Raw genomic sequence first — 57005 nt, 5'->3', positions numbered from 1 at the left:
AAGTCCATGATCAAGCAGGTGTCCGAAACCCAGCCCACCCCGGACGATTGGTGCTACGTGCACAACTTCCAGGACGCCGATCGCCCGCGTGCCTTGAGTCTTGCCGCCGGGAAGGGGCGCGAGTTTCAGCGGGACATGGCGCATCTCATTGCCTCCCTGAAAGAAGAGTTCCCCAGGGTGTTCCAGAGCAAAGACTATGAGGAGCAGCGTCGTGAGCTGGAAGAAGGTTTTTCCAATGCCCGCGAGGACCTCAGCAGTGAGCTTGATCGGAAGGCCGCAGAGCGTGAATTCCTGATCAAGAGCACCCGGGCGGGCATCATCCTTGTTCCTCTCGACAAGGGCGAGCCCATGAAGACCGAGCAGTTCGCGGCGCTCCCGCCCGAGACCCAGGCGGAGATTCAGCACAAGGAAAGGGCGTTGCGCGAGGATATCGCAACCTTTCTGGAGCGAGTGCGTGCCTTGCGGGAGGAGGTGGACCAAAAGATAGATGATCTCAATATTCGTGTGGCACTCTATACGTCGCAACACCTCTTCGAGAATTTGAAGGGAAAGTACCGGCCATTTGCCAAGGTCATGGAATATGTCGAGGCCGTGCAGCAGGACGTGCTCGCAAACTTTCAGGACTTCCTGTCGGAACCGGAAACCCCTCTCCAACTGCCAGACATGGCTGCGGAGTCCGTTCGTCGGCCCATGATCCGTTATGCGGTGAATGTGGTCGTGGATAACAGCGGCAGGCAGGGCGCCCCCCTTGTCGAGGAAAGCAACCCGACCTACAACAATCTGGTGGGGCGTATCGAAAAAAAGGCCCATCTGGGGTTTCTGTACACGGACTTTACCATGATAAAGGCCGGCTCCATCCTGCAAGCCAATGGGGGCTATCTGCTCGTCAATGTGCTGGATGTGTTGCGAAGTCCCTTTGCTTGGGACGCTCTCAAACGCATCATCAAAATGCGCGAGGTGAAAATCGAGGACATCGCGGAAACCTACGGATTCATTGCTTCCGCCGGCATCAAGCCCGAGGTCATCCCCATCAGCCTGCGGGTGATACTGGTGGGTAGCCCATACCTTTATTACCTGCTCCAGGCCTATGATGAGGAATTCCCCGGCATCTTCAAGGTAAAGGCGGACTTTGATGTTCAACAAAATCGCAGGGACGACACTCCCTTGCAGTACAGCCGTTTCATTGCCCGGCTGTGCAAGGATGAAGGACTGCCCCACTTTGAACGCGATGCCTGCGCCGCCGTGCTGGAGCAGGCATCGCGTTGGGTAGATCACCAAAAGAAGCTCTCGCTACGCTTCAGCGACCTCTCCGATCTCATTCGCGAATCCGGCTACTGGACTCAGCGGGACGGCAAGGCGTTGGTCTCAAGAGCGCATGTCCAAAAAGCCACAGAGGAGTGGATCTACCGTTCCAACCTCCTGGAGGAGCGCATCCACGAGCTCATCACCGAAGGGACGCTGATGGTGGACGTCACCGGGGCCGTGGTGGGGCAAATCAACGGCCTGTCGGTGTACGATTTGGGAGGTTTCGCGTTTGGCCGGCCCGCGCGTATCACCGCGCGTGTCTTTCTGGGTGAGGAGGGTGTCGTCAATATCGAGCGTGAGGCCAAGCTGAGCGGCAAAACCCACAGCAAGGGTGTACTTATCCTGTCCGGCTTCCTGGGTGGACGTTACGCCCGTGATATCCCTCTCTCGCTCTCCGCCAGTCTTGGCTTCGAGCAGAGTTATGGCGAAGTTGAAGGCGATAGCGCCTCTGCGGCGGAACTGATCGTCCTGCTGTCCGCCCTCGCCGACGTCCCGATCCGCCAGGACATCGCCATCACTGGCTCCATTAACCAGCGCGGCGAGATCCAGGCCATTGGCGGGGCCAATGAAAAAATCGAAGGCTTTTACGCCGTGTGCAAGGCCTTGGGTATGACCGGAACGCAAGGCGTCATCATCCCCCGGCGCAATGTCCAGCATCTCATGCTCAAGGAGGAGGTGGTCAAGGCCGTAGCCGATGGACGATTTTATATCTACGCCGTTTCCACCGTGGACGAGGCATTGCAGATCCTCACCGGGTGCCCCGCAGGAGAGCTTCAGGTGGATGGCAGCTATCCCGAAGGCACCGTCAACGCGGCAGTGCTGGAGCGGCTTCAGAAGATGGGCGAGCGTCTACGCGCCTTGGCGAAAAAAGGGTCAGATTCGGCCTAAATCCGCCATCCTTATGGGCCATACATTCGATTTGTAACAACTTCCATGTACCATAAACTTGCGCAACTTTAAGTGCTAGGGCCAGACCACCAGGGTGCGCAAAACGCACCCTGCCAATCAAACACAAAACAGCAAAGGATCACTACATGACACAAAAAGGCATATTAGTCACCGGCGGCGCGGGTTATATAGGCAGCCACGTGGTGCGCCAACTGGGCGAGGCCGGCGAGCGCGTCATCGTGCTGGACAATCTTTATAGTGGCTTTGCCGATTCAGTGCTGCACGGTGAACTCGTCGTCGGCGATACCGGCGACCACGCACTGGTTTCACACCTGCTGCATGAACATGACATCGACTCCGTGCTCCACTTCGCGGCGCACACCGTCGTGCCCGAATCAGTCAGCAATCCCCTGAAATATTATGGCAACAACACCTGTTGCACGCGCAATCTGCTGCAATGCTGCGCCGAGGCGGGCGTCAAACACTTCATCTTTTCTTCCACCGCCGCCGTATACGGCATCCCGGACGGTCCCCTGGCCGGCGAAGACAGCCCCAATGCGCCTATCAACGCCTACGGCACCTCGAAACTGATGAGCGAATGGATGCTCCGCGACCTCAGCGCCGCAAGCGATCTGCGCCATGTGGTGCTGCGTTACTTCAACGTCGCCGGTTCCGATCCGCAAGGCCGGATCGGCCAGTCCACCCGCGATGCCACCCTGCTGGTCAAAGTCGCCTGCGAAGCCGCCGTGGGCAAGCGCCCCTCAGTCTCAATCTTCGGCACCGATTACCCCACCCCGGATGGCACCGGCGTGCGCGACTATATTCACGTCGAAGACCTCGCCTCCGCCCACATCAGGGCGCTCGACTACCTGCGTAACGGCGGCGCATCCACTACCCTTAACTGCGGCTACGGCCACGGTTACAGCGTGCGCGAAGTGCTCGACGCTGTACAACGTATCCATGGTCAGCCATTGACCATCCACGAGATGTCCCGCCGTGCCGGTGACCCGCCGATGCTCGTGGCCAAAGCGGAGCGCATCCGCGAAGTGCTGGGTTGGCAGCCTCGATATGATGATTTGGATGTGATCGTCAAGACATCGCTGGAATGGGAAAAGAAGCTGCTGCAGCGCGGGGGTTGATCGGTTTTTCAACCCAGATTGTCCCACGGCGAAATAGAGCGTACACCGCCGTTCGTGGTGAGCTTGTCGAACCATGAACGGCCCTTCGACAGGCTCAGGGCGAACGGTTTTGGGGCGTGGGACAATCTGGGTTCAATCAAACGAATAATGCTTTTTCACCGCGCTACGGATTTCCCAGGTGCATGACATGCCGGCAGGGAAGGTGACCAGATCACCCTTGCCCATCGTGACCGGTGCGCCGCCCTCAGGGGTGACTACAACGTCACCTTCCAGAAAATAGCAGGTTTCATTGCAGTCGTAAGTCCAGGGGAAAGTGGAAACTTCTTTGGTCCAGATCGGCCAGAAAAACACTTCCATTTCGCTCAGATGTTCTTGCGAGGGTTTATGTATCACGTCGATGTTGGTCATTTGCCTTCCTCGAATAGGCGCTGCTTGAGGCGGAACAGGGCGGAGATATCCTCGTCGCCATAGCCCGCTTCCATAAGCTGTTGATAATGGATTAGTGTCATCTCGACCACGGGCAGTTTGGCGTGCAGGTCTGCAGCCATTTGTTTGCAGATCGCCAAGTCCTTGGCGTGCAATGCCACTCTAAAGCCCGGCGCGAAACTTCCCTGTGTCATGCTTGGTCCGCGCCGGGAGAGAAACCAGTTGGCCGCCGCGCCGCCACCCACCGCTTCGATGACCTTTTCCAGAGGGAGTTCCAGGGCCTGGGCGAAGGCGAGTGCTTCAGTCACCGCCTGGTTGATGCCCGCTGCCATGACCTGATTAACTGCTTTGGTGGATTGCCCGCTGCCGGTGGGACCCATATATACGATGCGTTGCGCGATAGCTTCAAGCACGGGACGCACCCGTTCCAATAGCGCGGCGTCGCCGCCTACCATCATCGACAATGTGCCGTTCCTTGCGCCTTCCACGCCACCCGTCACTGGCGCATCAAGAAAGTGCGCGCCGACTTGTGCAAGCTGTTGTGCTGCACGGCGCGCGGTAGCGGCGCTGACGGTGGAGGTGTCCACCACAACATTGCCGACCGAAAGCCCTAGCGCCAGAGCGGCGATGACCTCCAGCAGATCCGCGTCGGCGGAGACGCAGGTGAATATCAGGTCGCAGCGCGAGGCGAGATCGGACGGGCTGTCCGCGACTGGTATGCCGGTCTGGACTGCCAGCTCTAGCGCCTTGGCCTGTGTGCGGTTCCACACGGTGGTGAGATGTCCTGCTTTGTGCAGGTTGATGGCTATGGGCATGCCCATCGCGCCGAGCCCGATTACACCGGTTTTCACTTTTGTGGCTTCCTGCATTGACTTGGCATTATTGTAGCGGTGAGGCGCAGGTTTGTAATGATGATTCACAATTCTTGTCATTGATGGTATTTTGAAAGTATCGCTATTGGTCGCCAAGGGGATACCATATTGAACTCGAAGCGCGTACTCTCTTTATCACTCATTTTTATTGCATGGATTCAGACGGGGTGTACCGGCGGGGAGCAGTCCGGCTCGCAGGCCAAATCGCAGCAGGCGGGTAATTTTTTTCTGTCGGTGAACACCAATCCCATGCCGCCGGAAGTGGGCAGTAGTGCGGAGGTGATCGCTACCGTGAAGCAGGATGGCCAGCCCGCGAAAAATTGCCGGGTACGCTTCCGGCAGTACATGCCTGGCATGGAGATGAGTAGCGACAAGACCTATTTCGACATGGTGCAAGACGGCTCCACGGGCGTTTATCGGGCACGCGGCGGTGAGTTTTCAATGGGCGGGGAGTGGGTCGTCGAGCTTGCGTTCGACTGTAACGGCAAGTCTCAGGCGGTCAAATTCCCTTACCATTTGGAGTGGCCGCAATAAAAACCATGAACTTGTCGGGTTTATGATCCGCAGTCACACTGATTTTTTGGCAATCACGTACTGCCCCAAAGGGGTGTCGAGCAGATAAGATTCGCAATGCGGATTGACGGAAGAAATAGGGCTTGCTATAACAAGTAATCAATTCACCTGTCTTTTGGCGGTAACGGGGCAGGGATTGTTTACGGGGTGAGGGCGTCATAATTCTAAAATACTAAGGGTTAACTGTATGGCGATAATGAATAAAGTGGGTGGGTTGTTTGCGTTGTTTTCTCTGGCGTTTTTTGCGCAGGGCGCATGGGCTGCGGGTGTGCCTATCGGCGATCCTGTTGCCGGTCAGGAAAAGTCGGCGGTATGCCAGGGCTGTCACGGGGGCACGGGAAATAGCGAGAGCGCCGAGTTTCCTCGGCTCGCTGGCCAGTATGCCGGTTATATTGTAAAGCAAATCAAGGATTTCAAGTCTGGCGTGCGAGCCAATAACGAGACCATGGCGGGGATGGCGGCCACTGTCGAGACTGTCCAGGATATGAAGGACATCGCCAGCTATTTCTCGCAGCAGGCGATGGTGAAAGAGCCTCTTGCCAAGGTTAACAAGAAGCTAGCCGAGAAGGGCGAGGATATCTTCAAGAACGGCAGGCCTGAAAAAGACCTCTATGCCTGCATCAACTGCCACGGTGAGCGTGGCAAAGGCAAGGCGCCTACTGTTTCCGTTTTCCCGGTGATTGGTGGTCAGCATCGTGACTATATCATCAAGGAGCTGAAGGACTTGCAGAGTGGCCTGCGCGCCAATGATCCCGGCGCAATGATGTCCGAGATCGCCAAGAAGCTCAGTGCGGACGAGGTTGAGGCGGTGGCGGAATACCTGTCGCAGCAATTGCCTTAAACAAGACGATAGCGTGATAGCGTAAAAAGGCGGGCTTAGGCCCGCCTTTTTATTTTGCGGGTCTGATCGTGGAGGGGTGAATAGAGGGGCGGACTACATCCGGGAGTAATGCTTGGCGTTGCTTAACCCAAAGCCGGTAGCCTAATAGCACGGCCAGGATTGCCGCATAGATGAGCGGTTCCCGCAGATCGGCTTTGACCAGCCACAGGTAATGAATTACCCCGCCAATGGCGATGGCATACACGGATTTGTGTAGCTGCTGCCAGCGTCTGCCGCCCAGCCGTTTCATCATTGCATTGGTGGAAGTGGCCGCCAGCGGAATGAGCAGAAGAAAGCTGGCAAAGCCCACGGTGACATATTTGTGCTTAATCACATCCTTGATGATCTCATTCACGTCGAACGATTGGTCGATCCCGAGGTAAATGATGAAGTGCAGGCAGGCATAGAAAAAAGCGAACAGGCCCAGCATGCGACGTAGCCGCATCAGCCAGTTCCAGCCAAACAGCCGCCGCGCCGGAGTGATGGCGAGCGTGATCAGTAGAAAGCGTAGCGTCCAGTCGCCGGTGCGGCGGATGACCTTCTCGATGGGGTTGGCGCCCAGATGGTTGTTCAGGGCATCCCACGCCAGCAGTACCAGTGGTATCAGGCACATTAGAAAGATGGCGGGTTTGATAACCCGCTGGACCCATTCGGTTTTCGTCATGTGCGGGTGAGTTCTAAAAGTATTTATTCAAATCCATGTGCGCATACAAGTGCGCAACTTGCTCAGCATAGCCGTTGAACATCAGCGTTTTGCGTTTGAAGAGTTCGCCGATGCGGCGTTCGCGTGATTGGCTCCAGCGCGGATGATCGACTTCGGGATTGACGTTGGCATAGAAGCCGTATTCGGCGGGGCCGGCCGCCATCCAGGCGGTAATCGGTGGTTTTTCCAGGAAACGGATTTTGACGATGGACTTGATGTTCTTGAAGCCGTATTTCCAGGGGACTACCAGGCGCAACGGCGCGCCGTTCTGGTTGGGTAGGGTTTCCCCGTAAAGCCCCACTGCCAGCATCGTCAAGGGGTGCATGGCCTCGTCGATGCGTAGGCCCTCGACATAGGGCCACTTCAGGACGGCGCGACGCTGGCCGGGCATCTGCGCCGGGTCGTGCAAGGTTGTGAATTCCACGTATTTGGCCTTTGATGTGGGTTCAAAGCGCTTGATGATGTCCACCAGAGGTATGCCCACCCACGGGATTACCATCGACCAGGCCTCGACACAGCGCAGCCGGTAGATGCGTTCTTCCAGTGTATGGGGTTTGATGAAATCCTCCAGCTGGTAAACCGCAGGTTTGTTGACCTCTCCCTCCACTGTGACTGTCCATGGCTTGGCGCGAAAATTTTTCGCCATGAGGGCGGGTTGCTCTTTTTCTGTGCCGAACTCATAAAAGTTGTTGTAGCTCGTGACATCTTCATAAGGTGTCAGCTCCTCGCTGGTGCTAAAGGGACCTTTGCGCAGTCCCGCCAGCTTTGTCCCTGCGTGCGCTTTGTCGGGTGTCAGTAATGTTGGCAGCAATGCCGCTGCTGCTGTCGCGCCGACTGCGTTGCGTATAAATTCTCGCCGTGTCAGGTAACTCTTATGGTCCAAAATTTCGGAGGATCGAATCTCGCTGGGTTTTTTTATTAGCATGGCGGTGTCTCATGTGCGGTGGGTGGCGGCGTAATTGTAGACAACGATGTCATTTGCCGGTTCGGTCGCTATGCCTGAAGGATAGCACTGCTTTATCACGGTCCAATCAACCTTAAAACCTCTTTTTCTCCACGAAATTCACGAAATAAAACAAAAACATGGATTGCTTCAGCAATTCACCGGATGGGTGGCAAGTAACACGCGATATGTATTTGAATATTTTCGTGTTTTTTCGTGACTTTCGTGGATAACTGAGTTTTTTAGGATCAAGGATTTTTGGTGCATGGGCTTGTAAGGTAGGCCGGATTATGGTAATTAAAGACCAACGATATAAGTCGGGAATTCCTGTGATGGGCAGGGTATCGGTAATTTTCGTCGTGCTCTGAAGGCACGCTTGGTCTGGGAGGACTTTTAAGATGCGGTTTCAAACGAAAATTGCCGTGATGCTTTTCTTTCCATCGGTGATGCTGCTGGGCGCTGCGCCGGTCTTTTCCGGCGAGGGCGCGGCCAGGGAAAGTAGGTCTGAGTTCGTTTACACGGCAAATCAGATTTCCCACAATGTGTCAGCCTACAAGATCGATCCTGCCAGCGGGGCGTTAAAAGAAGTGGCGGGGTCGCCGTTTGCGTCGGGCAAGTTTCCCATTTCGGTGACCGTTGATCCCTCGGGTCATTTTGCCTACGTGGTGAATCAGGGTTCCAGCAGCGTTTCGACATACAAAATCGACACTGAAACAGGCGCGCTGAAAGAGATTGCCGGTTCGCCATGCAAGGTGGGTGTGCATCCGCTTGCGGTTACTATTGATCCCTCCGGGAAATTCGCCTATGTCACGGCGCGTGATTCCAGCAGCGTTTCCGCCTTTAAAGTTAATGCCAGCACCGGGGCGCTGGCGCCCATAGGGCATTCTGCCGCGACACAGGGGAATCCTCTGTCGGTAACTATTGATCCGAAAGGCAGATTTGCCTATGTGGCAAATTATGATTCGAACACAGTCTCCGCTTATAAAATTGATCCCAAGACCGGAGGTCTGACCGTTGCAGGGTCGCCGGCGGCGTCAGATGTTCATCCCATTTTCGCCACGGTCGACCCCGCCGGCAAGTTTGTTTACGTCACAAATTATGGTTCTACGACGATATCGGCGTATGTGATTGATGCGGCGACCGGGGAGTTGACGCCGGTGGCGGGGTCGCCCTTCAAAACGGGGCCGCGACCCTACTCGGTGAGCATTGACCCGGTGGATCATTTCGCCTACGTGGTGAGCTGGAGTGGCAACAACATTACCGCCCACGCTATCGACCCCAGGACGGGCGCGCTGTCCCTTGGCGTCGGCTCCCCCGTAGCTACGGAGTGGTTTCCCTATGCGGTTTCAGTTGAGCCTTCGGGACGTTTTGTCTACGTAGCCAATAATGGCGATAATGATGTGTCGGCTTATTCCATTAACCCCAAGACAGGCGCGCTGACGTTGGTGGCGGGTTCGCCGTTTGTATCAGGGAAGGGACCTTATTCCTTGACTACTGTGGCGGTGTCTCATTGAGCTTATTAAAAAGCGGTTAGCCACAGAAGAAATCACAGAGATGAAAATACTTCGGTAATGGTAACTATTCAGCACCTTCCTTCATCCCATCCAGCTTTTCTTGAATGAAATCTGGCCATTTGTCGCGGAATAGTCGCTCAAGCGCCTCACCCACGCCAACGCCATGTTTGCGACAGGTCGACAGATAGGAGCGTATGCGGCAGAAAACCTGAGCGCCAGCTCCTTCACCAGACGTTCCTGATGGGTGCGGAACATGCGTTCAGATCGCCCCCGCGCTTCCGGCGAATACGCCGCGATCTGCTCGATGCCTAACTGCTTGAGGGCACGACCAACCTGGGTCAGATTCACCTTATCAACCTTTCCTCCCGTCGCCGGGGTGGTCCAATAATGGCTGCCCCAATCACTATAAAACGAGCAAAACAGGCCGTTCTGCTCAATCACTTCACGCACCCCCCGAAAACTCGAGGCGGTGCCTTCCTGCTCGACAAAAAACATCGAGTAGTGCACGTTGGTGGCATCATCCATCGTCACGATCAAATCCCAGTACACCCCTGGTACCCACTGATGGGTGCTGCCGTCCTGATGAATCATCATGCCCGGCAGGGCGCGCCGGGCGCGCTGTTTGCGGTGTTTGCCTTTGCCCTGCCCGCGTTTTACAGCGCCTTCTTTTTGCAAGGCACTCTTCACCCAAGTGTAACTGCGCTTACCGCCACCTTGTTGATAGCGCTCATGAAAGTGCCGCGTATTCCAGCCGCTATACCGTGTGGTATACAGGGTGGTCAACGCAATGACTTCGTCTACCGGTGCCCGTCGGTGGGAGACTTGCCCTAAACGATAGTCAATCAAGCCCTCCACGCCGTCGCCCTCAAAGCGCTGCACATAACGCCGAAAGGTGCGGTCACACACGCCGAGTATCTCTGCCGCTTCGCGCTGGCTTAAGCGCTTCTCTGTCCAGCCTTTATACGCCTCTTCAAATCGCATCTTACGTAGTTCCTGCATGAATTCTGCCCGGTTCATAGTCTGCCCCCCCGTGGAAGGCCACTATAAAACCGGACAGATCATGTGCTACAACTCAGGACAGTTTACTTGCTCGCTACATACACTGTTATGTTATTGACAGGATCAATAAATTGTGATTCTATGTCCCCTTGAGTGCTGAGGAAACTTTTTGAATTGCGTGGGAGGTCGTTGCTGCGCTTCGAGAAAGGAAAATGCACCCGATGAATAAACCCACTATTTTACTCGTTTACTTATGTTGTGTGGTTTCTTAAACAAAAATGATAGGGAGGGGAGGGAAGACAACGTCGAAGATTAAAAAGTCACCAACAACGCAAGGAGCATGCAATGAAAAAATCATTTGTACTCGCCACGTGTCTGTTATGTTCTGCCGTCGCAAATGCCGCTTCAGTTGATTTTAATCCGACACCCAAAATAGTGAACGTCGGGGATTCGTTCTCGATTGACCTGGAAGGCCACAGTTTTGTTGACGTGCTTGACGGTGGTGGGATAAATCTGGATTTTAACCCGGCCATCATTCATGTGACGGGAGTGACAATCAATCCGCTGTGGGAATTCTCGCCAAGCCCAGGAACAATCGACAATGTGGGAGGCCATGTCTCGAATATCCAGTTCAATAGCTTTGCCAGTAATCCAAAAGGCGACTTTCCCATCGGCAGTATTCAGCTTTCTGCGGTTGGAATGGGCGCCAGTCCTTTAATTCTGCGCGAAGACGTTACTAATCCTTTTGCCTCAGGTGGATCACTCGTCTCTGTGACGCTAAACCCTGGCATGGTGCAAGCAGTGCCTGAGATTTCAGAGGCCTGGATGATGCTTGTCGGTCTCGGTATTTTCGGTTTCGCACGTAAAATGCGGTGGGTGTGACCATTGGGCTATTTCACTGCAGAACGAGAGGCCAACCTGGTGGCGGTCACGGTGATATAGCCTTTTCAATTTAATCCCGCGCCCTTGCGTGTGGGGGCGCGTTTCTCGAAGTATCCATGCTTGGGAGGAACACCATGACTGGCTTCGGAACAAAAATTAGAAAATTCTGCGTGTTGCTGTTGCTTGGTGGGGGACTAATAACCCCTCTCCTTTCTTTCGGGGCCGATGTGCTTGGCACCAAAAAAGCGATGGTGCTACGAGTTTACTTCCACGACTACGCGGCGACATCACGTTACTCACAAGCGCAAGTTCAATCATTCTTCGACACCGATCTCAATCTTCTCTGGCAGCACACTTCCTATACCAAAATCAACATATCCTCCGTTGTTTCGAACCTGATTCAGTTGCCGGACAATCGAAGCGCCTATATCGATGATTTCGTTGATGGGGATCTTTCAAACGGCACCAAATTCGGCAAGGTTCTTGACGATGCCATCGCCAACGCTCCCGCTGGACTGGACTGGACCAATGTGGATGAAGTGATGGTCGTGATGGCGGAGACCAATCCCGCACAGTTTCACCGTGGGCAGGCGACCAAGTGCAATCTGAATATGGGTCCTGGCGGGCCAGTAAAGTATGTGGGCTGTGCTATCTTCAGCGAAAACCCGAGTGATAGTGACAGGGCAGTCTGGGGGCGCTGGGCGCATGAGATGGGACATGCCTTCCAGCAAGCCGGGCCTGCGCATCCAAGCAACTACAACAATGCATTTGAGTTGATGGATGCTAATTATCCCGGTCAGACAGGACCATTTGAGAAGCAGACTACCCAGGGTTTTCCAGGTTGGCTACCACCCTCAAAATACCAGACGATTTCTTGTGCCAAAGGGGGAGAGATCGCCAACCTTTGGGCCATGGAGTATGACCCGACCGGCAAACCCAACATACAGGCATTTAAAGTACAGCTCACGGGTTCCTTCTACTATATGATGAGCGTACGCCGCCGTGTGCTGGGTGATGAACTCAATGCCTTTTTCACGCCCAATGGCATTCCCGACGAAGGCGTGATAATTGAGCGCGTCAATGAAGGCGCTAACCCGGTGGTGCAAGTAATCGGCCGCAACCAGACGCCAGGCTGCACAGGAAGTTGTAATCGTAATGCGCTGTGGCACGGTGGTGATACTTTTAGCGGCGATGGCATCACAGTTGCCATAAAGAAAATAGACGATGACAACTACACCGTCACGGCGCGCTGCAATGATCAAGCGCTACAGCCCGACATCATGCTCAATCCCTGGACCTCTCCACCGGGCAATACCTGGGAAACAACGGATATCTGGGTCGACAGCCCCGTCAACGGCTACGGCACCTACCGTTATGGCATGTGGTCGGATCTTGCTGGCGGCACTGTCCCGGTGGGGAATGGTGATGACCCTGCGGTCGGCCAGGTCAATCGGCTTTACGCCCGTGTTCGGAATGTCGGCACTCAGGCGGCGACTAACGTGGTGGTCAACTGGGAGATTACTGACCCACCCGGACTCGGCATCGCCGGAGCGAGTGGTTGGGCGCCCATTGGCAGCGTCAGCTCAGCGCAGTTTCCTGCGCTCGCCTCCATTCCAGCCGGGGGCACCGTCGACGTCTATGTGGAATGGACGCCAAACTTCGCGTTGACCCCTGCGCAAATCGCAGCGGGCACTTTTGCCTTCCATACCTGTGTGCGGGTGAAGATGCCCGCCGTGGCAGGAGAGCTGGTGCTAGGCAACCAGGATGGTGATCGCGAACAAGAGAACATATCTTACTTCCAGGCACCGTCAACTGGCCCGGGTGTGCCGAAGTTCAAGGATGTCATTCGTTTGCACAATGATGATTTTGTGCAGAAAAAAACCTTCTATCTTACCTATAAGACAGACGTCCCGGATGACTGGAAGGTGGACTTGAATGGCGGCAAGAAAACCATTGAGCTGGCACCTGCCCAGGTTGTCGACCTGCCTATCATTATTCGGTCCGGCGCTACGCCTCAGCCAGTCGGCAAGCGCTTCTTCACCGACGTGTCCGCATCGTACTTAAATATGCTGGTGAATAACATGAATCCGAAGGATGTTCATCCCGAGTACAAACCCCTCGGTGGTGTGCAGGTGGATTCGCGTGTGCTTAATCGCACGCGGTTACGGTGCACCGGTGACAAGAATAGCAACGGGTTGATTACCTTCGCAGGCACGCTGGAGGGTATTGGTGATTATTATCCCACTGGCCAGGGACTGTTTGTTCAGGTGGTTGGAATCGATGGCAAGCGGCAGATTCTTCCGGTTAGCATCACGGTATTTGTAGGACGTGATGGCAGATTCAGCGGCGAACTCCGCGACCCGAAGTTGCAGGCCCAACAATTCAGCTGTCTGTTTGCAGGGACGGACAAACTGATGACTGCATCGAGTGGGTTCACGCCGTTCGGGGCGCAGGCGGACAGCGACGTCGACGGGGTGCCTGACTATGCCGATAATTGCTTAAAGATTCCTAACCCGGACCAGCTCGACAGCGACGGTGACGGATATGGCAACATCTGCGATGGCGACCTGAACAATGACAACATGACCAACTCGCTCGATCTGGGGCTGTTTAAGCGGGCCTTCGGGCCGACCTCAACTGCCAATGATGACCTTAAGGATGCCGCTGATTTCAATGGCGACCGCAGGGTAAATTCCCTCGACCTGGGTACGTTCAAGAAGTTGTTCGGTCTACCGCCGGGTCCGTCGGGGTTGAATTGACCCGCAATGTTCTCTCACTGAGAACCACACCTTAACCGGAGAAACCGGCCGATCATATGATCGGCCCGGTTAATGCATGAAAATCCATAAGCCCAAGGGTCAGGCCATTTCTTTAATGCTTGACGAGCAATTTTGATAAGGAGCGCGGATCTTTGTTTTACGGCGGCGAGATGAATTGTTAGGGAATGGAAAAGATGGGTATCTTATTTTGATATGACCCTCTGATATCGGTGGGTTGATACTTTTGGGATACAGTTGTATTTCAGGGAGGCTTTATGAGGAAGGTAGTGATTCTCGCCGCGCTGTTCTTGTTCGCAGCACCCGCTTTTGCCTTAACGGACCTCGATGGTGACGGCATCCCTGATATCCGCGACAACTGTCGCGTCGTAGTAAACACCGATCAGCGTGATACTGATCAGGACGGTTTGGGCAACCTCTGTGATGCCGACCTCAACAACGACGGACTAACCAATTCGCTCGACCTCGGGCTCTTCAAAAAGGCCTTTGGCAGTGTGATAGGAGATCCAAACTATAACCCGAACGCCGATTTGAATGGCGATGGACGTATCAACTCCTTGGATCTCGGCATATTCAAGTCGTTATATGGACACCCACCGGGGCCGGGTCCGGCGCCGCTGTATACCACCGATTATGAGAACGCGGATCTCGATGTAGATTGGTCGACCGACAATGGGGTATGGGAGATCGGAGATCCGGACGACACCGCTCCTACGCAATGCCACAGCGGAGCACGCTGCGCCGGTACGGTTCTCAATGGCAATTATCCGGAAGACACGCAGAGTCGGCTGATCAGCCGCTCGCTCCAGTTACCCGCGCTGGAATCGGGCGAAGAATTGCAGTTACGTTTCTGGCACTGGTTCTCCTTCGATAATACCGACGCAGGGTATGTGCAGATTTCCGTGGAGACCTCACCCGGTGTATGGGGCGCTTGGACTTCGCTGACCAGTTACACGCTGAGTTCCGGGGTATGGACACGCGCCTCAGTGGATTTGTCGGCGTATGCGGGCAATAAGGTGCGCCTCGGCTTTTGGCTGAGGCAGAGCCGCGATGGATTCGGCAACGGTGGTGTGGGTCCGGGCTGGTATGTGGATGATGTAGCGGTTGAGATTGCAAAGCCATTGCCCAAGGCGTTGCCTTATGCGGACGGCTTCGAGAGCGGCCTGGGTGACTGGTCGGCGGACAACGGTATGTGGGAGGTCGGTGCCCCGACTGCGGGACCGGCAGCGTGTCACAGCGGCACACAATGTGCCGGCACCGTCCTGAATGGCAATTATCCGGAAGACACCCAAGGTCGGCTCGTGAGTCCTTCACTGCGGTTACCCGCTTTGGGTGCGGACGAGGAGTTGCGACTGCGCTTTTGGCATTGGTTCTCCTTCGATAATACCGATGCAGGGTATGTGCAGATTTCCGTGGAGACCTCTTCCGGCGTATGGGGAGCTTGGACGACGCTGGCCAGTTACACGCTGACTTCCGGGGTATGGACGAACGCCTCGGTGGACTTGTCGGCGTATGCGGCCAAGAAGGTGCGCCTCGGCTTTTTGCTGGGACAGAGCCGCGATGGATTAGGCAATGGTGGTGTGGGTCCGGGCTGGTACGTGGATGATGTGACGGTCAATGTGGTGTCGACGCTATCGCTATCGGGTGCGCGTAAATCGAAGCAATAGGGAGGGCGAGCAATGTTGAAATATTTCGGTAATGTAGTACCCCATCATCTCTAGTGTTTTCTGTAGCTTGCATCATCTGCCGGCGTTATTCTATCTTTCCCTCCTGCGCTGCCTTTAACACCAGTGCATCGAATTCTTCCGCTGTCATGAGATTTTGTTCGGATACGATGTCGCGCACTTGGCGGCCGGTCTTTTCCGAGGTTTTGGCGACCTCGGCGGCGGCGGCGTAGCCGATGCGGGTGTTGAGCAGGGTGGCGAGGCCGACGCTGTTGTGCAGGAATTCCTTGCAGCGCTCGCGGTCCACGCGCAGGCCTTTGAGGTTGAGTTCGGTGGCGGCGTTGATGGCGTTGGTCAGCCAGTCCATGGCATCGAACAGTGCCGAGCCCAGTGCTGGCATCATCACGTTCAACTCCAGTTGTCCGGCCTGGGTCATGGCGGCGATGGCGGCATCCTGGCCCAGCACCTGATAGCACACCTGATTAAGCATTTCGAACATCACCGGATTCACCTTGCCCGGCATGATGCTGGAGCCGGGCTGTACCGGAGGCAGCAGTATTTCGCCCAAGCCGGTGCGCGGGCCGGAGGCCAGCAGACGCATGTCGTTGGCGATGCGGATCAGTTCCAGGGTGAGGTCGCGGATCGCCGATGACAGGGTTTGCAGGTCGTGCATGGATTGCATCTGCGCCACCAGGTCGTTCGCCGCGCGGATCGGCTCGCCGGTCAAGCGCGCAAGTTCCGCCGCCACGTTGACTGCATAATCTGGCGCGGTATTAAGCCCCGTTCCCACTGCGCTGCCACCCAAGCCGGTTTCGCACAGAGGTTGACGGGCCTGCTCCAGACGCTGGCAGCAGCGGCGCAACGTCCAGGCATAGGCGTTGAATTCACGCCCCATTGTGGTGGGCACGGCGTCCTGCAGGTGGGTGCGCCCGCTCTTAACGGTGTCGGCCTCATTGGCGCCGATGCGCGCGTACTCGTCTGCCATCGTCCGTACGGCGGCAAGCAGGCGCGGCAGTTTGGTCAGCGCGGCGAGGCGGATCGCGGTGGGGATGGTGTCATTGGTGCTTTGGCCCATGTTGACATGATCGTTGGGGTTGACCGGCGTGTACGCGCCGCGCACGCCACCCAGCGCCACATTGGCAAGATTGGCGATGACCTCGTTGCTGTTCATGTTGTGGCTGGTGCCTGCGCCGGCCTGAAAACGATCCACCACGAACTGGTCAAGGTATTCGCCGCCAAGGATCTTGTCGCATGCCGTGGTGATGGCGGAGGCCAGGGTATCGTCCAGCCACCCCACTTGCTGGTTGGCGGCGGCGGCGGCGCGCTTGATGCGCACATGGGCGGCAACGAAGTCGCGGTCCGGCCCGCGACCGCTGATGGGGAAAATTGGCAACGGCACGGGCCGTCTGGATGCCATACCATGCATCGGCGGGCACGGCCAGTTCGCCCAGGCTGTCTTTTTCAGTGCGGCAGGTGGTATCGTTGGTCATGGATTCTCCTTGATATTTTGTTTGTCACAGAGGGCGTAGAGCTGTCTGTGAATTATAGCGTTACTTGGTGTGAGATGGGCTTTTCCATATGACGGTTTGTGTGAGTTGTCTGGTATCAGGACGGGTACAGGGTGTCGCCTTCCGCGCTGCTGCGCGCAGGCATGCCTTGGCGTTGGGCGTCACCGGCTGGGCGCGAAACTTGTCCGATGGGCGTGTTGAAGTGTTGGCCTGTGGGGAAGCGGAGCAGGTGGAAAAGTTGCGCGGCTGGCTATGGAACGGCCCACCGCTGGCGCATGTCATAGATGTAGTGTGTACACCCACCGAGGTGCCGGACATCATAGGATTTGAGATCGAATAAGGCCGACAGGCCATAAATATTAGACCATTGCGCATTCTTAACCGTGAGAAATTTATGTCAGAAATGCTGGAACGTACCCAGGCCATGCTCGCAAAACATCACCGCCACGGTGAAAATTTTGCCCAGTTGATGAAGGATACCTTCGCGGGCCGTTTCAATGAGGAATTCTGGGTGGCGTGGGGGAAGTGGATTGAGCCGGTGCTGTCTACGCCGCCCGTGGTGCTCGATCTTGGCAGTGGTCCGGGACTCTTCCTGCGAGCGCTTGCCCAGCGCTATCCGGGGGCGCGTGCCATCGGGGTGGAGTGTGCGCCCTATATGCTGGAGGCGATGGGGGAGTTGCCCCCGGGTTGCGAGGTGATCCCCGCCGATCTGCATGATCCACACTTGCCGTTGGCTGACAACTCCATAGACGCCGCCATCGCTTCGGTGGTGTTGCACGAACTCAGCCAGCCGGTGCGCGTGCTGCGCGAGGTGCGGCGCTGCCTCAAGCAGGGTGGCCGTTTTTATGTGCTTGATTGGGTGCGCTCGCCACTGGATTTTTACGTCCGCAACGAGACATCGGAGCAGAAGGTGTTCGATCCCGCCACGCCGCTGGACGAACTGGAGGATATCTTCACCCACTTTATCGAGCACAACCGCTTTTCCCGCGATGACCTGGCTTATCTGCTGGAGCGCAGCGGTTTTTCGGTGCTGGACAATACGCCGCTCAGGGAAGGGCAGTTTGCGCGGCTGGTGGCGGAGAAAAAATGACGGCCATTCTTCCTTGAATATTTGATACACTTCACCCACAATTGGACTTATTCTATTTCTATTATTAAAACGTAAGGAGGCACACAATGGCCGTTTTAGTTGGCAAACCCGCGCCGGATTTCACTGTAACCGCAGTGATGGGCAACAATGAGATCAACGAAAGCTTTAACCTGCTTTCGCATATCAAGGGCAAACACGCCGTACTTTTTTTCTATCCCCTTGATTTTACTTTCGTGTGCCCCTCGGAGATCCTGGCTTTTGATCACCGCTACCAGGATTTCAAGGATCGTAATACCGAAGTCATCTCAGTTAGCGTGGACTCCCAGTTCACCCATCTGGCATGGAAAAACACCCCGGTCAACAATGGTGGTCTGGGGCAGGTGAAGTTTCCCATGGTGGCGGATCTTACCAAGTCTATCGCCCGTGATTACGATGTCCTGATCAATGATGCGGTGGCGTTGCGCGGTACCTTTCTCATTGACCGTGACGGCATCGTGCGTCACCAGGTAGTTAACGACCTGCCCCTGGGGCGGAACGTGGATGAGGCCATCCGCATGGTGGATGCCCTGCAATTCTTCGAACAGCATGGGGAAGTCTGCCCGGCTGGCTGGCAGAAAGGTAAGCCCGGTATGAAGGCGAGCACGGCAGGGGTTGCCGAGTATCTGGCTGCTCACGCTGCAGAGCTTTAATGTCAAAGCTGTAAGTTTAATGTTGTTAAAGATAAGGCGTTGAGTTGCTACGCGTCGTGCATGGATGCACAAGTGCCGCGAGAGGCAGGATGCCGGAAGCGGCCAACGCTTGGTGGGTTACGCAAAAAAACGCTAACCCACCCTATATTTCTGGCGTCTAATCCGCCTTACCTTTCAGTCCACATGTCACCCGGTCTAGCCCTGCCACATCCTGATGGCCTTGTACTTGCCGATATCCCAGATTCAGCAGCAGTTGCATCACCTCCGCGCCCTGATCAAACCCATGCTCTAGCAGTAGCCAACCGTCGGGGGCGAGGTTTTGGCGCGCCTGATCGGCGATAAGCCGAATATCGTCCAACCCCTCCGGGCCAGAGGCCAAGGCAGTGAGGGGTTCGAAGCGGATTTCGCTGGTGTTCAGTCGAGTGTCGGTGCTGGCGACATAAGGCGGATTTGACACTATCAGATTAAAAATTTCTTCCTTGAGCGGTTCCAGCCAGTTGCCTTCACGGAATTCCACGTTGCGAATGCTATGTGTCACAGCATTACGGCGCGCCACTTCCAGGGCGGTTGTGGAACGGTCAGTGGCGATGACCCGGCAGGTGGGGAGCTCGCTGGCGATAGCCAGCGCGATGGCGCCCGAACCGGTGCCGAGATCGGCGATGCGCCATGTGGCATTGGGGGGGGTGTGTTGCAGGGCGAGTTCGACCAGCAGCTCCGTTTCCGGGCGGGGGATGAGTGTGGCGGGTGTTACCTGCAGCTCCAGCGACCAGAACTCGCGGCGACCGGTGAGATAGGCTACGGGCTCGCCTGCGGCGCGGCGTTCGATCAGTGCATTGAAACGCGCCTGTTGCTCGGGTTGGAGTTGCCGGTCGGGCCAGGCATGGAGATGGCTGCGGTTACGTTTCAGCGTGAAAGCGAGCAGGGTTTCGGCGTCGAGCCGGGCTGTGTCGTGCAAGGCAACAAGGTGCAGGGTGGCCTGATTCAGTGCCTCGGCGATGGTCATGGGTTTGCTTGTCATGGTCATGGAATATGTTTATATTGTACCGTGTTGTATCTGACTCTGGTTTAATCCATCCGAATGATCCTAGTGCTGCGTTCCATTTTGCTCGCCAAGCACGGCGCCATGTTCCTGGCGCTGGCGTTGCTGTTTGCGCAATTTGGTTTGATCGCGCACGAGATCGATCATCAGTTTCACAAGCCCAGCACAGCCTGCGAGATGTGTCTTACGGCGCATCATCTGGGCAGCACGCCGGTCGTCAAGAGTACGCCTCTGGTGGTGTCGCGCGTGGCAGACAATATTGTTTTGCCAGCGAATGCCGCTATACCGGCTCAACGCTTCGTTGCCAATTTCTCCGCTCGCGCCCCGCCCCAATCTCTCCACGCCTGAAAAACAACCGAATCGCCAATACCCTTTAGAGCGGGTTGGTATGTGTTTTTGCCGTGTGTGCGCTGCGCTGCGGTGTATTTATCGTGTGGAGAAAATAATGATCAAGAAACAATTTGCCGTCATCGGCATGGCGGCTGTCCTGTCTCAGCCAGTTATTGCCCAGGAAGAAACGCAGCAAAGAACCCCGCCCGAAGCCAAGTCGGGAACAGGTGACGAGATGCGCCGGCCGTGGCAAACGCAGCGGCCCATCGTCACCAGCAATGCCTTCAATCCCGCAGTCAGCCTGCTGCTATATGGCACGTACAGCCGTTTCACCAAAAGCTACCAGGAAGACATTCATGGCTTTGTCCCGGCCGGTGACGCCCATGGGGCGACTAGGGAGGGCTTGTCGCTTCAAGGGAGTGAGCTGGTCTTGTCGAGCAATGTGGATGACAAATTCTACGGTTCGTTGATCCTTAAGCTGGAAGATGGCAAGGCCCAGGTCGAGGAGGCCTTTTTTCAGACGCTCGGTTTGCCTCAGGGTTTGACAGTCAAGGGTGGACGTTTCCTGTCGGGTATCGGTTATCTCAACGAGCAACATCCGCACTTCTGGGATTTCGTTGATATTGCCCTGCCGTATCGCGCCATGCTCGGTGGGAATTACGGTGATGACGGCGTGCAGTTGCGCTGGGTTGCGCCTGCGCCGCTGTTCGTGGAGTTTGGAGCCGAGGCGTTGCGTGGCGAGAACTTTCCCGCTGCGGGTGCGGCGAAGCGTGGGATCGGTGCGCGCAGCGCCTTTGTCAATCTCGGTGATGATGTCGGCCTTAGCCATAGCTGGCGCGCGGGCGTGGCGCGACTGGAGGCCGACGCGCAGGGGCGCACGTTTGAGGACCATGCTCACAATGAGTACAGCTTTACCGGCAAAGCGCCTCTGAACGTCGCTAATTTTGTCTGGAAGTGGGCGCCGCTGCGTAATCCCGCCGTGACCAATTTCAAGTTTCAGGCGGAATATCTCCAGCGTGACGAGAGCGGCGCCTATACTTTCGGTTCGCCCGCGCAAGATGTGCGTTATGGGGCCAAACAGTCGGGGTGGTATGCCCAGGCGGTTTATCAGTTCATGCCGCGCTGGCGGGTAGGGGCGCGCTATGACGAGCTCAAGGGCGGCATGCCGCCTGTAGAGCTGGCAGGTACGCTTCTCGACCCCGAAGGCCACAAGCCGCAGCGCGCCAGCGTGATGCTCGATTTCTCCAACAGCGCGTTTAGCCGCTTGCGTGTGCAGTTCAGCCATAATCAGACTGCGCCCAAGGATGCCAACGAGATTTATCTGCAATACATCATGAGCCTGGGTGCGCACGGCGCACACAAGTTTTAAGGAGTAGAGTAGGGTGCGTGTGACGCGCCCTACGATTTTTTTGGGGATGGCTGTCATGAAAAAAGGTTTTTTGCACATATTGGGGGTCTCGTTGCTGCTTTTCAGCATCCCTGCATCGGCGGCATTGCGGGTGTTTGCCTGCGAGCCGGAGTGGGGAGCGCTGGCTACCGAGCTTGGCGGCCCGGCGGTGAGTGTTTATACGGCAACAACGGGCCTGCAAGACCCGCACCTTATCGAGGCCCGGCCCAGCCTCATCGCCCAAATGCGCAAGGCAGACCTGGTGGTGTGCACTGGTGGCGACCTGGAGCAAGGGTGGTTGCCGTTGCTGCTCCAGCAGGGAGGTAATAGCCGGGTGCAGCCCGGTGGACCGGGCTATTTCGAGGCGGCCGCCTTTGTTACCTTACTGGAAGTGCCAGGCAGGCTGGACAGGGCGGAGGGTGATGTTCATGCGATGGGTAATCCCCACCTCCATCTCGATCCACGCAATATCGCATTGGTTGCCGCAGGGCTGGCAAAGCGGCTGGCGCAGATTGATGGCGCGAATGCAGCTCAGTATCAGGCGCGTCACGACGACTTCGCCAAACGCTGGACGCAGGCTATGCGGCGCTGGGAACAGCAGGGCGCGCCGCTCAGGGGCATCCCTATCGTTACGCAGCACAAGAGCTGGAGTTACCTTAGCCTGTGGCTGGGGTTGCGGGAGATTGCCACGCTCGAAGCCAAGCCGGGCATACCGCCGAGCAGCGCCTATTTGTCGCAAGTGCTGGCGCAGTTGAGGCAGAAACCGGCGAAAATGGTGATCCGCGCCGCCTACCAGGACTCCCGTCCCTCGCTCTGGCTGGCGGAGCGGGCCAACATCCCGGCGGTGGAGTTGCCCTTCACAGTGGGTGGTTCGGAGCAGGCCAAGGATCTGTTCGGGTTGTTCGATGACACGCTGGTCCGTTTGCTCAAATGAACCTGATGAGCCTCGATTGGAGTATCCTCGGCCCGGCGCTGCTCGCCGGGCTGCTGGTGCTCGCCACCCACGTGCCACTGGGCAGCCAGGTGTTGGCGCGCGGCATCGTCTTTATCGATCTGGCGATTGCCCAGCTTGCCGGGTTGGGTGTGATCGCCGCGCACGCCCTGGGCTGGGGCGAAGAGCAAGGGTGGCAGACACAGGTCGTGGCAGTGGGCGCAGCGCTGCTTGGTGCGTTGCTCCTCACCTGGAGTGAAAAACGCTGGCCGCAGATGCAGGAGGCACTGATCGGTGTGCTATTCGTGCTGGCGGCGACGGGCGGGATTTTGCTGATGAGTAGTGATCCACATGGCGGCGAGCACCTCAAGGATTTGCTGGTGGGGCAGATTCTTTGGGTGACGTTGCCCGATCTCATCCCAATTGCGGTGCTGTATGCCGCGGTATTGGCTGCATGGTTTGGCCTGCGCAGTCGTCTTGGCGGCTTGGGTTTTTATGCCTTGTTCGCCGTTACCGTCACCGCGTCCGTGCAACTGGTTGGCGTGTACCTGGTATTCGCCAGCCTGATCATTCCGGCGTTGGCGACGCGCGGCTGCGGCCGTGAATCCTCACGTCTGGCGCTGGCGTATGCCTTGGGAATTGTTGGTTACGCCGTGGGACTGGCGTTGTCGGCACTGTTCGACTTGCCCTCGGGCGCGGTAGTGGTATGGTCGTTGGCGGTATTGGGTATGCTGGTGGCGTGGCGGGTTTCGGTGAGCGGCAGGCGTTTGTTCCGTTAAACTAAAAAACTTAAGTTATCCACGAAAGTCACGAAAAAACACGAAAATATTCAAATACGTATCGCTATCTTACTTGCCACCCATCCGGTGAATTGCTGAAGCAATCCATATTTTTGTTTTATTTCGTGACAACGTGTTTTTCGTGGACAAAAAGAGGTTTTAAGGTTAAACCCGGATTGTCCATTAGCCCCAAAATTGTGCACTTAAAGTAGGTTGGGTCAAGCGAAGCGGACCCAACATTGCCTGAAGCAATGATTTTGTTGGGTCCGGAGCGTGCGCTCCTTGACCCAACCTACACATTGAGCCTGTCGAGGAGCCGTTCATGGTTCGACAAGCTCACCACGAACGGCAGTGTGAGTCCTATTTCGCCTAATGAACAATCTGGGTTAAATATTCTGGTTAATCGAACACCACATCAAGCCGCCGCAGATAATCGGCCAATTCAGTGGTCAGCTTGCTGATGGTTGCAGCGTCCCCTTGTGGTGCGGCCTGCTCTAGCCCATCCCCGATTTCGCTGATGAAATCGAAACCATAGCCCGCACCCGTGCCTCTGATGTTATGGCCGATGGCGCGGATTGGCTCATAATCCCCACGCTTCAATGCTTCCATAATGGTGCCGATATCCCGCCGTCTGTTGGCAAGATAGTTCGCTGCCAGATCCTTGAGGGAGGCGTCTATATGCACCGTGATCTTGGGATTATCCATGTGGCATATCTTGCGTGTTTCAAATCACTTGCGCAACGGTAATAATGCCGCAACGAGTGCATTTTTCAGGGCTTCGCGCTTGATGGGTTTGGTCAGGCAGTCATCAAAGCCGGCCTGGAGCAGCTTGTCGCGCATGGCCTCGCCGGCATGCGCGGTAAGCGCCAGAACAGGTTTTGTGTAGCCCCGCTGGCGTAGCACTTGTATGGCTTCCAGGCCATTCATGATTGGCATTTCCATGTCCATCAGCACGATATCCGGTTGTTCCGCAAGCGCGATGTCCACTGCAATCTGGCCATTTTCCGCAAACATGGAAGAGAGACCCATGTTGTCGAAGTAGTTTTTGAAAAGGGCGCGGGCGTCCTCGGAATCGTCGGCCAGTAACACGCGACCGCTCAGCTTCTCTGAGGGTTTGGGTTGGTGCGTAATCTCGCCGGGCAGTTCCGCCTGTGGCGCGGGGATGCGCAAATAAAATGTCGAGCCTTTGCTCAGCGTGGATTCAACCGATATGGTGCCCGCCATCAGATGCGCCAGATTGCGGCTGATGGTGAGGCCTAGCCCGGTGCCGCCATGTGTGCTGGCCACGGAAGTGTCGGACTGTTGAAAGGCCTCGAAGATCTTGTCCAACGCGGCCTGAGGTATGCCCGGCCCGGTGTCCTCCACGGCAATCTCCAACCATCCATTTTCCCACCTGGCTTTGATCTGGATGTGTCCCTGAGCGGTGAATTTGAGGGCGTTACCAACCAGATTAATGAGGATCTGCCGCAGGCGGAAGCCGTCGATCGACAGCCCCTGCGGCAGGTTGGTGTCATACACCGCATTGAGCTTCAGTCCTTTGGCGGCGGCCAGCTTGTCCAGCGTGTCGACTACACCGTCAATCATGCCGCGTATGGCTATCGGACGCACGTCGAGCTCCATTTGTCCGGCCTCGATCTTGGCCTGGTCGAGCAGGTTATTGATCAGCCGCAGCAGGTGCTCGCTGTTTTGGTCGATGGTCTTGACGGTCTTGCCTGAGGCTGCAGAGAGTGACGGATCCTCGCCAAGCAGCCGGTTGAAGCCGAGAATAGCGGTGAGTGGCGTGCGCAATTCGTGCGTGATGTGCGACAGAAACCGGCTCTTGAGCTGGTTGGCCTCTTCCGCCGCCAGTTTTTCATAATACAAGCGCTGCCGTTCGTCGTAGAGTATTTTCAGGCGTGACAGCACCAGCGCGAGATAAAGTATGAAACTGTTGATCAGCGCGAACAGCAACATGCTCTGCTGCTTGTAGAGCGCCAGCAGGCCGAGACTGAACAGATAGATTGCCGCCATGCTCGCAGCGGCCAACAGTGTCATCGACAGGGCGGATTGAAAACGGCGATGCCAGGCGAGCAGCGGGAAAGCGATGCCGATAGCGATTAACAGCAGGTTCCAGCCGAGGCGCGGTGGACGCAGCGCCAGGTCTTGCGCCAGATTTTGATAGGTCAACGCCAGGATGTGCAGGCCGGGCGTCATGCCCTGCGGTGTTGAGAGATGATCGCCGAGAATTGCCGTGGTACTGCCGATGAAAATCGTCTTGCTGCGCACTTCGTTCGGGTCGATCTCCTCGCCCGGCATGCCCATGGCGGCAAACACCAGCTTGTGAAACGGCATCACCCTGAAATAGTTGCGATTTTTGGGCTGCTGCAAAATGATTTCACCCTTGCTGGTGACGGGCCAGGAATGCTGCCCGACACGCAGTTTTCCTTCATCAGGCAGGTAGCTCACGGGGGGGTAAGGCTGGTGGGCGAATAAGGCTGCTAGCGCCATGTTGGGCAAATATTTGCTGTAGGTTTCGTTAAACAGCGGAACGCGGCGCAGGATGCCGTCTTCAGGGTCGGGGATGAGGTTGATGACGCCGAATTTTACCGTTGGATCGGGCGGAGTGAATACCGGCCGTGGCAGTGTGATGTCGTCCCAATGGGTGGTGGGCACGGGGCTGGCGAGCGGCCAGGCCAGCGACGCCAGTTGTTTTTGATAGGCATCATCCCGTCGGGATGTGTAGGGCAGTGCCACGCCGGGCAGCAATACATTGCCGGCGCGCTGGATGGCGCGCGCGAATTGTTCGTCGCCCTCGCGCTGCTCGGAAAACAGGATGTCGTAAACGACGGTTTTGGCGCCGAGGTCTTTCAGGTAGAGCGTCACCAGGTCATAGATGTCGCGCTGGTAGGGCCACGCACCGAACTCGGGGGTGAGCCGCACCATCGACTCCTCGTTCACGTCGACGATCAGCGTGTCGGTGAAGTGAAACTCTTTGGCGACCAGTGGTTGCTGGGTGTTCTCCGCCAGCCACAGGTCGATCTGCCGGTACGATATCGTCTGCGCGAGGAGCGCCGTGATCAGCAGTGCGGCGCAGACCGCGAGCAGTAGGCGTACCCCAGTCATAGTACCTTTATGGCACTAGAGGAAACAGCAGTACCGGAATGATCAGCCACCACGGGATGTTGCGCGGTACCTGAATCTGCTGAGTTGCGCTGAAAGGTCCGGCAAAACCGTCAGGGTCGATCGCCTTGATACGCATGAAATAATCCCCTGCACCAGGCTTGGGCAGAGTGATGTGCGGCTTGGTCAGCGTCTGGTCGGTATGGATGTCTTTGAAATCCTTATCGCGCGCCATTTGAAATTGATATTTTTGGCCTTCCTCTCCCGCCGACCATTGGAATTCCATCTGCGTGTCGCTGATCTTGGGCGCCGACGCTACAGGCGCCGCCGGGATCGGTTTGAGGGTAAAAAGCTGTGTATCGCTGAATGGACCCTCGTCACCGGGAATGCGGCTGGAGATGCGCCAGTAATATTCGCCCGGTGCCAGAGTGGCGGTATATTGCACGTCTTTCACATCGGCAATGTCAGTGGCGAGCTTGGCAAATGCTACATCGCTGGCGATTTGCAAATGATAGCTTTCGGCCTGTGTCGAACGCGTCCATTCAAATCCGGCCTTGTCGCCATACAGCTTGCCCTTGTTCGTGGGGGCGCTGACAAAAGGCGGTTCGGGTCGTGCCTTGAGCTTGAAAGCCTTGTCCGTATTCATGCCTTCCAGCCCCTGCGCATCAATAGCGCGCACGCGCAGCATGTAATTGCCATCAGGCAGATCCGCCCACTTGGCTTCGTTGCCCTGGAACGTGCCATCCAGCAGCAGGTTCTGGAGCGCCGGATCGGCGAACACCTGGGCGCGATAAGATGTCGCACCCTCCATCGCTGCCCACTTGAAACGCAATGGCACCCGTTGCAGCAATGTCGATACGCCCGATAAATCCGGACCTTGCAACAGCACCTTGGGAGGTATCGGCGCTTTACCTGCTTCGGCCATCGTGCCGAAACCGGCAGGGACGGACAGTTGCGTGCCCACCGCTTCTGCGGTTACTTCGCCCTCCAGTACCTCGCTACGGGACACCTTGGCATCTTCATCCACGCTGATACGGAAATTCGTGCCGCGCACACCGACGGCTATAGTCGGTGTGATGACTTCATAGCGCGCCGCCGGGCCTTTCAGCGGGGTAGCCTGTGTTTCAACCTGGCCGCTGTTCAGGCGGCTACGGGTATTGATGATGCCGGATTTGCCATAGGCCGTCATGGCTTCCAGTGTCAGATGGCTTTTTTCCAGTAGCATCAGGCGCGAACCGTCGGTAAATCGCAAGGTGAGATTGCTGCCTTCGCCGGTGTGGATCTGGTCGCCCATGTTCAAGGTGCGGCCCGCTTCGAGGGCAAAGGGTGCCCCGCCCTGTGCCGGAATCGCTTCGGCATTACCCTGGACACGGATAACCTCGGCTTGCAAGGGTTCACGTTTTAGCAGCCCTATGGGAATGCGCATCTGCGAACCTGGCGGGATTTGCCGGTCATTTTTAATTTTATTGGCGGCTTTTATTTTTTGCCAATCTTTGGGATTGGCGAGATAGTTTTTTGAAACGCCGATCAGCGTATCGCCGGGTTGGACGGTGTAACCCCAGTCGGTGATGTCTGCCTGGGCGGTTGTTGCCAGTAGCACGCCTAGTAACAGCCAGAAGCGGGAGCCGCGCTTGTCATGAGAAAATAGGGCTATTTTCAACATTTGTCAGTGCTCATAAGTAGGTCGCCAATGTGTCTGGCGGTATTGGCGAAGATTCTACATGAAAACTGCCGTACTTGATGACATGCATCGCGCTGGAGAACGGTTTTTATAGGGTATTTACAGAAAATTAACAAACGACAGATTGGTGAAGGTTGCACAAAATTTAACCGTGTATGCGAGACGGGCGGCGTTCCAGTCTGTGATTATATAGGGAATTTCCAATATCAAAGGAAGTGGGCTTAATATTCTTCCTGGCTGGAAAATGAAATGAAAGTATTGCTGACTGATGATGATCCGGATCACATTGCCTTGGTGCAAGCGCTGCTCGATAAGGTGGACGGCTGCGAAACGCAATGTTTTACGGTGTCCGCCGATTCCCTGACATGGTGTGAAACCAACGTCCCCGATCTGGTGATTGTCGATTACATGATGCCGGAGGTGGACGGTATGGAGTTTATCCGCCGTTTCCGTGGCATGGCCGGTAAGGAGGTTATACCTGTGATCATGGTGACATCGCGCAATGAGGTGGATGTCCGCCACCAGGCTTTGAATATTGGCGCAACGGATTTTCTCACCAAACCGGTTGATGCAATCGAATTGTCCGCGCGTGTCAGAAATATGCTGACCATTCGCCGTAACCAGAAACAGCTCGCTAATCGCGCGGTATGGCTGGCCGGGGAGGTTGAAAAAGCCACGGCGGGTATTGTGGCGCGGGAGCGTGAAACCATTGTTCGCCTGTCCAAGGCGGCGGAATACCGCGACCCCGAGACGGGCGCGCACATTATTCGCATGTCCCATTATGCGCGCCTTATCGCACGGAGTATCGGCCTTTCCGAAGAAGAGCAGGATCTGATCCAGAAAGCCGCACCCATGCACGATATCGGCAAGGTGGGTATTCCCGATAATATACTGCTCAAGCCCGGGCGCCTGGAGCCTGACGAGCTGAAGATTATGCGGCAGCACGCCCAGATCGGCCATGAGATCCTCAAGGACAGTGATTCCCCCATATTGCGCGTTGCGGCGCAGATTGCGCTGACGCATCATGAAAGGTACGATGGCACTGGTTATCCGCACGCAACGAAAGGCGACGATATCCCGATAGTGGGGCGGATCACGGCACTGGCCGATGTCTTTGATGCCTTATTGTCCTGTCGCCCCTACAAAAAGGCCTGGGAGATGGATCGTGTGTTGGAACTGATCAATAATGAAACCGGAAAACACTTTGATCCGCTGTGTGTGGACGCGCTATTCGAGGACTGGGATGCAGTATTGGAGGTCGGGCAGCGGTTTCGTGATGATTTTCCCATTGTATAAAGCGGATTTTCAATAAAATAAAAAAAACTAAAAAAGTACAGGCATGTTGTTCATGAATAAAACCATGCGGGCCATCGGAGGGTAATTGTGAATATAGTGATAGTGGATGACGATCAGGATTCGGTGTCTCTGTTGTTAAAGATGCTGGACTCACTTGAGGAATGTAGCATAATTTGTTTTACGGATCCTCATGAGGGGCTGGAGTGGTGCGAGCGGAGTGATCCCGATCTGGTGATTCTCGATTATGCCATGCCGGATATAGATGGCATTGAGTTTCTGCGCCGTTTCCGTGCCTTGGAGGGAAAGGGTGCGACGCCTTTGCTGATGGTGACGGTTGTTCATGAAAAGTCAGTGCGCTATCAGGCGCTGGAGATGGGGGCAACGGATTTTCTCACTAAACCTGTCGATTCAATAGAGCTTATTGCCCGTGTTAAAAACATGCTTGCTTTAAGCCGTAGCCACAAGCAACTTTCTGATCTTGCGGGATGGCTGTCTCAGGAGGTAAGCAAGGTTACCGATGAGATTGTGTCGCGGGAGCGCGAGATTATTATCCGCCTCTCCAAGGCGGCGGAATACCGCGACCCGGAAACCGGCGCGCACGTGCTGCGCATGGCCCATTATTCGCAGTTGATTGCAAAAAATCTCGGGCTTTCCCGTCAGGATCAGGACGCCCTCCTGGAGGCGGCGCCGATGCATGACATCGGTAAAGTCGGCATCCCCGATTATATCCTCCTCAAGCCCGGCCCCTTGAGCCCGGCGGAAATCACCATCATGCGGCAGCATGCCCAGATCGGCTTTGAAATTCTCAAGGGCAGTGAATCCCGCATTCTCAATGTAGCTGCGCAGATCGCGTTGACTCATCACGAAAAGTACGATGGATCGGGTTACCCGTTTGGCTTGAAAGGTGATGATATCCCGATTTATGGCCGGATCGTTGCGTTGTCGGATGTGTTCGATGCGCTGCTATCCCATCGCCCCTATAAAGAAGCGTGGGAAGTGGAGCGTGTCGCGGAAACCATCCGTACAGGGGCGGGAAGCCACTTTGATCCGGCGTGTGTGGAGGCGTTGTTCAATGATTGGCAGTCTGTGCAGGCGATCATGAAAAATTTTCGCAACGAGTCTCCGATGCATTAACACCCGATTGTCCATTAGGCGAAATAGAGCGTATACCGCCGTTCGTGGTGAGCCTGTTGAACCATGAACGGCCCTTCGACAGGCTCAGGGCGAACGGTTTTGGGGGTAATGGACAATCTGGGTTAACCTGAACTCCATACGTGCCCCATAGCTGGTAAACTACCCGCCATGATCACGCTACGTAATATATCGCTGCGACGCGGCGGACGCCTTCTGCTGGAGGACGTTACACTCACTTTTCACGCCGGACAAAAAATCGGCATCACCGGCGCCAATGGCACCGGAAAATCCAGTCTGTTTGCCTTGCTGCGCGGCGAAATCCACCAGGATGGCGGCGATGTGGATATGCCGTCACGGCTGACCATCGCCCATGTTGCGCAAGAAACCCTGGCGCTGGATCAGGCTGCGATAGAGTATGTCATTGATGGCGACGCGGAGCTGCGCACGCTTGAGGCGCAGATTGCCGAAGCTGGTCATGCCGATGATGGCGTGCGTATCGCCGCACTCTATGCGCGCTATGAAAATATTGACGGCTACTCCGTTCGTATACGCGCGGCGCAGCTCCTAAGCGGCCTGGGGTTCGATGTGGCGGAGCATACGCGACCTGTCAGTGCCTTCTCCGGCGGTTGGCGCATGCGGCTCAATCTTGCCAAGGCGCTGATGTGCCGTTCCGATTTGCTGTTGCTCGATGAGCCGACCAACCATCTCGATCTCGATGCCGTATTGTGGCTTGAGCAGTGGTTGTTGGTTTACCCAGGTACGCTGTTGCTGATCTCCCACGACCGCGACTTTCTGGATAATGTGGTGGATACCATCGCCCATGTGGAGCAGCGCAATATCAACCTGTACAGCGGCAATTACGCGCAATTCGAGCGGCAGCGCGCCGAGCGGTTGGCGCTACAGCAGGGCACTTACGAGAAGCAGCAGCGTGAAATCGCCCACATGCAGGAATTCGTGGCGCGCTTCCGCGCCAAGGCCAGCAAGGCGCGCCAGGCGCAAAGTCGGCTCAAAGCCCTGGCGCGCATGGAGACGATTGCCGCAGCCCATGTGGATTCACCATTCCGCTTTGCTTTCCGCGAACCCGCCAAATACCCTCATCCCTTGTTGCGCCTGGACAAGGTTAATGTCGGCTATGGCGATACTGTTGTTTTGCGCGACATTAATCTCGGTCTGGAGGCGGGCGCGCGCCTGGGTGTGCTGGGCCGCAACGGTGCGGGCAAGTCTACCCTCATCAAGTTTCTGGCCGGTGAGATTAAGCCCCTGAGCGGGCAGCGGATTGACGGCGATGGCTTGCGCATCGGTTATTTTGCCCAGCATCAACTCGAACAACTGCGCCCTGAGGAAAATCCATTACAACATCTACGGCGTCTCGATCAGCAGGGCGGTGCGGGCGAGCAGGAAATGCGCAGTTTTCTCGGTGGTTTTGGTTTTGCCGGTGATGATGCGTTGCGTGCAGTGGCGCCATTTTCCGGGGGAGAAAAGGCGCGCCTGGTGCTGGCCCTGCTCGCGTGGCAGCGTCCGCATCTGCTATTGCTCGATGAGCCCACCAATCACCTGGATCTGGATATGCGCGATGCGCTTACCATGGCCCTGCAGGATTATCAGGGTGCGTTGGTGGTGGTGTCGCACGATCGCTACCTGCTGCGTACCATTGCCGACAGTCTGGTGCTGGTGGCGGATGGTAAAGTGGCGGCATTCGATGGTGACCTGGATGATTACCGGGATTGGCTGAATCAGTCGCAAAAGCAAAAACAGTCAGGTCTTCCGAAAAATTCGTCCGCTGCCGCTAATAATAACTCCAAGCTGCAAAACCGCCAGGCCGCACAGCAGCGCCGCCCGCTGGAAAAGCGCCTGGGCGAGATCGAAAAACAGCTATCTCGCCTCCATGACGAAAAGACCGCAGTGGACGTGCTACTCGCCGATCCCGTCAGTTATCAAGCGGAAAACGCGGTTCGCCTGAATGAGGGCATCGCACAGCGAATGTTGATTATGGAGCAATTACAAAAGATTGAAGAGGATTGGTTGGAGGTCAGCGAGACGCTGGCGGCGCTGACAGAAGTATGAAAAACCGCAGATGCAAGCCACAGAGAACGCAGAGATGATGGAGGACTCTGCGTGTTTTTCCTGATTACCGGGCGGGTGAGGGGGGAAGTCCACGGCAACTCATCATCTTTCCTCTGTGAACCCTGTGTTCTCTGTGGCTAATCGCTTTTTCTGGTATGAAGACTCATTGCTGGCGAGGTGAACATTCATGAACATCAGCCGTATACTTATTATCGTCGGCATCGTTCTGGTTGTTTTGGGGTTGCTATGGCCGGTATTGCAGAAAGCTGGTTTAGGCAGGTTGCCGGGCGATATCGCGATAGAGCGTGACAATTTCCGTTTCTACTTTCCCATTACGACGTCCATCATCGTCAGCCTTCTCCTTACCCTGTTGTTTTGGTTGTTCAGGAAATGATATGAGCACAGAATCAAACATAGTGACTATTGAGTTGCTCAAGCAGCTTGTGCCCCTTGCCGCGCTCGCGACGGAACAGCTTGAGTATCTGGTGACGCAAACCGCGATTGAGAAGCTAGCACCAGGCGTATGCCTCTTTTGTGAAGGTGAAGCTGACCGTAAGATTATCTATCTGCTGAGCGGAGATATTCTGCTTACCTCGGAATCTGCCAGGGATCAGATAGCTATCTCGAGTAAAACCTCGGGCGGTGTGGGCGGCCTGTATTATGCGCTTACAAAAGTTCAACCCCACCGTTACACGGCGAGCGCCACAACTGATCTTGAAGTGATATGTCTTGACAGCGACCTGATCGAAACCATGCTTGCCTGGAGCCAGTTTGCTTCCAGGGAACCTGAAATTATCATGAGCGCGGAGGGCGTGTTCAGCGTAGACAAAAGCCGCTGGCTGCAAAAAATGTACCGTTCCCCAACGTTTCGCAGCTTGCCTCCCGCGAACATCGAGCAACTGCTCGACCGTCTCGAGCCTTTTAAAGTGTCCGCTGGAGATGTAGTCATCCGGCAGGGCGATGCGGGGGATTATTTTTACATGATCGACGAGGGCGCGGCGCTGGTAACGCGCCTTGTTGAGGATGAATATGAATATGAATCCATTGAGATTGCGCAATTGAGCGAAGGAAGCAGCTTTGGCGAGGCCGCCCTTATTTCAAATAAACCGCGCAACGCCACCGTGTCGATGCTCACGGACGGTGTGCTGCTGCGTTTGTCCAAGACCGATTTCCTGAAACTTCTGAAGGAGCCAGTGTTGCAATGGGTGACCTTTGAGGAGGGGCAGGAAAAAGCCAAGGCAGGCGCACGGTGGCTGGATGTGCGCTTGCCATCCGAGTTTGGTCACAGGCGCTTGGCGGAGGCGATCAACATTCCAGTTCAGGAGCTGCACCGGCGCATTAAGGAGCTGGGCCGGGAACAGCATTACATCTGCTGTTGCGAGTCCGGGCAGCGCAGCTCCGCTGCCGCGTTCATCCTGGGGCAGTACGGATTGCAGGCGAGCGTACTGAAGGGTGGTCTGGATAACGTGCCCGAGGAGAATCAGCAAAGCTAACTTTTAGACAATCAGCAGAATGGCCGCATAGCGCGCCGCTTTGCCGATGGCGATAAATAGCAGAGCCAGCCCGCCGTGGATGCGCAGCCAGCCTGCTGCCACGCACAACGGGTCGCCGATTATTGGCAGCCAGGAAAACAGCAGCAGCGGGCTACCCCATTTTTGCATATAGTGCTCTGCGCGCCGCAGCTTTTCATTGCCCATGGCTTGCGCCGGGTAGCGCCATGCAATTACCCGGCCGATCAGCCAGGAGCTCATTCCCCCCAGCGTATTGCCCAGCGTCGCCACCCAGAATAACGTCAAAGGATCATGGCCCTTGTTGGCGGCCAGCAGCGCCAGGATCGCTTCCGAGCCGCCCGGTATTATCGTTGAGGCAAGAAAAGCGCTCAGGAATAGCGCCCATACCCCCCATTCGTTGACAAACTCCAACATTAGCCCTCCGCTATGAAAGGCAATAAAAAAAGCGGCCGAAGCCGCTTAGTGGTGATGCGTGTGGTTTTTGTTGTAACCCCGCATCCCCGCAATCCTGACGGGATGTAATATAATGTGCCGTGAAATCTAAACCACGAGTGTGGTGCGAGTCAAGACCGTTTTTGCAACTTTATCCCGGTAAGTTATAGATGAATCTTGGCACCGCACCGCTGGGCTTGACTAAATCAGAGATGCCGAAAGTTGTGGTGCACCACCTTGGATATCGCGACTACCTGCCGGTATGGCACGCCATGCAGGAATTCACCGCCGCGCGCACGGAGGATACCGCCGATGAGCTGTGGCTGGTGGAGCATCCGCCGTTGTATACCCAGGGAATGAACGGCAAGCCCGAGCACCTGCTTGATCCGGGCGCTGTCCCGGTGACCCAGGTGGATCGCGGTGGACAGGTCACTTACCACGGGCCGGGCCAGGCGGTGGTCTATGTGCTGGTTGACCTGCGCCGCCGTGGCTGGGGGGTGCGGCAACTGGTTGGTTTCATGGAGCAGGCGGTGATCGACCTGCTGGCGGACTATGGCATCCCTGCCCATGCGCGCCGCGACGCCCCCGGTGTGTATGTTGGGAACAGCAAAATCGCGGCTCTGGGACTGCGCGTGCGCCGAGGATGTAGCTATCACGGCCTGAGCCTTAATGTGGCGATGGATCTGGAGCCGTTTCAACGCATCAACCCCTGCGGTTATGCGGGGATGGAGGTTACGCAGGTGAGCGATTTGGGCGGGCCGGGCGATCTTGGCGAAGTGTCTGATGCGCTGTTAAGGCATCTTGGGCGGCATCTGGGGTAAACTATGCTGACGATAGGTCAGACTCCACAGGTTGAGCATGAATCATATCTGTTTGAATCCGCGTAAATTCTTCTAACTCAACTCCCAGAAAATCCCATGGCCATATTCGATAGCGACGAACTTCCTCCCCTGGCGCCCAACCCTATGAAGGGCGAGTCAAAAGTGTCTCGTATCCCGGTTAAAGTGGTGCCCGCTGCGGTGCCCCTGAGAAAACCGGCATGGATACGCGCCCGTTCGCCCAACAGTCCGGAGGTTGCGCGGCTCAAGGGCGTATTGCGCGAACACAGGTTGCATACGGTGTGCGAAGAGGCGTCATGCCCGAATCTGGGGGAATGCTTCGGTCACGGCACCGCTACCTTTATGATCATGGGCAATATTTGCACGCGGCGTTGCCCGTTTTGCGATGTCGCCCACGGCAGGCCCAATGCGCTGGATGCCGACGAGCCGGAGAACCTTGCGCGTACCATTGAGGCGATGGGGCTGCGCTATGTGGTGGTGACCTCGGTGGACCGCGACGACCTGCGCGACGGCGGTGCGGGCCACTTTGCCGCCTGCATCCAGGCAATACGCCGCAGGGCGCCGAACACGCGGCTCGAAATCCTTGTGCCTGATTTTCGTGGACGCATGGATGTCGCGCTGGAGGTGCTCAACGACAATCCTCCGGATGTTTTCAACCACAACCTGGAAACCGTGGCGCGCCTCTACAAACAGGCACGCCCCGGCTCCGATTATGAGTGGTCTCTCAAGCTGCTGCAGCGCTTCAAGGCGGCTCATCCCGCCATCCCTACCAAGTCCGGTGTGATGCTCGGCCTCGGTGAGACCATCGAGGAAGTTGAACAGGTGATGATGGATTTGCGCGCTCACGGCTGCAACATGCTCACCCTCGGTCAATATCTGCAACCCAGCCAACACCACCTGCCTGTGGCGCGCTACGTTACGCCTGATGAGTTTGATCGTCTCGCGGAAGTAGGCCGCAAAATGGGCTTTGCCAATGTCGCCAGCGGCCCGATGGTGCGCTCCTCCTACCACGCCGATCTCCAGGCGGCGGGTGAAAAAGCCCACCCTAAAGTCGTATAGCTTTCTTTTAACCCCTCCTGACATAATGCTGTCAGGAGGGATGTCGTAAAGTTGTACCTCCATTTGGCAATAAGCCAAGCGGTCAAAGTCGATTAACTTCAAGCTGGAGGAGAGGCATATGGACAAAGTGCAGCATTTTGAAATCCCGGCCGATGATGTCACCCGCGCGAGAAAATTTTACGAAGGCGTGTTTGGGTGGAATACGATGGTGTTTCCCATGCCGGGTATGCAGTACGTGGGGCTACACACCGGCCCGGTAGACGAAAAAAACATGCCGAAGGAGGCGGGCTATATCAATGGCGGTATGTTCGAGCGCAACCCGAAATTTCCTGTGCAAGGCCCAGTGGTTGCAATAACCGTCGAAGACATTAAAGTATCACTTGCGAAAGTGAAAGCCTCTGGTGGCATCGTCGTGATGGAGACAATGCAGATCGCCGATATGGGCCTTTATGCGTATGTTAAAGATACCGAAGGCAACACCATTGGCATCTGGCAGAATTTGAATCAGAGTTAGAAACACAATAAGTATCACCCCAAAAAATCGAGACTCCTGCGGGTTTGGCGGAGGCATAGGGACTCCCCCAAACCTTGCAGGATTTTTTTGTTGTGTGTCGCGTAAACGGGAGTGAAAACAATGCGGCGTTGTGAGTGGGCAAACGGAAGCCCATTGGAAATGGAGTATCACGATAGCGAGTGGGGCGTGCCTGTCCATGATGACCGGGTATTGTTCGAGTTTTTGATTCTGGAAGGCGCACAGGCGGGTTTGAGCTGGTCTACAATTCTCAAAAAGCGTGAGAATTATCGAGTGGCATTCGATGATTTTGATGCCCAAAAAATCGCGCAGTACGATGAACATAAAATCGCGGCCCTTCTTGCTGATCCCGGCATTGTGCGCAACCGGCTGAAAGTGGCCGCAACGGTTTTGAACGCCCAGTTATTTTTGGCTGTGCAAAAAGAATTTGGCAGTTTTGATCGTTATATCTGGAGTTTCGTCGGTGGCAAGCCCATCATCAATGCCCGGCAAATCGCTAAGGATGTTCCCGCCAAAACAGCGGAATCGGATGCCATGAGCAAGGATCTGGCCAAGCGCGGCTTTAAATTCGTCGGCTCCACCATCTGTTACGCTTTTATGCAGGCGACCGGGATGGTGAATGATCACACGGTGGAGTGCCATCGCTATCATGCCTGTCAGTGATCAGTGCCGTGACTATGTGCTTGAGCAGTTGCGCTGCGCCGGACAGGTGACCGCCAGGAAAATGTTTGGCGGGGTTGGTCTTTATTTAAAGGGCATGTTTTTCGCCTTGATTGCCAGTGACACCCTCTACTTTAATCGGCCTGATTACGAGGCTGCGGGCATGGGGCCGTTCCAGCCGTTTGCTGACAGGCCCGGCTACACCATGCAGTACTACGAGGTTCCGGTAGACGTGCTCGAGGATATTGCAGAGTTGCGGGTGTGGGCTAACAAGGCGTTGTCCGTGGCGCTATGCAAGGCTTCCGGCGGCAAAAAATCCTCCAAAAAGACCAAATCGTAGCGTTGGGAATCCTGCGCCCCGTCATTTCTTTAAACTCGCCGGGATGGTGTACAATCATCCATCTCATAGAAATAACGCGAGGAGTCCCCATTGGAGCAATTTCGTGGCACCACGATCCTGTCGGTGCGTCGTGCCGGGCGGGTGGTGATCGGTGGCGACGGGCAGGTGTCGCTGGGCAATACCATCATGAAGGGCAATGCCCGTAAGGTGCGTCGCCTCTATAATGGCGGGGTGTTGGCCGGTTTTGCCGGAGGTACGGCGGACGCCTTTACCCTGTTTGAGCGTTTTGAGGGCAAGCTTGAGAAATATTCCGGCAACTTGCAACGCGCAGCGGTTGAACTTGCCAAAGACTGGCGTACCGACCGTATGCTGCGCCGCCTGGAGGCCATGCTGACAGTGGCCGACAAGCATGTCTCGTTGATTATTTCCGGTAACGGCGATGTGATTGAGCCGGAAAACAGCTTGATGGCGATAGGCTCCGGCGGCGCGTTTGCCCAGGCTGCGGCGCGCGCCCTGCTGGAAAACACCGAGATGGATGCGCGCACCATTGTCGAACGTGCGCTGTCTATTGCCGCCGACATCTGTGTATACACCAACCATAACCTGACCATTGAAGAGCTGGAATCGGTCAACCCCGATTCATTATCACCTTGACGGTGAGAGCGTTATCCGTGAGTCCTAAACCATGTCCGAAATGACCCCAAGAGAAATCGTCCAGGAACTGGACAAACACATCGTCGGCCAGGCCGCTGCCAAGCGCGCCGTGGCCATTGCCCTGCGCAACCGCTGGCGCAGGATGAATCTCAGCGAGCCGCTGCGCAGCGAGGTCACGCCGAAGAATATCCTCATGATCGGCCCCACCGGCGTGGGCAAGACGGAGATCGCACGGCGCCTTGCCAAACTGGCCAACGCGCCGTTTATCAAGATCGAAGCCACCAAGTTTACCGAGGTAGGCTATGTCGGACGCGACGTGGAGTCGATCATCCGTGATCTGATGGACATCTCCATCAAGATGACACGCGAGGATGAGGTGAAGAAAGTGCGTACTCGTGCCGAGGATGCGGCTGAAGAGCGCATCCTCGACATTTTGCTTCCACCCGCACGCAGCATGGGTTTTGGTGTGGAGGCAGCCAATTCCGAGACGTCGTCAACACGCCAGAAATTCCGCAAGAAATTGCGCGAAGGCGAGCTGGATGAGCGTGAGATCGAGGTGGAGGTCAGTGTCGCGCCCGTCGGCGTGGAAATCATGGCGCCGCCCGGCATGGAAGATATGAGCAGCCAGTTGCAGAGCCTGTTTCAGAATATCGGGACAGGGCGTACCCGCACACGCAAGATGCGTGTCAAAGAGGCCTTCAAGGTGCTCACCGATGAGGAGGCCGCCAAGCTCGTCAACGAAGAAGAGATCAAGCTCAAAGCCGTGCAGAATGTCGAGCAGAACGGTATTGTGTTTCTGGACGAGATAGACAAAATCGCCAAGCGCGGCGAGCACGGCGGGCCGGATGTGTCGCGCGAAGGTGTGCAGCGCGATTTGCTGCCCCTGGTGGAAGGCTCCACTGTATCCACCAAGTCCGGTACGGTGCGTACCGATCATATTTTATTCATCGCCTCGGGCGCGTTTCATCTTTCCAAGCCGTCGGACCTTATCCCTGAGCTACAGGGGCGGCTGCCGATCCGCGTTGAACTGGATGCGCTGACGGTGGATGATTTCGTCAGGATACTCACCGAACCCAGCGCCTCTCTCACCGAACAATACCGCGCGTTGCTGCTGACGGAAGGTGTAACACTTACCTTTAGCGAGAATGCCATCAAACGTATCGCAGAGGTGGCCTGGCAAGTCAACGAGCGCACCGAAAACATCGGCGCGCGGCGCCTGCATACCGTGCTGGAACGGCTGCTGGAAACTCTCTCCTTCGAGGCCTCCGACCGCGGCGGTCAAACGCTTGAGATCGACTCCGCCTATGTGGATGAGCACCTTGCAAAACTGGCGAAGGATGAGGATTTGAGCAGGTATATTTTGTAGGGTTGGCAGGCATAGACGAGATATAAATCAGATGCCGACTGTACTTAGAATTGGGCCTTACCGATTTTTCTTTTATGCGGGTGACGGGAACGAACCCGTGCATATTCATATTGAGCGTGATGACAAGATTGCGAAATTCTGGCTTGATCCAATCAGGTTACAGAGTAGTGGCGGGTTCAGCCGGGTAGAAATTGGTCAAATCCAGAAGATTATCAATGAACATCACCTGCAGTTAGCGGAGGCGTGGTATGGGTATTTTGGCAATTGAAATGGAGATTCCCTATGCCGAGGGCGTCACGGTAACCGAGGATACCTTGAGTGTGGATTTGAGCGATGGACGAACCATTTCAGTGCCGCTGGCCTGGTTTCCCAGGCTCTCATATGCCACTCCAGAGGAGCGGAACAACTGGCGATTGATTGGCAAGGGTCAGGGCATCCATTGGGAAGACATTGACGAAGACATTAGTGTCGATGACTTGATAGTTGGTAAGGCATCGGGCGAAAGCCAAACTTCTTTTAAGGAATGGCTAAGCAAGCGTGCTTGAACCTATTCGCGGAATTTATTTTTAAAATGATCACAGACAACAAACCCAGGCCCACCGACATCCGTCTGCACCAAAAATCGCGGGTGCTTGAAGTGTTCTTCGATGACGGCGCGCACTACCGGCTACCATGCGAGTATCTGCGTGTTTACTCGCCGTCGGCGGAGGTGCGCGGCCACGGGCCGGGGCAGGAGGTGTTGCAGCTGGATAAGGAGAACGTAAATATCTCCGCCATCGAGCCGGTCGGCAACTATGCCGTGCGTCTGGTGTTTGACGACGGACACAACACCGGGCTGTATTCCTGGAATGTGATCTACACCCTGGGCGAAAACTACGACACCTTCTGGCGGGAGTATCTGGCGCGCCTTGAAAAGGCCGGACATGCTCGTAATGAACCCAGCATAGATTCCTAAAGGATAAGCTCATGGATAAACGCGAACCAACAGACGACACCACCCACTTCGGTTTCCAGCGCGTGCCGGTGACGGAAAAGGCGCGCAAGGTAGCGGGAGTGTTCGACTCCGTAGCGTCCAAATATGACGTGATGAATGATGTCATGTCGTTCGGCATTCACCGCTTGTGGAAGCGTTTTGCCATTGAGATGAGCAATGTGCGCGCCGGGCAGCATGTACTGGATCTGGCCTCCGGTACGGGTGATCTGGCTGCCCAGTTTGCGCGCAAAGTGGGGCCGGCCGGCTATGTTGTTTCTTCCGATATCAACGCCAATATGCTCAATACCGGGCGCGCGCGTCTAATGGATCAAGGCGTGGTGGGCAATGTGCGCTATGTGCAGGCCAACGCCGAATGCTTGCCGTTTCCCGATAATCATTTCGACTGCGTCACTATCGCCTTCGGCCTGCGCAATGTTACCGACAAGGATGCCGCGCTGCGCTCCATGTGTCGCGTGCTGCGGCCCGGCGGGCGGTTGCTGGTGCTGGAATTTTCCAGCCCAGTGGTGCCTGGGCTCAAATCTGTCTATGACACCTATTCATTCAAACTGCTGCCGCTGATGGGCAAGATGATCGCCGGAGATGCCGAAAGCTACCGCTACCTGGCCGAGTCGATACGCATGCATCCCGACCAGGAAAGCCTCAAGGGGATGATGCAACACGCAGGTTTCGAGCGTTGCGAATATTTTAACCTGGCGGGCGGGATTGTGGCGTTGCACCGGGGGTATAAGTTGTAGGGGCGAGCCTGTGTGCTAACGCATCCAACGAGAAAGTGTGATCCACGAAAAACACGAAAGGCACGAAAAAATGGGCTGTGGTTTTCTTGAGGTTGCTTATCAATAGTGCCTGCCAGGCAATTTCAGTTACTATTCGAAAGCAACAGTCGAACGGATTGTTCTATGAGGCTTTTTCGTGCCTTTCGTGTTTTTCGTGGACGGTGCGTAACATCCACATTAAAAAACCTCTGTGTACCCTGTGTCTCCGTGGCGAATTTTTAAGGGCACTATAGTGCAAGTACCTACACTTTTTCTCTCTGCACTTGATGCTGCGTTAAACGCCTGTCTGCGCCTCGACCCTGGCACTCTCCAGCGTCTCACTGCGCTGTCCGGCAAGGTGATCGCCATCGAACTGCGTGGTTTGGATCTCACCTTATATTTGTTGCCCAGCGCGAATGGCATGCAGGTGTCGGGCGTCCATGAAGGCGCGCCGGATACCTTGTTGAGCGGTACGCCTCTGGCCTTGGCACGGCTGGGCGCGGCCAAGCGCGAGCCGGGCGCGTTGTTTTCCGGTGATGTGGAAATCCGTGGCGACATCGAGCTGGGGCAGCGTTTCAAATCTATTCTCGATGCCATCGACATTGACTGGGAAGAACAGTTATCCAAGTTGACCGGCGATGTCATTGCTCACCAGATTGGCAACGCGGTGCGCGACATACTTGGCTGGAGCCGCCGCGCGGCGGACACTCTTGGTCGCGATACCGCCGAATTCCTGCACGAGGAAAGCCGTGATTTACCCAAACGCGATGAAGTGGAAGAGTTTCTTGCTGGCGTCGATATGCTACGTTCCGACGCTGACCGGATCGAAGCGCGTATCCACCGTTTGCACGGGCTGATGCAACATAGGGGTGCCGGATGATCCGCCCCGGCCAGGCGTTACGCCTGCTGCACATTAATCGTATTCTGGTACGGCACGGTTTGGATGAAATCGTCCTTGCCACGCACCTATTCCGTCCCTTCCGTTTTCTTCTTTATCTTATGCCGTGGCGCTGGTTTGGCGTATCCCAAGAGGCGCGTGGTGTGCGCATCCGGCGCGCCCTGGAAGACCTGGGGCCGATCTTCGTCAAATTCGGCCAAACCCTCTCTACGCGTCCCGATTTACTTCCCCCTGACATTGCCCAGGAACTGGCGCGACTGCAAGACAGTGTGCCGCCGTTTCCAGGGCTGCAGGCGCGCGTGATCATCGAACAGGCCTATGGCAGGCCACTCACAGAGGTATTTCAGGACTTCGATGAAACCCCGCTGGGTTCGGCCTCCATCGCCCAGGTGCATGTCGCGCGCCTGCACGACGGCAAAGAGGTGGTGGTCAAAGTAGTGCGTCCCAGCATCGAGAAGGTCATCCAACGCGACATCGGTTTGCTCTATATCGTCGCTGACCTCGCCGAACGCTACTGGAAAGAGGCGCGGCGCCTGCGTCCGCGCGATGTGGTGGCCGAATATGAAAAGACCATTCTCGGCGAACTCGATCTGATGCGCGAGGCCGCCAACGCCTCGCAACTGCGCCGCAACTTTATCGATTCGGATTTGCTATACGTGCCGGAGATCTACTGGCCACAGACGCGCCGCAACGTAATGGTGATGGAGCGCATCTTCGGTACACCGATCAGTGATGTTCCATCCTTGTTGCAGCAGGGCATTGACCTCAAAAAACTGGCAGAGAAGGGCGTGGAGATCTTCTTCACCCAGGTGTTCCGCGACAACTTCTTTCATGCCGACATGCACCCCGGCAACATTTTCGTTTCTCCTCAGGGCCGTTACATCGCCGTGGACTTCGGCATCATGGGTACGCTCAGCCCCGAGGATCAGCGTTATCTCGCCGAGAATCTGCTGGCCTTCTTCAATCGCGACTACCGGCGCGTCGCCGAACTGCATGTAGAGTCCGAATGGGTGCCCGCAGGCACTCGTGTTGACGAATTTGAGTCCGCCATTCGCAGCGTCTGTGAGCCGATCTTCGAGCGTCCACTCAAGGACATCTCCTTCGGCTATCTGCTGCTGCGCCTGTTTCAGACTGCGCGCCGTTTCAACATGGAAGTGCAACCTCAATTGGTGTTGCTGCAAAAGACCTTGTTGAATATCGAAGGGCTGGGGCGCGAGCTGTACCCTGATCTCGATCTGTGGACCACAGCCAAACCCTTTCTGGAACGTTGGATGCGCGAACAGTTTGGGGTGCGCGCACTTTATAAAAACCTGCGCGCCCAGATCCCTGGATGGGCCTCAAGTCTGCCGCAATTGCCCGCCCTGGTGCATGACGTATTACAACAAGCGCGTGACGGCAAGCTGCGTGTGGAATGGCAATCCGAAGAACTGCAAAAGATTCACCGTGAGGTCAAACGCGCCAACCAGCGCACCTTTGCCGCCATCGTCGGCGCCGCCTTGATTATCAGCGCCGCCGTCATCAAGGGACTGGATGGCAATGCCCCCGCGATGATTGGCGGTGCGCCGCTGCTTACGTGGTTGCTCGGTGGCATGGGCATTATTATTCTCTTTCTGGCATGGCCTGATGATTAATTGGACTGCTGATTACCGCAACACCACAAAGGCAATGTGAATAATATTCCCTCCAGCCAATGCTTGGCTCCTTAACGTTGCAATGAACCATACATGCCTACGACGCATACTCACCTACCATGACGCATGTCAAGTTGAAGGATGCTGATTAGATTGCCTGAACTTTAAGGAGAGGAATAGATGGGGAAAGATGTTGAAATACTCGAAAAAACGGTGTGCTACGCCGGATTTTTTCGCATGGAGCGTTACCGGTTGCGCCATCAATTGTTTAATGGTGGCTGGAGTCCGGTGTTGTCGAGGGAGCTGTTCGAGCGTGGTGATGCCGCTGCTGTGTTGCTGTACGATCCTGATCTGGATCATGTAGTGTTGATCGAGCAGTTTCGGGTCGGAGCGCTGACAGCGCCGGATGGACCATGGTTGTTGGAGATTGTGGCTGGGGTTATTGACCATGGCGAGACGGCGGAACAGGTGGTGCAGCGCGAGGCGCTGGAAGAGGCGAACTGTTTGATTCAGGCGTTGATCCCGGTTTGTGAATATTGGGTGAGTCCCGGTGGGACATCGGAGCGCATCAGTTTGTTTTGCGGTAAAGTGGACGCATCTTGCGCCAACGGTATCCATGGTTTGGCTGCGGAGGGGGAGGACATCCGGGTATTCACCATGCCGTTTGTGGATGCCATGCGCGATATTCAAACAGGGAAAATAAATTCCGCAAGTGCGATCATCGCCCTGCAATGGCTGGCACTCAATCGCGATGATCTGCGCAGCCGCTGGGGGGTGTCCGGCCGCTCTGCGCGCTGATCCGGGAGTGTTGTCTCCAGCCCATCAGCCGGGCAGCAGCGCTACCCGGCCTATATCCATGTGAGTGGTGTCCTTAACGCGTTTGGGTATTGGGCGGTGGCAAAACTTTAAAACCAGGGGCATTGTCCTGCCCCATCACCATTATCATCGTATAGATCATCGCGGGTACGGGCGTTGCTTTGCGGTTATTGATGACCACCAGCGGTGTGCCTTCCAGTTTGTGTTGCACTGCGTAGTCCAGGTCTTCTTTCAAAGTGGCAGCGGTTTGCGGTGATTTGACGCAGGCTTCGAGTTTTTTGCGCTGATCGGGGTTGGATGCGGCAATTTCCCATATCCGGTTACGGTTAAGCCGGGTTTGTTCCTTGAATAATGTGGAACGTACCCGGCTGAAATCGGTTGATCCCGCCAGGCAGATTTGTATTTTGGCCGCCAGGCAACTGACCCCGCTGCCATCGGAGCGCTGGATGTAGGGGTTGCATTCCGCATCCAGAGGGAAGTGGCGAGCTTCTTCACTCCAGGAGCCAGGAGGCGCTTCCTGGCGGATTTCCGTGAGAGCCTCTTCCAGGTGTTTGCAGTGGGGGCAGCGGATATCGGTCCATTCTATAAGGTGGACGGGAGCATCGGCATTACCGAAAGTTAGGCGTTTCGGATCGGCTGCCTTGGCGATGCGCGGCGAATTCCGGTAGATCAACATGGAGTCGCTGACGGCTTGTTGGACGGGGGGAGGGAGGGACTTCAGGAATTCCGCAAGTGGATCCTTGGTTGTGGAGGTGTTGCCAGTCTTTGTAGCGGGTTCGGCGGCCATGAGGGATGGGCAAGGTGCAAGGATGGCCGCGAACAAAAGCGCCATAAGCATTGCCTTCACTGAGCCAAGAGCTGATGAGATTGATCCGGAGTGGATTGAAGAGGGTTGCATAGCGATATCCTTTGTTCGGTGGCGGCTTTTTTCACTGTAGCAAATTTCTTGCCGCGAGAACAATATCGCAATCGATCATTTTCAGATATCACCTCACCCATGGTGCAAACAAGAGGATGATCTGGGAATGGCAGTTGGCCGTTTCTGGCTGGTCGGGGTTTTCGTGCAGCTATGGCCGTAACGAATTTTCTGTTTCCCGCTTGGTTGCTTTCTCTTTACTCTTTAGATTAAGAACGGTAATCGCGCCTGCGAGACTGCCTATCGCGAATGACACCACAATTGCTTCTGCGAGTAACTCTGTCATGGCCGTTTTCCTCGAAAAAAGACTTTTTTGTGCGGTTTGTGATGGATTATTTCAACAAACCCTTCAAACCCTATGTGGGACCGCTCATGCGGAATTTTTAGTGGGCAAGGGAAATATTTTGTAGATATTGAGATGATTCGCGGAGGCAGAATTTCTAGATTTAAGCGGGTTGTTATAAATTATTTCTCCATGATGGACGCTATAATATATACAAACAAAGAGGCTGGCTTGCGACAGGGAAAGGGGGGTGTCCTCAATAGGGTGACTGATGATCTATGAAATATAGTATGGTTATGCACATGAGTTGCTACGAGGCTAATTTCGAGCGCCTGACGTGGCTTATTCCTGGCCTCCAAAGCATGGAAGGCTTGGCCCTGTCCGAGGGGAGGGATTTGATGGACCTGCAATTGGAAGTTGTGGAGCGTTGCAGGTACACGCTGACCGTAGCGTTGACGCACTATTTTCGTTCGGACGGAGCTCTAGTATCTGATCCATATATGAAAATTCGTATTTACCTTGATGCGAGGGTGGCGGAGGTGCTCAGTTACCAGAATCACCGGTTCCAGTTCCTTCATCCTTCGCCAATCTTGAGTGAGTTGAATTTGTGCGAGAAACGGCAAATCAATAAATTCCTTGGCGAATGGCTGGATTACTGTATCTCCCAGGGACACAGCTTTCACTCGGAAGTGCGATGCACCAGGGCGTGACCCAAACCCCATCTGTTTTTTACCCGCCTGCGTCTTCAATTCATTTCTGGTAACCGCTCCAGTCACCGTTTTTAGGGTAAAATGGAGGACTTTGTTCGCCGGTTTTTCAGGTTGGATCTGGTTGCACACCTGAAGAAGAGAGTGCTGTACTTGTTTGTATAATGGGGTTGAGGGTATCCATGGATAGTGTACTGCTGCTAAAGGCGTTGATCCTTGGCATTATTGAAGGCTTGACCGAGTTTCTTCCGGTATCGTCAACAGGCCATCTAATTATTATGAATGACCTGCTCGATTTCACGGGGGAACGCGCCAAGACATTTGATATTTTTATCCAGCTCGGTGCGGTATTGGGTGTGGTGTGGTATTACCGGCACAAGGTGTTCAGTGTGCTGGGGGGGCTGAATAAGCCACCGGCGCAGCGCTTTGTTTTGAACCTGGCGATCGCATTTCTTCCGGCGGCGTGTGTGGGATTGTTATTTCATAAAGCCATTAAGGAATACTTGTTTAACCCGGTGAGTGTGGCTATGGCCCTGATTGTGGGTGGTGTCATTATTCTGCTGATTGAGCGTCGGCAGTTTCAGCCACGGGTGATGAGCGTCGATGATCTGCGTCCTATGGACGCGTTAAAGGTTGGTCTGGCGCAGATGTTGGCGCTCTTTCCGGGGGTGTCCCGCTCTGGATCAACTATAATGGGAGGGCTGCTGAGTGGCCTGTCGCGTACCGCTGCTACTGAGTTTTCATTTTTTCTTTCCATGCCTACCATGTTCGCGGCAACGCTCTATGAGTTATATAAAAGCCGGGAACTTTTGCATGCTGAGGATGGAGCAATTTTTGCCACGGGTTTCATCGCTGCTTTTCTGACGGCTCTGGTAGTGGTGAAGTTGTTTCTGGCTTATGTGGCGCGCCATGACTTCACGGTGTTTGCCTACTACCGCATTATTTTTGGTGCGATTGTTTTACTCTATTTTTGGTAAAGCCTTGTGATCGAAAAGATCATTACACTGCTTGCAGGTTTCATCATTGCCACCATTTCCCGCTTGGGTTATGGCGGTGTTGTACTGCTTATGGCAATCGAGAGTGCATGCATCCCTTTGCCCTCGGAAATCATCATGCCCTTTGCAGGCTATCTGGTATTTACAGGTGAAATGCAGTTATGGTTGGTGGCACTAGCGGGCGCGGTGGGTTGTGTGCTGGGTTCGCTGGTGGCATATTATGTTGGCGCATGGGGTGGACGGCCATTGGTGGAAAAATATGGCAAATATATTCTCGTGTCGCATCATGATCTGGCGCTGGCGGACCGCTGGTTTCAACGCTACGGTGATATCACTATCTTTGTAGGCCGCCTGCTGCCGGTGATTCGCACTTTTATCGCCTTTCCCGCCGGTATCAGCCGTATGGCAATGGGGCGTTTTGTTGTTTATACATTTGTAGGTTCCTATATCTGGTCCTGGGGATTGGCCTGGGTTGGCATGAAGCTCGGCCAAAACTGGAATACATTAGGTGTTTATTTCCATCGCTTCGATGCGATCATTGGCGTTATCCTGGTGATAGCTCTTGTCTGGTATGTGCGCCGCCACCTTAATCACCGCAAGCTTTGATTCTTTGTCTGTTTGTCATCCTGTAACTCCTTGATTCTCCGATCGTAAAAAGCGCGATAGTGTTTTGTGCGCGCAGGCTGCGTGCAGATGGCGCTTCTTTCCGTCCTTTCCTGACGAAACACTCCGTTAAAGTTTTGCAATTTCCTGCCGCTGATTAGCGGGGTAGGTTTTGCTTTGCTGCTTCGTTGCATTTCCGTTTGGGAAAAGGACACTCTATATATGTTATCTCTGATCAACCGCATTCCTGCGCTTAATCGTCTTTCTGTCCTGGCCAAGGTCAATGTGACCATCGCCATGATCTTTCTTCTGGTGGTAGGCTCGGTGACGCTTTATTCCGGCATTAGTGAAAAGGCGCGCATCCTGGATCTGGCCAAAAGTCACACCAAAGACATGACAACCTCTTACTTTGATGCCCTGAATACCCTGATGTTGACGGGCACAATGTCGCAACGCGATATCTTGCGCAAGAAAGTGTTAAGGCGGCAGGGCGTCATGGATGCGCGTGTTATTCGCGGCGAACCCGTTAATAATCAGTTTGGGCCGGGGCGTGCCGAGGAAAAGCCGGTTGATGAGCTGGATTTTAAGGCGCTGCGTGGTGAACAGATTGTTCAGGTGGATAGTCACAAGGAAGGGCGTGCGCTGACAGTGGTCACCCCCTTCCTGGCGACGGAAAATACCAATGATGTCAATTGCCTTGCCTGTCATAACGTGCCATCCGGCAGTGTGAATGGCGCGATACGAGTAACGTATTCACTGGCGGATATGGATGCTACGGTGGAGCGTGACTTGTGGATTGGTGCAGGCGCGAATCTGGTGTTAATGACGCTGGGATTGATACTGGCCAGTTTCTTGTTGCGCAGCTGGATTACCCGGCCCCTGGCGGGATTGATTGATGTTGTGACACGGCGGGCCAATGGCGATATCGGCGCTCGAGTTAGCGTCTCCAGCGCTGATGAAATAGGCCATCTGGGGCAGGCTTTCAATGCCATGGCTGACAAGATGGATATGGCAGATGCGCGCGAACGAGAAACCACCCAGGATCTGAGAAATAAAGTAAATATCCTTCTTGATGTGGTCAACAAGGCGGCAAAGGGTGATTTGACGGGGAAAATCACTTTTTCCGGTAACGACGCAATAGGCGAACTTGCAGCCGGATTACAGGGAATGATTGATAACCTTAGGTCATCAATCGAAGAAAAACGTGTGGCGATGGAGGATTTGAAGACTAAAGTGGATAGTATTTCCTCTGTGGTTTCTAAGGCCGCCGAAGGCGATTTGACAGGGAAAATTCAGGTACATGGTGAAGATGCCATTGGACACTTGGCTAGCGGTGTGCAACGTATGATGGATAACTTGAACGTTCTGGTAGCCCAGGTGCAGCGCTCAGGGATTCAGGTGACATCATCGAGTACGGAGATTGCGGCCACCGCCCGGCAGCAGGAGGCGACGATGACCGAGCAGGTCGCGACGGTGAATGAAATTGTGGCGACATCGACAGAGATTTCCGCGACCACGAAAGAGCTGACAAATACCATGGACGCAGTTTCCAGGGTGGCGGAAAGTACCGCCGAGTCTGCGGCTAACGGTCAGGATGCGCTGGTGAAGATGGAAGATACCATGCGCAAGATGGTCGAAGCATCGGCTTCCATTGCGGCCAAACTTGAAGTGCTCAGCGAAAAGGCCAGCAACATCAATACAGTGGTTACGACCATCTCCAAGGTGGCTGATCAGACAAATCTTCTTTCTCTGAATGCCGCCATTGAAGCGGAGAAAGCCGGTGAATATGGCCTTGGGTTCTCGGTTGTCGCAACAGAAATACGTCGCCTTGCCGATCAGACTGCGGTCGCCACATGGGATATCGAGCAAATGATCAAGGAGATGCAATCCGCGGTAAACGCGGGTGTGATGAGTGTCGATAAATTCTCCGATGAGGTTCGCCGCAGTGTTGAGGATGTGCGCCAGGTTGGTGGTCAATTAACGCATATTATTGATCAAGTGCAGGCGTTGACGCCGCGCTTTGAAATGGTCAATGACAGCATGCATCAGCAATCTCAGGGTGCCGACCAGATTAAGCAGGCGATTGTCCAATTGAGTGAATCTGCACAACAGACAGTGGAATCGTTACGTCAGTCGAATGTCGTCATAGATCGGCTAAATGACGCAGCTCATGGTTTACAAAATGGTGTTTCACGATTCAAGGTTCTGAGTGTCTCCTGAGTCTTTTGATAAACGGAACGGCTGAATATGATGCTGCTGCTTTTTGTGATTGGCAAGGATAGCTACGGGCTTGATGTGACTCAGGTCGTTGAGGTTATACCTTACGTTACGTTAAAGGAGATTCCACGTGCACCAGATTATGTGGCGGGTTTGCTCAACTACCGGGGAAGGAGCGTCCCAGTTGTTGATCTGACCGTATTGATGACAGGGAATATTTCACGTGCCTGGTTAAGTAGCCGGATTATTTTGGTGAATATTCAGGACGACAGAAAAAACCCCCATCTTCTCGCACTGTTGGCGGAAAGGATTGCAAGCACCATTAAGCTGCCGGAGTCAGCGTTTTCGCCGTCGGGGGTCGATACGAGCGACACGGGATTCCTTGGGGACGTTGCAGTTTATCAAGGGAATATTATTCAGCTCATTGATATAGAAAAATTATTGCCTGTACAGTTGCATAGGACGTTTTTCACCTCAGTGGACGAAACGGATAGCGCTGAAAATCATAGTGATGGATGCCTCAATGATAGCGGCGATTGAGGCCCTGCTTGAAAAGGCCATGGGCCTGGATAGCGCCTCCGTAGGCTCCGCTACTGTTATGAGAGCGGTGCGTAGGCGCATGGAGTCGTGCCAGGTGGAAAATGACGACGCATATCTTGCCTTGCTGCGGAGTTCCGCGAACGAATTACAGGAGCTGGTTGACGAGGTCACTGTTCCTGAAACATGGTTTTTTCGTGATCTTGAACCTTTTCGTTTACTTGCCGAGCATGTTTCTCAGGAATGGCTCCCCACGAATGATGGAAGGGTTCTGCGTGTCTTAAGTGTTCCCTGTTCAAGTGGTGAAGAGCCATATTCAATCGCAATGATATTGACTGACATCGGTCTGGAGCGAGGAAGCTTTCGCATTGATGCAGTGGATATTAGTACACGCATAGTGAGTCGGGCGAAGCGTGGTGTCTATGGGAGAAATTCATTTCGAGGAGATGAGGGTGATGCGTGTGACCGACATTTTAAAAAAGTTGACGATAGCTATGAGTTAAATGAAATTATTCGCAGCTCGGTCAATTTCAAGTGTGGTAATGTTCTTGACGATGAATTTCTGTTTGGTAGTGAGATGTACGATGTCATATTTTGCCGAAATCTCCTTATTTATTTTGACCGTCCAACCCAGAATAGAGCATTAAGAAAGTTGCACGGATTATTGACGTCAAGCGGATTGCTTTTTTTGGGTCATGCTGAAGGTGGTTGCGTTGATAATGCGTTATTCAAATATGTGCGCCGTAGCGGTGCATTTGCCTATATAAAAAATAATCAATCAACGGAATATGCTGCCGTCCCCCGAACCCCCCCCTTGCAAGTAAACGCGCGTGATATTTTAAATGGACGGATTCCATCATCTTCCCAGCGGATGCATCTCCCCAAACAAAAAAAAGTGGATATGTTTGAAAAAATCACGTCGATTGCGGTGCGGACTGAGGCTGACTTTATAGAGGAGGCAAAGCGGTATGCGGATCAGGGGGGGTTGGCATTGGCCGCCGCCCTGTGTGAGGATTGCCTAAGGAATTATTCCTGTTCGGCGCCTGCTTATTACCTTTTGGGCGTGATACGTGAGGCGGAAGGTAATTCTATTTTGGCGAATGAACTATTCCACAAGGCAGTTTACCTTGATCCAAGGCACTATCAGGCACTGATGCATCTTGCCATGCATGCCGAAAAACAAGGTGATATGAAGTCTGGGGAGGGTTATCGCTCCCGTGCCCAGAGAATCATTATGATGAATGATAAATGGATTCCAGGCTCTCATAAGAGTTAATAATAATTTATGGATAATAAAATCGATATCAATGATTGCTGGAACAAGATCGGTGTGTGGGGCCGTGAGGTTCCGCGATGCCCTGAGCTAGAAAGTGTTATTCATTGCGTTAACTGTAAGGTCTATTCCGAAGCAGGGCGAAAGTTGTTGGACCGCAATGCCTCTGTGGAATATATAAATGAGAGAACAGAGGAAGTTGCCAGGGAGTCGCGAAAAAAAAAGGAACGTAGCGCCTCGTCGGTGGTTGTCTTCAGAATAGGTGATGAGTGGCTTGGATTGCCGACCCATTTATTTAAAGAAGTGGTAGATTTCCGCAAGATACATAGTGTTCCACACCGTCGAGGAAAGGTCTTGCGTGGCTTGGTAAACATACGTGGTGAGCTTCAGTTGTGTGTTTCTCTTGGGCAATTGCTCGGCATTCGACGCGGGGATGTGCATGGCAATAATGTTGTCAATGGTGTCTATGAGCGGATGATGCTGATTGCAAAAGGTGATGCCCGTTATGTATTCCCGGTAGGTGAGGTGAGAGGTGTTCTGCGGTACACCCATCTGGAATTGTTAAGCCAGCCCGCTACAGCGATACATAATGCTACAAATTATTTGTGCGGCATGTTGCACTGGAAAGAAAAAGGCCAAGAGAGGCACATTGGTTGCCTGGATGAAAATCTACTGTTTCCCTCCCTTGAGCGGGGCATTTCATGATGGATCTTGGCAACTTTTCCATGATGGATCTGTTTCGTGTGGAGGCAGAACAACAGACGGCGGCGTTGATTGAAGGGTTGCTGTTTCTCGAAAAGACGCCTGTCGATCGGAATCACATTGAGCCATTAATGCGTGCGGCGCATTCCATCAAGGGGGCGGCTCGTCTTGTTGGTGTGCCGACGGTGGTCAGCATTTCACATCTGATGGAAGATGGCTTTGTGGCCGCGCAGCAGGGGAAAATTGTTTTAACCGCTGATCATGTCGATGTGCTTTTGAAAGCTGTTGATATGATCTCCCGTATTGCCGCGCTGAATGAAGCGGACGAGGTTTGGCTTGGCGAGCATCAGGGCGAGTTTGACGCTCTGCTTAATGCGCTGGATGGGGTGTTGAATTCGCCGCCTGCGGTGACGAGCGATAGCCATGAGATATTTTCTCCAGAAATAACATTTGTTGCCCACCCGGTTTCTGACGAAACTGCTGTGGTTGAAGGAGCCCATGGCGGTGGGCTGAGCGATTTTTCGATGTTGTCGTTGTTTCGCATGGAGGTTGAACAGCAGGCAGTAGTGTTGACGGAGGGGTTGTTGGCACTGGAGCAAGATCCCGCATCAGTAAAGCGTCTGGAACCACTAATGCGCTCGGCACATTCCGTTAAAGGTGCTGCGCGATTGGTAGGTGTGTCGGCGGCGGTGAAGGTCGCGCATCGCATGGAAGATGTTTTTGTAGCGGCTCAGGAAGGAAAGTTGATGCTAAATGCCGATCATGTTGATGCCCTCTTGAAGGGTGTAGACATGATCTCGCGTATTGCCACGCTGGATGGCCCGGCAGATGCGTGGGTTAGCCAGAATCAGGTGGAATACGATGCTCTGCTGGTGTCTTTAGATGCCATTCTTCAGGGTGAAAAATATCCCGTAAAGCTCGCGCAGGCGCCTATCGCTCAGCCTGCGGTGTCGCCGCCCCTTGTTCCTGTTCGAAAAGAACCGGAGGCTCCTGCAAAGGACAGGGCGCTACGTATCAGCTCTGAACAGTTGAATCGCTTGATGGGGTTGGCCGGCGAGTCAATGGTGGAGTCGCGTTGGGTGAGGCCTTATACGGAATCCATGTTAAGGCTAAAACGCGGCCAAGCCGAGCTGATTTCTTCGCTCGATGGTTTGCGGGATTTATTGGAAGCTGGGCGGCGTGATGATCAGGTGCAAGCGCAGTTGCGTGATGCACAGCGCAAGATTGCCAGTAGCCGTGAGTTTCTTGCGGAGCGTTTGGCTGAGTTGGAGGCATTCGATAATCGCTTGAATAATCTTTCCTGGCGTTTGCGCCGTGAGGTGATCGCCAGTCGCATGCGTCCCTTTGCAGACGGGATCCATGGTTTTTCACGCATGGTCCGTGATGTGGCGCGTTCACTGGGCAAGGACGTGCAGTTGGAGATCGCCGGGCAAGAAACCATGGTGGATAGAGAGATCCTGGAAAAAGTTGAAGCGCCTCTCAACCACTTGTTGCGCAATGCTGTTGATCATGGCGTTGAGATGCCCGATGAACGTATCAAGGCAGGTAAACCAGCCAAAGGTACTTTGTATCTGTCTGCCTATCATCAGTCGGGTATGTTGTCGATTGTACTGGATGATGATGGACGCGGCGTGGATCTTGATAAGCTCCGAAAAAAAGTGCTTGATCGTGGTTTGGTAAGCCCTGACATGGCGACTAACCTTAGCGAAGCGGAACTGCTCGAATTTTTGTTCTTGCCTGGATTTACAACAAGGGATGCTGTCAGTGAAATTTCCGGGCGTGGCGTGGGGCTGGATGTGGTGCATGACACTGTTCAGGAAATGCGTGGCACGGTAAGAGTTATTTCACATCCGGGCAAGGGTACGCGTTTTCATATGCAATTACCGTTGACCTTGTCGGTGATTCCGGCATTGCTGGTGGAGATTGCAGGCGAGCCGTATGCCTTTCCATTGGCCCGTATTGAGCGAATTTTTCGGCCTGAACAGAGTGAGATAGAGTCTATTGAGGGGCACCAATTCACAAGCATTGGTGGGCAACGCGTCGGTCTGGTATCAGCCGCTCAGATCCTGGGTGCAGAGGGCATTACGGAATCGCCGGATACTCTCTCCGTGGTGGTTTTGGCAGACCGTGATGAAAAATATGGCCTCGTGGTTGAGCGTTTTCTTGGTGAGCGTGATCTGGTGGTGCATGTGTTGCCGCCGCGTCTGGGTAAGGTGGCGGACATCAGCGCCGCCGCACTGATGGAAGATGGCTCGCCGGTACTCATTATTGATGTGGATGACATGCTGCATTCGATTAAAGTGGTGGCAAAAGAGGGGCGATTGATCCGCATCGGGGATGATGCGGGTGGCGTACCAAATCAGGTGCATGGCAAGCGCATTCTTGTAGTGGATGATTCCATCACGGTGCGTGAAGTGGAGCGCAATCTGCTGGAGTCGATTGGTTATGAGGTTGATGTTGCGGTGGATGGCGTGGATGGCTGGAGCACCGTGCGTGCTGGAGAATATAGTTTGGTGATTACCGATGTGGATATGCCGCGTATGGATGGCATCGAATTGGTGCGCATGATCAAGCAGGATGCAAATTTACGGCACACGCCAGTGATGATTGTGTCTTATAAAGACCGGGAGGAAGATCGCCGCCGCGGCTTGAATGCCGGCGCAGATTATTATTTGACAAAAGGCAGTTTTCACGACGACACCTTGCGGCAAGCGGTGCATGATTTGATTGGGGAGCCTGTACGATGAGAATTGCAATTGTTAATGACATGATCCTGGCTGTGGAAAGCTTGCGCCGCGGCGTGCTGGCGACTGGCGCACACCAGATAGCCTGGGTGGCATACGATGGTGCCGAGGCAGTGCAACGATGTGCTGTAGACAAGCCGGACCTGATTCTCATGGATTTGATGATGCCGGTGATGGACGGCGTGGAGGCAACACGGCGCATCATGGCGGCGACACCCTGCCCTATTCTGATCGTAACAGGCTCAGTGGATAGTCAGTCACCCCGTGTTTTTGAGGCGATGGGCGCGGGAGCCTTGGATGCAGTGAATACGCCAGTGCTCAGCATGCAGGGTGTCGTGTATGGCTGTGATACCTGCGAGACCTTCCAGTCAAAGATAATGACGATTGAAAAACTAACCCGTCGTGTTGTAGGTGCGCGTTGTATTCCATTTGAGCAGCAGGTGAATCCCGTGATTGGCGGCGGAGAGCGTTTACTGGTGATTGGATCAAGCACCGGTGGCCCACAGGCATTGGCCAATATCCTGTCACATCTGCCGGCGGATTATCCCGTGCCTATCATTATTGTCCAGCACGTCGATGCCCAGTTTGTCGAAGAGTTGAGCCGATGGCTGGATAAACAAACGCCGCTGCATGTGCGTTTGGCACGCGAGGGTGATCACCCGGTTGTAGGTACGGTATTGATAGCAGGTACTAACGACCATCTGGTGATGTATCCAAACCAGTCGCTTGGATACACTCCTCTGCCACGCGATCTAGTATATCGTCCCTCGGCAGATGTGTTCTTTTGCAGTGTCGCGGAAAACTGGCGCGGGGTAACGGTAGGTGTTTTGCTGACCGGCATGGGCAGGGATGGTGCGCAGGGGTTGCTGAAATTACGGAATAAAGGTTCTCATACCATTGCTCAGGATCAGGCCAGTTGTGCCGTATACGGTATGCCCAAGGCGGCGGCCGA

General features: G+C 54.9%; 53 protein-coding genes and 5 pseudogenes (2 of these 58 cut by a window edge). 45 read left to right on the top strand and 13 right to left on the bottom strand.

The window, feature by feature from the left end; genetic code table 11:
• Both M3A44_02905 and galE read left to right on the top strand, forming a co-directional pair.
• Positions 1 to 2193 carry the 3' portion of an AAA family ATPase gene (locus M3A44_02905; GenBank protein ID MEQ6340608.1) on the top strand. Its footprint begins 240 nt before the window's first position, so 2193 of the gene's 2433 nt are visible here — the last part of the coding sequence; its start codon lies off the left edge, out of view; its stop codon occupies positions 2191 to 2193.
• A gap of 146 nt (positions 2194 to 2339) precedes the next feature.
• Positions 2340 to 3332 (top strand): UDP-glucose 4-epimerase GalE, encoded by a 993-nt coding sequence (galE, locus tag M3A44_02900; GenBank protein MEQ6340607.1) that lies wholly within the window; start codon positions 2340 to 2342, stop codon positions 3330 to 3332.
• 132 nt (positions 3333 to 3464) lie between these two features.
• Here the strand turns inward: galE and M3A44_02895 are convergent, their stop codons facing one another.
• Both M3A44_02895 and M3A44_02890 read right to left on the bottom strand, forming a co-directional pair.
• Positions 3465 to 3740, bottom strand: coding sequence for a cupin domain-containing protein (locus tag M3A44_02895; GenBank protein MEQ6340606.1), 276 nt, complete (start codon positions 3738 to 3740; stop codon positions 3465 to 3467).
• Positions 3737 to 4609 carry an NAD(P)-dependent oxidoreductase gene (locus M3A44_02890; GenBank protein MEQ6340605.1) on the bottom strand — a complete coding sequence of 291 codons (873 nt, stop codon included), beginning with the start codon at positions 4607 to 4609 and terminating at the stop codon, positions 3737 to 3739. The genes M3A44_02895 and M3A44_02890 overlap by 4 nt, the downstream gene beginning before the upstream one ends.
• A gap of 129 nt (positions 4610 to 4738) precedes the next feature.
• Between M3A44_02890 and M3A44_02885 the strand changes: the two genes are divergently transcribed.
• Entirely contained in the window at positions 4739 to 5164 is a 426-nt protein-coding gene (locus M3A44_02885) for a FixH family protein (protein ID MEQ6340604.1), read from the top strand.
• A gap of 226 nt (positions 5165 to 5390) precedes the next feature.
• The gene (locus M3A44_02880; protein MEQ6340603.1) at positions 5391 to 6044 is read left to right on the top strand and encodes a cytochrome c4; all 654 of its coding nucleotides are present in this window, start codon (positions 5391 to 5393) and stop codon (positions 6042 to 6044) included.
• Positions 6045 to 6093: 49 nt separating this feature from the next.
• Here M3A44_02880 and M3A44_02875 read toward each other — a convergent pair whose 3' ends face one another.
• Positions 6094 to 6747 carry a sulfoxide reductase heme-binding subunit YedZ gene (locus M3A44_02875; protein MEQ6340602.1) on the bottom strand — a complete coding sequence of 218 codons (654 nt, stop codon included), beginning with the start codon at positions 6745 to 6747 and terminating at the stop codon, positions 6094 to 6096.
• 13 nt (positions 6748 to 6760) lie between these two features.
• Positions 6761 to 7711: a protein-methionine-sulfoxide reductase catalytic subunit MsrP gene (gene msrP, locus M3A44_02870; protein ID MEQ6340601.1), complete on the bottom strand. Its 951-nt coding sequence runs from the start codon at positions 7709 to 7711 to the stop codon at positions 6761 to 6763.
• 416 nt (positions 7712 to 8127) lie between these two features.
• On the opposite strand from msrP, the gene M3A44_02865 reads away from it, so the two are divergent.
• Positions 8128 to 9243 (top strand): lactonase family protein, encoded by a 1116-nt coding sequence (locus M3A44_02865; GenBank protein MEQ6340600.1) that lies wholly within the window; start codon positions 8128 to 8130, stop codon positions 9241 to 9243.
• A gap of 64 nt (positions 9244 to 9307) precedes the next feature.
• On the opposite strand, the pseudogene M3A44_02860 reads toward M3A44_02865, so the two are convergent.
• Positions 9308 to 9463: pseudogene (locus M3A44_02860) on the bottom strand (IS66 family transposase).
• Positions 9464 to 10105: 642 nt separating this feature from the next.
• Positions 10106 to 10224 (bottom strand): annotated as a pseudogene (locus M3A44_02855) (helix-turn-helix domain-containing protein).
• 363 nt (positions 10225 to 10587) lie between these two features.
• Between M3A44_02855 and M3A44_02850 the strand changes: the two are divergent.
• The 3 genes from M3A44_02850 to M3A44_02840 all read left to right on the top strand — a co-directional run bounded on the left by M3A44_02850 (position 10588) and on the right by M3A44_02840 (position 15568).
• Positions 10588 to 11124 (top strand): cohesin domain-containing protein, encoded by a 537-nt coding sequence (locus M3A44_02850; GenBank protein ID MEQ6340599.1) that lies wholly within the window; start codon positions 10588 to 10590, stop codon positions 11122 to 11124.
• A gap of 134 nt (positions 11125 to 11258) precedes the next feature.
• The gene (locus M3A44_02845) at positions 11259 to 13883 is read left to right on the top strand and encodes a dockerin type I domain-containing protein (protein ID MEQ6340598.1); all 2625 of its coding nucleotides are present in this window, start codon (positions 11259 to 11261) and stop codon (positions 13881 to 13883) included.
• Positions 13884 to 14158: 275 nt separating this feature from the next.
• Positions 14159 to 15568 carry a choice-of-anchor J domain-containing protein gene (locus tag M3A44_02840; protein ID MEQ6340597.1) on the top strand — a complete coding sequence of 470 codons (1410 nt, stop codon included), beginning with the start codon at positions 14159 to 14161 and terminating at the stop codon, positions 15566 to 15568.
• Between the two features lie 85 nt (positions 15569 to 15653).
• On the opposite strand, the pseudogene M3A44_02835 reads toward M3A44_02840, so the two are convergent.
• Positions 15654 to 17055 (bottom strand): annotated as a pseudogene (locus tag M3A44_02835) (aspartate ammonia-lyase).
• Positions 17056 to 17143: 88 nt separating this feature from the next.
• On the opposite strand from M3A44_02835, the gene M3A44_02830 reads away from it, so the two are divergent.
• From M3A44_02830 to M3A44_02820, 3 genes are all read left to right on the top strand, one after another.
• Complete coding sequence (locus tag M3A44_02830; GenBank protein ID MEQ6340596.1) at positions 17144 to 17413, top strand: acylphosphatase; 270 nt, start codon at positions 17144 to 17146, stop codon at positions 17411 to 17413.
• Positions 17414 to 17467: 54 nt separating this feature from the next.
• Complete coding sequence (locus M3A44_02825; protein MEQ6340595.1) at positions 17468 to 18163, top strand: class I SAM-dependent methyltransferase; 696 nt, start codon at positions 17468 to 17470, stop codon at positions 18161 to 18163.
• 86 nt (positions 18164 to 18249) lie between these two features.
• Positions 18250 to 18852, top strand: coding sequence for a peroxiredoxin (locus M3A44_02820; protein ID MEQ6340594.1), 603 nt, complete (start codon positions 18250 to 18252; stop codon positions 18850 to 18852).
• Positions 18853 to 19009: 157 nt separating this feature from the next.
• On the opposite strand, the gene prmC is transcribed toward M3A44_02820, so the two are convergent.
• Positions 19010 to 19876 carry a peptide chain release factor N(5)-glutamine methyltransferase gene (gene prmC, locus M3A44_02815; protein ID MEQ6340593.1) on the bottom strand — a complete coding sequence of 289 codons (867 nt, stop codon included), beginning with the start codon at positions 19874 to 19876 and terminating at the stop codon, positions 19010 to 19012.
• Between the two features lie 54 nt (positions 19877 to 19930).
• On the opposite strand from prmC, the gene M3A44_02810 reads away from it, so the two are divergent.
• The 4 genes from M3A44_02810 (at position 19931) to M3A44_02795 (ending at position 23318) form a co-directional block, all read left to right on the top strand.
• Positions 19931 to 20239: a hypothetical protein gene (locus M3A44_02810; protein ID MEQ6340592.1), complete on the top strand. Its 309-nt coding sequence runs from the start codon at positions 19931 to 19933 to the stop codon at positions 20237 to 20239.
• Between the two features lie 97 nt (positions 20240 to 20336).
• On the top strand, positions 20337 to 21590 hold the full coding sequence (locus tag M3A44_02805; protein ID MEQ6340591.1) for an OprO/OprP family phosphate-selective porin: 1254 nt from the start codon (positions 20337 to 20339) through the stop codon (positions 21588 to 21590).
• Positions 21591 to 21645: 55 nt separating this feature from the next.
• Entirely contained in the window at positions 21646 to 22542 is an 897-nt protein-coding gene (locus M3A44_02800; protein MEQ6340590.1) for a zinc ABC transporter substrate-binding protein, read from the top strand.
• Positions 22539 to 23318 carry a metal ABC transporter permease gene (locus M3A44_02795; protein MEQ6340589.1) on the top strand — a complete coding sequence of 260 codons (780 nt, stop codon included), beginning with the start codon at positions 22539 to 22541 and terminating at the stop codon, positions 23316 to 23318. The genes M3A44_02800 and M3A44_02795 overlap by 4 nt, the downstream gene beginning before the upstream one ends.
• A gap of 399 nt (positions 23319 to 23717) precedes the next feature.
• On the opposite strand, the gene M3A44_02790 is transcribed toward M3A44_02795, so the two are convergent.
• Genes M3A44_02790 through M3A44_02780 form a run of 3 tightly spaced genes read right to left on the bottom strand, consistent with a single transcriptional unit; the run spans position 23718 to position 28080 of the window.
• Positions 23718 to 24023, bottom strand: coding sequence for an Hpt domain-containing protein (locus tag M3A44_02790; GenBank protein ID MEQ6340588.1), 306 nt, complete (start codon positions 24021 to 24023; stop codon positions 23718 to 23720).
• A gap of 24 nt (positions 24024 to 24047) precedes the next feature.
• Positions 24048 to 26420 carry a CHASE2 domain-containing protein gene (locus tag M3A44_02785; GenBank protein ID MEQ6340587.1) on the bottom strand — a complete coding sequence of 791 codons (2373 nt, stop codon included), beginning with the start codon at positions 26418 to 26420 and terminating at the stop codon, positions 24048 to 24050.
• Positions 26421 to 26427: 7 nt separating this feature from the next.
• The gene (locus tag M3A44_02780) at positions 26428 to 28080 is read right to left on the bottom strand and encodes a FecR domain-containing protein (protein ID MEQ6340586.1); all 1653 of its coding nucleotides are present in this window, start codon (positions 28078 to 28080) and stop codon (positions 26428 to 26430) included.
• 267 nt (positions 28081 to 28347) lie between these two features.
• On the opposite strand from M3A44_02780, the gene M3A44_02775 reads away from it, so the two are divergent.
• The 5 genes from M3A44_02775 (at position 28348) to M3A44_02755 (ending at position 34085) form a co-directional block, all read left to right on the top strand.
• A complete protein-coding gene (locus tag M3A44_02775) occupies positions 28348 to 29394 on the top strand; it encodes a response regulator (protein MEQ6340585.1) in 1047 nt (348 codons plus the stop codon).
• Between the two features lie 87 nt (positions 29395 to 29481).
• On the top strand, positions 29482 to 30528 hold the full coding sequence (locus M3A44_02770; GenBank protein ID MEQ6340584.1) for a response regulator: 1047 nt from the start codon (positions 29482 to 29484) through the stop codon (positions 30526 to 30528).
• A gap of 168 nt (positions 30529 to 30696) precedes the next feature.
• Positions 30697 to 32592, top strand: coding sequence for an ATP-binding cassette domain-containing protein (locus M3A44_02765; GenBank protein MEQ6340583.1), 1896 nt, complete (start codon positions 30697 to 30699; stop codon positions 32590 to 32592).
• Positions 32593 to 32779: 187 nt separating this feature from the next.
• Entirely contained in the window at positions 32780 to 32986 is a 207-nt protein-coding gene (locus M3A44_02760) for a DUF2905 domain-containing protein (GenBank protein ID MEQ6340582.1), read from the top strand.
• Between the two features lies 1 nt (position 32987).
• Positions 32988 to 34085, top strand: coding sequence for a cyclic nucleotide-binding domain-containing protein (locus M3A44_02755; GenBank protein MEQ6340581.1), 1098 nt, complete (start codon positions 32988 to 32990; stop codon positions 34083 to 34085).
• A 3-nt stretch (positions 34086 to 34088) separates the two neighbouring features.
• Here M3A44_02755 and M3A44_02750 read toward each other — a convergent pair whose 3' ends face one another.
• Positions 34089 to 34517, bottom strand: coding sequence for a DedA family protein (locus M3A44_02750; protein ID MEQ6340580.1), 429 nt, complete (start codon positions 34515 to 34517; stop codon positions 34089 to 34091).
• 188 nt (positions 34518 to 34705) lie between these two features.
• On the opposite strand from M3A44_02750, the gene lipB reads away from it, so the two are divergent.
• The 14 genes from lipB (at position 34706) to M3A44_02680 (ending at position 45058) form a co-directional block, all read left to right on the top strand.
• Entirely contained in the window at positions 34706 to 35356 is a 651-nt protein-coding gene (gene lipB, locus M3A44_02745) for a lipoyl(octanoyl) transferase LipB (protein MEQ6340579.1), read from the top strand.
• Positions 35357 to 35452: 96 nt separating this feature from the next.
• Positions 35453 to 36433, top strand: coding sequence for a lipoyl synthase (gene lipA / locus M3A44_02740; protein MEQ6340578.1), 981 nt, complete (start codon positions 35453 to 35455; stop codon positions 36431 to 36433).
• Between the two features lie 118 nt (positions 36434 to 36551).
• Positions 36552 to 36947, top strand: coding sequence for a VOC family protein (locus M3A44_02735; protein MEQ6340577.1), 396 nt, complete (start codon positions 36552 to 36554; stop codon positions 36945 to 36947).
• Between the two features lie 120 nt (positions 36948 to 37067).
• Positions 37068 to 37628 (top strand): DNA-3-methyladenine glycosylase I, encoded by a 561-nt coding sequence (locus M3A44_02730; protein MEQ6340576.1) that lies wholly within the window; start codon positions 37068 to 37070, stop codon positions 37626 to 37628.
• The gene (locus M3A44_02725; protein ID MEQ6340575.1) at positions 37615 to 37965 is read left to right on the top strand and encodes a TfoX/Sxy family protein; all 351 of its coding nucleotides are present in this window, start codon (positions 37615 to 37617) and stop codon (positions 37963 to 37965) included. Before M3A44_02730 ends, M3A44_02725 begins: the two co-directional genes overlap by 14 nt.
• Positions 37966 to 38055: 90 nt before the next feature.
• The gene (gene hslV, locus M3A44_02720; GenBank protein ID MEQ6340574.1) at positions 38056 to 38619 is read left to right on the top strand and encodes an ATP-dependent protease subunit HslV; all 564 of its coding nucleotides are present in this window, start codon (positions 38056 to 38058) and stop codon (positions 38617 to 38619) included.
• A 31-nt stretch (positions 38620 to 38650) separates the two neighbouring features.
• Positions 38651 to 39985: an ATP-dependent protease ATPase subunit HslU gene (hslU, locus tag M3A44_02715; GenBank protein ID MEQ6340573.1), complete on the top strand. Its 1335-nt coding sequence runs from the start codon at positions 38651 to 38653 to the stop codon at positions 39983 to 39985.
• A gap of 31 nt (positions 39986 to 40016) precedes the next feature.
• The gene (locus M3A44_02710) at positions 40017 to 40253 is read left to right on the top strand and encodes a DUF4160 domain-containing protein (GenBank protein ID MEQ6340572.1); all 237 of its coding nucleotides are present in this window, start codon (positions 40017 to 40019) and stop codon (positions 40251 to 40253) included.
• Positions 40234 to 40530, top strand: coding sequence for a DUF2442 domain-containing protein (locus M3A44_02705; GenBank protein MEQ6340571.1), 297 nt, complete (start codon positions 40234 to 40236; stop codon positions 40528 to 40530). Before M3A44_02710 ends, M3A44_02705 begins: the two co-directional genes overlap by 20 nt.
• Positions 40531 to 40556: 26 nt before the next feature.
• A complete protein-coding gene (locus M3A44_02700; GenBank protein MEQ6340570.1) occupies positions 40557 to 40940 on the top strand; it encodes a DUF971 domain-containing protein in 384 nt (127 codons plus the stop codon).
• Between the two features lie 11 nt (positions 40941 to 40951).
• Complete coding sequence (gene ubiE, locus M3A44_02695) at positions 40952 to 41713, top strand: bifunctional demethylmenaquinone methyltransferase/2-methoxy-6-polyprenyl-1,4-benzoquinol methylase UbiE (protein ID MEQ6340569.1); 762 nt, start codon at positions 40952 to 40954, stop codon at positions 41711 to 41713.
• 271 nt (positions 41714 to 41984) lie between these two features.
• Positions 41985 to 42611, top strand: coding sequence for an SCP2 sterol-binding domain-containing protein (locus M3A44_02690; protein MEQ6340568.1), 627 nt, complete (start codon positions 41985 to 41987; stop codon positions 42609 to 42611).
• Entirely contained in the window at positions 42608 to 44260 is a 1653-nt protein-coding gene (gene ubiB, locus M3A44_02685; protein MEQ6340567.1) for a ubiquinone biosynthesis regulatory protein kinase UbiB, read from the top strand. Before M3A44_02690 ends, ubiB begins: the two co-directional genes overlap by 4 nt.
• Positions 44261 to 44440: 180 nt before the next feature.
• On the top strand, positions 44441 to 45058 hold the full coding sequence (locus M3A44_02680) for an NUDIX domain-containing protein (GenBank protein MEQ6340566.1): 618 nt from the start codon (positions 44441 to 44443) through the stop codon (positions 45056 to 45058).
• A gap of 73 nt (positions 45059 to 45131) precedes the next feature.
• On the opposite strand, the gene M3A44_02675 is transcribed toward M3A44_02680, so the two are convergent.
• Positions 45132 to 45908: a DsbA family protein gene (locus M3A44_02675; GenBank protein ID MEQ6340565.1), complete on the bottom strand. Its 777-nt coding sequence runs from the start codon at positions 45906 to 45908 to the stop codon at positions 45132 to 45134.
• A gap of 182 nt (positions 45909 to 46090) precedes the next feature.
• Here M3A44_02675 and M3A44_02670 point away from each other — a divergent pair, with 182 nt between their 5' ends.
• The 11 genes and pseudogenes from M3A44_02670 to M3A44_02620 form a co-directional block, all read left to right on the top strand.
• On the top strand, positions 46091 to 46402 hold the full coding sequence (locus tag M3A44_02670) for a hypothetical protein (GenBank protein MEQ6340564.1): 312 nt from the start codon (positions 46091 to 46093) through the stop codon (positions 46400 to 46402).
• Positions 46403 to 46565: 163 nt separating this feature from the next.
• Positions 46566 to 46985: a DUF1249 domain-containing protein gene (locus M3A44_02665; GenBank protein MEQ6340563.1), complete on the top strand. Its 420-nt coding sequence runs from the start codon at positions 46566 to 46568 to the stop codon at positions 46983 to 46985.
• A 179-nt stretch (positions 46986 to 47164) separates the two neighbouring features.
• Positions 47165 to 47959 (top strand): undecaprenyl-diphosphate phosphatase, encoded by a 795-nt coding sequence (locus tag M3A44_02660; GenBank protein ID MEQ6340562.1) that lies wholly within the window; start codon positions 47165 to 47167, stop codon positions 47957 to 47959.
• A gap of 6 nt (positions 47960 to 47965) precedes the next feature.
• Positions 47966 to 48583 carry a DedA family protein gene (locus tag M3A44_02655; protein ID MEQ6340561.1) on the top strand — a complete coding sequence of 206 codons (618 nt, stop codon included), beginning with the start codon at positions 47966 to 47968 and terminating at the stop codon, positions 48581 to 48583.
• Positions 48584 to 49402: 819 nt separating this feature from the next.
• Positions 49403 to 49708, top strand: a pseudogene (locus tag M3A44_02650) (HAMP domain-containing protein).
• Positions 49709 to 49852: 144 nt separating this feature from the next.
• Positions 49853 to 50800 (top strand): annotated as a pseudogene (locus tag M3A44_02645) (methyl-accepting chemotaxis protein).
• Positions 50801 to 50827: 27 nt separating this feature from the next.
• Positions 50828 to 51337: a chemotaxis protein CheW gene (locus M3A44_02640; protein MEQ6340560.1), complete on the top strand. Its 510-nt coding sequence runs from the start codon at positions 50828 to 50830 to the stop codon at positions 51335 to 51337.
• Entirely contained in the window at positions 51321 to 52610 is a 1290-nt protein-coding gene (locus M3A44_02635; protein ID MEQ6340559.1) for a hypothetical protein, read from the top strand. The genes M3A44_02640 and M3A44_02635 overlap by 17 nt, the downstream gene beginning before the upstream one ends.
• A 9-nt stretch (positions 52611 to 52619) precedes the next feature.
• Complete coding sequence (locus M3A44_02630; protein MEQ6340558.1) at positions 52620 to 53312, top strand: chemotaxis protein CheW; 693 nt, start codon at positions 52620 to 52622, stop codon at positions 53310 to 53312.
• Positions 53309 to 56056, top strand: coding sequence for a hybrid sensor histidine kinase/response regulator (locus M3A44_02625; GenBank protein MEQ6340557.1), 2748 nt, complete (start codon positions 53309 to 53311; stop codon positions 56054 to 56056). Before M3A44_02630 ends, M3A44_02625 begins: the two co-directional genes overlap by 4 nt.
• Positions 56053 to 57005 carry the 5' portion of a chemotaxis response regulator protein-glutamate methylesterase gene (locus tag M3A44_02620; GenBank protein MEQ6340556.1) on the top strand. Its footprint extends 109 nt past the window's final position, so the window shows 953 of its 1062 coding nt (coding positions 1–953); the start codon lies at positions 56053 to 56055; its stop codon lies off the right edge, out of view. Before M3A44_02625 ends, M3A44_02620 begins: the two co-directional genes overlap by 4 nt.

This window comes from Gammaproteobacteria bacterium (genome assembly GCA_040183005.1).
GTDB lineage: Bacteria > Pseudomonadota > Gammaproteobacteria.
Note: the sequence above shows the minus strand (reverse complement) of the source record. Positions and strands in the feature narration are given on the sequence as shown.

What these genes read in the sequence shown, in the direction of transcription:
- galE (MEQ6340607.1), top strand. Translation starts at nt 2,340, where the DNA reads ATGACACAAAAAGGCATATTAGTCACCGGCGGCGCGGGTTATATAGGC.
- M3A44_02895 (MEQ6340606.1), bottom strand. Translation starts at nt 3,740, where the DNA reads ATGACCAACATCGACGTGATACATAAACCCTCGCAAGAACATCTGAGC.
- M3A44_02880 (MEQ6340603.1), top strand. Translation starts at nt 5,391, where the DNA reads ATGGCGATAATGAATAAAGTGGGTGGGTTGTTTGCGTTGTTTTCTCTG.
- M3A44_02875 (MEQ6340602.1), bottom strand. Translation starts at nt 6,747, where the DNA reads ATGACGAAAACCGAATGGGTCCAGCGGGTTATCAAACCCGCCATCTTT.
- msrP (MEQ6340601.1), bottom strand. Translation starts at nt 7,711, where the DNA reads ATGCTAATAAAAAAACCCAGCGAGATTCGATCCTCCGAAATTTTGGAC.
- M3A44_02865 (MEQ6340600.1), top strand. Translation starts at nt 8,128, where the DNA reads ATGCGGTTTCAAACGAAAATTGCCGTGATGCTTTTCTTTCCATCGGTG.
- M3A44_02850 (MEQ6340599.1), top strand. Translation starts at nt 10,588, where the DNA reads ATGAAAAAATCATTTGTACTCGCCACGTGTCTGTTATGTTCTGCCGTC.
- M3A44_02845 (MEQ6340598.1), top strand. Translation starts at nt 11,259, where the DNA reads ATGACTGGCTTCGGAACAAAAATTAGAAAATTCTGCGTGTTGCTGTTG.
- M3A44_02840 (MEQ6340597.1), top strand. Translation starts at nt 14,159, where the DNA reads ATGAGGAAGGTAGTGATTCTCGCCGCGCTGTTCTTGTTCGCAGCACCC.
- M3A44_02830 (MEQ6340596.1), top strand. Translation starts at nt 17,144, where the DNA reads ATGACGGTTTGTGTGAGTTGTCTGGTATCAGGACGGGTACAGGGTGTC.
- M3A44_02825 (MEQ6340595.1), top strand. Translation starts at nt 17,468, where the DNA reads ATGTCAGAAATGCTGGAACGTACCCAGGCCATGCTCGCAAAACATCAC.
- M3A44_02820 (MEQ6340594.1), top strand. Translation starts at nt 18,250, where the DNA reads ATGGCCGTTTTAGTTGGCAAACCCGCGCCGGATTTCACTGTAACCGCA.
- prmC (MEQ6340593.1), bottom strand. Translation starts at nt 19,876, where the DNA reads ATGACCATGACAAGCAAACCCATGACCATCGCCGAGGCACTGAATCAG.
- M3A44_02810 (MEQ6340592.1), top strand. Translation starts at nt 19,931, where the DNA reads ATGATCCTAGTGCTGCGTTCCATTTTGCTCGCCAAGCACGGCGCCATG.
- M3A44_02805 (MEQ6340591.1), top strand. Translation starts at nt 20,337, where the DNA reads ATGATCAAGAAACAATTTGCCGTCATCGGCATGGCGGCTGTCCTGTCT.
- M3A44_02800 (MEQ6340590.1), top strand. Translation starts at nt 21,646, where the DNA reads ATGAAAAAAGGTTTTTTGCACATATTGGGGGTCTCGTTGCTGCTTTTC.
- M3A44_02795 (MEQ6340589.1), top strand. Translation starts at nt 22,539, where the DNA reads ATGAACCTGATGAGCCTCGATTGGAGTATCCTCGGCCCGGCGCTGCTC.
- M3A44_02790 (MEQ6340588.1), bottom strand. Translation starts at nt 24,023, where the DNA reads ATGGATAATCCCAAGATCACGGTGCATATAGACGCCTCCCTCAAGGAT.
- M3A44_02785 (MEQ6340587.1), bottom strand. Translation starts at nt 26,420, where the DNA reads ATGACTGGGGTACGCCTACTGCTCGCGGTCTGCGCCGCACTGCTGATC.
- M3A44_02780 (MEQ6340586.1), bottom strand. Translation starts at nt 28,080, where the DNA reads ATGTTGAAAATAGCCCTATTTTCTCATGACAAGCGCGGCTCCCGCTTC.
- M3A44_02775 (MEQ6340585.1), top strand. Translation starts at nt 28,348, where the DNA reads ATGAAAGTATTGCTGACTGATGATGATCCGGATCACATTGCCTTGGTG.
- M3A44_02765 (MEQ6340583.1), top strand. Translation starts at nt 30,697, where the DNA reads ATGATCACGCTACGTAATATATCGCTGCGACGCGGCGGACGCCTTCTG.
- M3A44_02760 (MEQ6340582.1), top strand. Translation starts at nt 32,780, where the DNA reads ATGAACATCAGCCGTATACTTATTATCGTCGGCATCGTTCTGGTTGTT.
- M3A44_02755 (MEQ6340581.1), top strand. Translation starts at nt 32,988, where the DNA reads ATGAGCACAGAATCAAACATAGTGACTATTGAGTTGCTCAAGCAGCTT.
- M3A44_02750 (MEQ6340580.1), bottom strand. Translation starts at nt 34,517, where the DNA reads ATGTTGGAGTTTGTCAACGAATGGGGGGTATGGGCGCTATTCCTGAGC.
- lipB (MEQ6340579.1), top strand. Translation starts at nt 34,706, where the DNA reads ATGAATCTTGGCACCGCACCGCTGGGCTTGACTAAATCAGAGATGCCG.
- lipA (MEQ6340578.1), top strand. Translation starts at nt 35,453, where the DNA reads ATGGCCATATTCGATAGCGACGAACTTCCTCCCCTGGCGCCCAACCCT.
- M3A44_02735 (MEQ6340577.1), top strand. Translation starts at nt 36,552, where the DNA reads ATGGACAAAGTGCAGCATTTTGAAATCCCGGCCGATGATGTCACCCGC.
- M3A44_02730 (MEQ6340576.1), top strand. Translation starts at nt 37,068, where the DNA reads ATGCGGCGTTGTGAGTGGGCAAACGGAAGCCCATTGGAAATGGAGTAT.
- M3A44_02725 (MEQ6340575.1), top strand. Translation starts at nt 37,615, where the DNA reads ATGCCTGTCAGTGATCAGTGCCGTGACTATGTGCTTGAGCAGTTGCGC.
- hslU (MEQ6340573.1), top strand. Translation starts at nt 38,651, where the DNA reads ATGTCCGAAATGACCCCAAGAGAAATCGTCCAGGAACTGGACAAACAC.
- M3A44_02710 (MEQ6340572.1), top strand. Translation starts at nt 40,017, where the DNA reads ATGCCGACTGTACTTAGAATTGGGCCTTACCGATTTTTCTTTTATGCG.
- M3A44_02705 (MEQ6340571.1), top strand. Translation starts at nt 40,234, where the DNA reads ATGGGTATTTTGGCAATTGAAATGGAGATTCCCTATGCCGAGGGCGTC.
- M3A44_02700 (MEQ6340570.1), top strand. Translation starts at nt 40,557, where the DNA reads ATGATCACAGACAACAAACCCAGGCCCACCGACATCCGTCTGCACCAA.
- ubiE (MEQ6340569.1), top strand. Translation starts at nt 40,952, where the DNA reads ATGGATAAACGCGAACCAACAGACGACACCACCCACTTCGGTTTCCAG.
- ubiB (MEQ6340567.1), top strand. Translation starts at nt 42,608, where the DNA reads ATGATCCGCCCCGGCCAGGCGTTACGCCTGCTGCACATTAATCGTATT.
- M3A44_02680 (MEQ6340566.1), top strand. Translation starts at nt 44,441, where the DNA reads ATGGGGAAAGATGTTGAAATACTCGAAAAAACGGTGTGCTACGCCGGA.
- M3A44_02675 (MEQ6340565.1), bottom strand. Translation starts at nt 45,908, where the DNA reads ATGGCGCTTTTGTTCGCGGCCATCCTTGCACCTTGCCCATCCCTCATG.
- M3A44_02670 (MEQ6340564.1), top strand. Translation starts at nt 46,091, where the DNA reads ATGATCTGGGAATGGCAGTTGGCCGTTTCTGGCTGGTCGGGGTTTTCG.
- M3A44_02665 (MEQ6340563.1), top strand. Translation starts at nt 46,566, where the DNA reads ATGGTTATGCACATGAGTTGCTACGAGGCTAATTTCGAGCGCCTGACG.
- M3A44_02660 (MEQ6340562.1), top strand. Translation starts at nt 47,165, where the DNA reads ATGGATAGTGTACTGCTGCTAAAGGCGTTGATCCTTGGCATTATTGAA.
- M3A44_02640 (MEQ6340560.1), top strand. Translation starts at nt 50,828, where the DNA reads ATGATGCTGCTGCTTTTTGTGATTGGCAAGGATAGCTACGGGCTTGAT.
- M3A44_02635 (MEQ6340559.1), top strand. Translation starts at nt 51,321, where the DNA reads ATGATAGCGGCGATTGAGGCCCTGCTTGAAAAGGCCATGGGCCTGGAT.
- M3A44_02630 (MEQ6340558.1), top strand. Translation starts at nt 52,620, where the DNA reads ATGGATAATAAAATCGATATCAATGATTGCTGGAACAAGATCGGTGTG.
- M3A44_02625 (MEQ6340557.1), top strand. Translation starts at nt 53,309, where the DNA reads ATGATGGATCTTGGCAACTTTTCCATGATGGATCTGTTTCGTGTGGAG.